The sequence below is a fragment of the Streptomyces rishiriensis genome, assembly GCF_030815485.1.
GTDB lineage: Bacteria > Actinomycetota > Actinomycetes > Streptomycetales > Streptomycetaceae > Streptomyces > Streptomyces rishiriensis_A.
In genome coordinates this window covers 1,601,397-1,659,067 of sequence record NZ_JAUSWV010000002.1, presented here as the reverse complement: position 1 = coordinate 1,659,067, position 57,671 = coordinate 1,601,397, and the positions used below count along the sequence as shown (strand labels likewise).

Genomic DNA, 57,671 nt, shown 5'->3' with positions numbered 1-57,671 from the left:
CGCTGTTCAGCGAGGCCAAGGCCGCGTTCGCGGGCTGAGGGGACGTACCACCATGACGCTCGTCAAGGAAGCGCCCGCGCGCCCGGCGGAGAAGCGGTCCGCCGCTCCTGCCGCCGGGCGGCGCGGGCGGCGCCGCGAGAACCTCGCCGGCTACCTCTTCATGTCGCCGTGGATCGCGGGTTTCCTGCTGCTCACTGCGGGGCCGATGATCGCGTCGCTCTACTACGCGTTCACCAGCTACAACCTGTTCACGCCGCCCCGGTGGGTGGGGCTCGACAACTTCACGACGATGTTCCAGGACCCGCGCTGGCAGAAGTCGGTGCAGGTCACACTCAAGTACGTCGTCGTGGCCACACCGCTGAAGCTGCTCCTCGCGCTCGGAGTGGCGCTGCTGCTCGCCCAGAAGCGGCGCGGCCAGGCCCTGTACCGGGCCGCGTTCTACATGCCGTCGCTCATCGGCGCCAGCGTCTCGGTGGGCTTCGTGTGGCGGGCGCTGTTCTCCGACGACGCCGTCGTGGACCGTACGCAGAAGATCTTCGGGCTCGACGTCGGCGGCTGGATCGGCAACCCGGACTACGTTCTGTACTCCCTGGTGGCGCTGAGCATCTGGCAGTTCGGTGCGCCGATGGTCATCTTCCTGGCGGGGCTCAAACAGGTGCCTCAGGAGCTGTACGAGGCTGCCGAGATGGACGGCGCCGGCCCCTTCCGGCGGTTCTGGAACATCACGCTGCCGATGATCTCCCCGGTGCTCTTCTTCAACGTGCTGCTGGAGTCCATCCACGCGTTCCAGGTGTTCGGCTCGGCGTACGTCGTCTCCGACACCCGGTGCGGACCGGCCGACGCCACCCTTGTCTACACCTGTTACCTGTATCAGAAGGGCTTCAAGGAGGCCCAGATGGGCTTCGCCTCCGCGATGGCCTGGACGCTGGTGGTCGCGGTGGCGCTCGTCACGGCCGTCCTGTTCTGGTCGCAGAAGAAGTGGGTGCACTACGAGGAGGCCGCCAAGTGACCACCGCCACCAGCCCCGCCGTACGCCCCACCGGAGAGCGGCGGCGCATCGGATCCCTCGTCTGGCACGTGGGCGCGATCCTCGTGCTCGCCGTCGTCCTGTACCCGGTGATCTGGGTGCTCGGCGCCTCGTTCAAGCCGAGCAAGGACATCATCGCCAGCCTCGACCTGCTGCCCGGCGAGCCGGTCTGGGCGAACTTCTCCGGACTGGCCGACGGCATCTCCGGCATCTCCATCACCAGCTTCTTCAGCAACTCGCTGATGTACGCGGGCCTGGCCGTGGTCGGTGTGGTGCTCTCCAGCTCCCTGACGGCGTACGCCTTCGCCAAGATCCGGTTCGCCGGGCGGAACCTGCTGTTCACCCTGATGATCGGCACTCTGCTGCTGCCGTACCACGTGCTGCTCATCCCGCAGTACGTGCTGTTCCGCAACCTCGGCTACATCGACACGCTCGTGCCGCTCGTCGCGGGCAAGTTCCTGGCCACGGAGGCGTTCTTCGTCTTCCTGATGGTGCAGTTCATGCGCGGGCTGCCGCGCGAGCTGGACGAGGCCGCCAAACTCGACGGCTGCGGGCACCTGAGGACCTACTGGTCCATCGTGCTGCCGCTGAGCCGGCCCGCCATCATCACCAGCGCCATCTTCACGTTCATCAACGCGTGGAACGACTTCATGGGGCCGTTGATCTATCTCAACACCCCGTCCAAGTACACCGTTTCGCTCGGCCTGATGATGTTCCGCGACCAGGAGGGCATCTCCAACTACGGCAGCATGATCGCGATGTCGCTGGTGGCGCTGGTGCCGGTCATCGCCTTCTTCATGGCCTTCCAGCGCTATCTCATCGACGGCATGGCGACCTCCGGGCTGAAGGGCTGAGGGGGACTCCATGGCGCAAACACGGGTGAAGCCCCGCTCCCCGCGCAGGGAGTCCGTGTTCGGCGAGCGCTTCGCGCTCTTCGCCGAGAGTCTGCTCACCGGAGTGTGGATCGCCGTGGCCTGTCTCGGGGGCGTCACCTACCCCGCGGCCTTCGCCGCCGGGGCACGGCATCTGCGGCGTCGCGCGACCCATGAGATCGGCGGCTGGCGGAAGTTCGTCGCCGACTTCCGGGCCGCCGTACGTGGCGGGTGGGTCGTCGGGCTCGCCGGATGGGCGGCCGCCGTCGCGGTCTGGGTGGACGTCCTCGCCGCTCGGGCCGGGATTCCCGGTGGGCCGCTGGTCGGGTCCGTCGGCGTCCTCGCGCTGACCGGGCTCGCCGTGGCGCTGCTGAGGGCGGCGGCGGTCTGGACTCCGGGCCGTTCCTGGCGGGCGCTGCTCGCGGAGGCGGGGCGGCGGACCGTGCTCGATCCCGCCGGATCCTTCCTGCTCGTCTGCGGGCTGGCCGTCGTCGCCGTGTCCGCCTGGCTCGTCGCGCCGCTGGCGGTCCCCGTCCTCGGGGCCGTCGCGGCGGCGGCCGTCGCCGTCGAGGAGCGCTACCGGCGCCGCTGACGGCCGGCCCTCGCACCGGGCCGGCGCCCAGGGCGCCGCGCCTCTCTCTGTCATGCCCCTGACCACCCATGCCGTTCGCGCGGAAAGGAAAGGCTGCATCTCATGTCTCCCATCCCCCGTAGGTCCCTCCTGAAGGCGGCCGCCGTCGCCGGAGCCGCCGCCCAGTTCAGCTGGGCCCTGGGCGCCAAGAACGCACAGGCCGAGCCCGGAGCCGCCGCGGCCGACGCCGACCCCGTCACCCTTGACTGGCTGGAGGACGGCGGCCTCGGCGCGGCCCCCGGCTCCACGCTCGGCGTGCCCTGGCCCATGGGCACGTACCAGGAGGACCAGACCTTCGCGCTGACGGACGCCGACGGCAAGGACGTCCCCGTACAGTCCTGGCCGCTCGCCTACTGGCCGGACGGGTCGCTGAAGTGGACGGCCCACGCGGTCGGTTCCGGCTCCGGCAAGCTCACCCTCGCCGCCGGTGCCCCGGCCGCACCCGCGAAGAAGGTCACCGTCGACAGGAGCGGCGGCACCATCGACGTGTCGACGGGCGTCATCACGGTGAAGATCGGCAAGTCGGGCGCCACCCTCATCAAGTCCGTCACCCGCGGTTCCACCGAGATCGCCAAGAACGGCCGGCTGGTCCTGATCCGGCAGCCCGAGATCGAGGACGAGGACCAGGGCACCGTCAAGACGGAGCGTTTCGAGGGCGCCATCGACGCCGTCACCGTCGAGCAGACGGGCCCGGTCCGCGCGGTCGTCCGCATCGACGGCAAACACCGCAAGGGCAGCCGCAGCTGGCTGCCGTTCTCCATCCGCCTGTACTTCTACGCGGGCGCCGACTCCTTCCGCATGGTGCACACCATCACCTACGACGGGAAACAGGAACCCGGCAAGGCGAGCGGCGACTTCATCCGGGGTCTGGGCGTCCGTTTCACCGTCCCCCTGCGCGACGAGTCCTACGACCGTCACATCCGCATCGGCGGCGAGGGCACCGGCCTGCTGCGCGAGGCGGTCAAGGGAATCACCGGCCTGCGCCGCGACCCCGGCGCGGCGGTGCAGGCGGCCCAGTACGCGGGCCAGAAGCTCCCCGACCCCGCCACCTGGGACCAGCGGGTCACCACCCGCCTCCAGTACATCCCCGAGTGGGGCGACTACACCCTCTCCCAGCTGTCGGCGGACGGCTTCGCGCTCCGCAAGCGCACCAAGAAGGGCTACGGCTGGATCGGCGCCGGCGGCGGCAAGCGGGCCTCCGGCTTCGGCTACGTCGGCGGGGCGAGCGGCGGATTCTCCTTCGGCCTCAGGGACTTCTGGGAGAAGCACCCCGCCCAGCTCGACATCCGCGACGCCCACACCGACGAGGCCGAGGTCACCCTCTGGCTCTGGTCGCCCGAGGCGCAGCCCATGGACCTGCGCTTCTACCACGACGGCATGGGCCAGGACACCTTCCCCGAACAGCTCGAAGGCCTCAACATCACGTACGAGGACTACGAGCCCGGCTTCGGCACCCCCTACGGCATCGCCCGTACCTCCGAGCTCCTCTTCTGGGCCAACGAGTCCACGCCCGCCCCCGAGAAGCTCGCCGAACAGGTCGAGGCCGTACGGGTGCTGCCCCAGCTCGCCGCCCCGCCCAGGCAGCTCATCAAGGCCAAGGTGTTCGGGCCGGGCCTGTACGCCGAGCCGGACCGCTCGACCCCCGCCAAGGCGAAGATCGAGGACCACCTCGACTTCCTCTTCACCTACTACAAGGACCAGGTGGAGCAGCGCCGCTGGTACGGCTTCTGGGACTACGGCGACATCATGCACACCTACGACACCGTCCGGCACCAGTGGCGGTACGACATCGGCGGCTACGCCTGGGACAACTCCGAGCTGTCCCCCGACCTCTGGCTCTGGTTCGCCTATCTGCGCAGCGGACGCGCGGACATCTTCCGCTTCGCCGAGGCGATGACCCGGCACACCGGCGAGGTCGACGTCTACCACCTCGGCCAGTGGGCGGGGCTGGGCACCCGGCACGGGGTGCAGCACTACGCCGACAGCGCCAAGCAGCAGCGCATCGCCAACACCACCTACCGCCGCTATTACTACTTCCTCACCGCCGACGAACGCGTCGGCGACCTCATGCACGCCAACGTCGACTCCGACGAGACGTTCCTCGCCCTGGACCCGCTGCGCAAGATCCGCACCGAGCCGTACACCCCCGACCGGCACGCCCTGTCGATCGGCTTCGGCACCGACTGGAGCGGCCTGGTGTCGGCGTGGCTGACCGAGTGGGAGCGCAAGGGCCCGAAGTGGGAGAAGGCGAAGGCCCGCGTCCTGTCCACCATGGAGACCATCGGCGCCCAGCCCAACGGCTTCGTGCAGGGCAGCGGCCTGTACGACCTGGACACCGGAAAGTTTGCGGTGGCCACCGCCCCGGTCGTCGGCGTCTCGCACCTGTCCGCCGTCTTCGGCCTCAACGAGCTGTGCGCCGAACTCATCCACCTGGTCGACATACCGAAGTTCAAGGAGGCGTACCTGGACTACTGCCGCTACTTCAACGCCACCAAGGCGGAACAGGCGGCGCGCTACGGCAGCAACTTCGGCACCCTGCTGCTCTTCCAGGGCCACTCGCGACTCGACGCGTACGCCGCCGTCCAGACCGGGGACGAGGCGCTCGCCAAGCGGGCGTGGACGAAGTTCTACAGCTCCGACGGCTACACCGAGTCGTCGCCGTGGAAGACGGAGCCGGTGAGCGGCCCCGCCGCCCTGGTCGCGGGCAGCGAGGCCGCCTGGGTGGCCACCAACGACACCGCCCTCTACGGCCTCGCCGCCATCGAGAACCTGGCCCTGCTCGGCGACAAGATGCCGTAGCACCCCGCTAGTTCATCCTCCCGAGGACCTCCCGCACCCGCCGGACATCGCGCAGCCGCCGCTCGTACGTCGCACCGAGTGCGAGCAGCAGCAGCCCGGCGAGGGCGGGAGGCACCCAGCGGGGGAGCGCGTCGGTCACCTGGACCAGATACGGGGCGAGCTCGTGCAGGGTGACCAGGGCGAGCACCGAGCCGCCCAGCACGAGCGGCGCCCGCAGCCGGTGCCGGGCGCCCAGCAGGGTGAGCAGCAGCCCGGCCGCGCCCAGCAGCAGCGGGCGGGTCCATCCCGGGTCGCTCCAGACCGCGGCGAGGCTGGGCAGGAGCGTCACGGTGAGACCGGGACCGTACGCCGTCCAGGACGACGCGGCCGGGTCGCGGCGCCGGCGCAGGGCTCCGACGAGCAGCGCCGGAACGGTGACCGGCAGCGTGTACGCCTCGGGGATGTCCACCTGCCAGGCGGCCAGCCGGACCCATGAGGCCAGTACGAAGAGGACGACGGCCGCGTAGCCGGCCTCACGGCGGTCCGGACGTACGGCCGTGCCCGCCGCGATCACCCCGCACAGGGACAGCACCAGGGCCAGCAGGGGCGGGTCGGCCACGGCGAGGCCGATGGCGACGAGCCCGGCGACGGATCCCGTCACCTCGACCGCCGTCGTCGTCGCGGAGTCACCCGGCCGAGCCGCGAGCAGGGCCGAGGCGACCGGGACGACCAGCACCAGCAGCGCGGTGTGCTCCGGCCGCCAGCCGGCGGACGCACCCACGGCGCAGGCCAGGGCCGTGGCCCAGCCCAGGGCGGCGGCCGCGGACACCGGCGCCTGCCGGCCGCGCCACGCGGCCCCCGCGAACACCACCGTCAGCGAGCCGAGAACGACGAGGGTCGCGGGCTCGGTGGCCAGGGACGAGAAGGCGAGGCCGAGGGAGGTCAGCAGGGCGAGCCCGGTGGCCGTCCGTGCCGCCGGCCCCCGAAGCGCGGGCACGAGGAGCGCCGCCACGACGATCCCCTGGATCAACAGGCCGACAACGTAGGGAAGTCCCAGCGCCGTGGGCGTGACGAGCACCGCGGCCCAGGTCAGCGTCAGCGCGGCGGCCGACGCCCGCGGACGCCACTCCTCGCTGCGGACCGCCGTGGCCGACACCGCGGCGACCGCGACGAGGATCAGCGGCACGGTGACGGCGTACGGCGGCCAGAAGGCGTCGACCGTCACCGCGGCCCGGGCGTCCGCCGGAGCCCCCGACCAGGGGTGCCGCAGCCAGGCCGCCGGTCCCAGGACCGTGACGCCCACGGCCGGCACCGCCCACAGCACCGCCCCCGCCTGGACGACACCGGACGCCAGGGCGACGCCCCGGCGCACCGCCTCCGAGCCCCGCGCGGCGGCAGTCAGCGCGATCCCGCAGGCCAGAATGGCCGGTACCACCCAGTCACCGGGCACCGAAACCCGCAGGACGCCACCCACGCCGGCCACCCCGCACACGGCGCCGGTCGCCGCCATGGCCGTCGCGAGCCCCGGCCGGGGTGCGCACCGCGCCACACCCAGAGCGATCGCCGCCGCCAGGAGGAGGAGCGCCGCCGCACGGGCGGCGGCGGTCGGACCGGACGCTCCCAGACAGAGCAGACCGGCCGCCAGGACACCGCAGCCGCCCGTGCCGGAGGCGCACACCACGGCGACGAGACGCACCGGCCGCTCGGACACCCGCAGCGCGACCACCGCGTCGAGCGCCGTCGTCAGCAGCACCGCGGCCGTGACCGTGAGCGGCCCGCCGCCCAGCGCGATCGTCCACAGGAGCGGGGGGAGTTGCGCGACGGCCACGGCCGCGGGGTGCGGCAGTCGCAGCGTGGCCGGGCCCGGCAGCGCGCCGAGCGCCGTGCCGTACGCCGCCCACAGCGCCGCCAGGACCGTCGACGCCGCCGCCGCGTACGTCGTACCGTCCGCCGACGTGAACACGACCTCGCGCAGGGCGTAGGCGTCCAGCACCGTCAGCGCGAGGCCGAGGCCGGCCACCGACTCGGCGGTCGACCGCAGCCCCCGCCGCAGCAGCGCCACGGGCGAACCGAGGACCGCCAGCGTGACCGCGCCCAGCACCAGTGAACGGCCGGCGATTCCCAGATGGCCCCAGCTGACCAGCGTGAACACCATCGCCGCGACAGTCAGCAGGACGCCGCCGAGCAGCAGGAGGACGTTCTGCACGCCCGGGGCGGTGGCCTCGGGGCGCGCGGCGGGGCCGGCCTGCGCCGTCCGGCTCGGCCACACCGGCGGGGCCGGCTGTGCCGCCTGCTGAAGCGTCGTGACCAGCCAGGCGCGGCGGGCCAGCAACTGGGCCCGGCGCGCGTCCAGTTGCCGGAGCTCGTTGTCGAGGAAGCGCAACTCCTCGGCCGGAGGCGGAAAATACGTCATGGGTCGGAGTGTGGTCCGCGTCACGACCGAGAGCATGAGCGCACGTACTCAGAACGTACTCAACATGCCGTTGGCCGCACCCCGCGCGGGCACACTCGCTTCATGGACTGGACCCGATACCGCTTCCGCAGCCTGTGGGCGCTGCCCGCGCCGCCCGCCCGCGTGTACGACGCGCTGGAGCGGGTCGAGGACTACCCGCGATGGTGGCGCCAGGTGCGCGAGGTGCACCGGATCGACGGCGCGACCGGCGTCATCCGCATCCGCTCGTTCCTCCCGTACGACATGACGTTCACCGCCCGTGAGGTGCGGCGCGACGCGGCGGCCGGGGTCCTGGAGGTCGCCATGACGGGCGACATCGACGGCTGGGCGCGCTGGACGGTCACCGCCGACGGCTCCGGCGCCCTCGCCCGCTACGACCAGGTGGTCCGGGTCGACAAGCCGCTGCTGCGGCGGCTCGCCGTCCCCGGCCGGCCGGTGTTCCGCCTCAACCACCGGCTGATGATGCGGGCCGGACGGCGCGGCCTGGCCGCCCACCTCGAAGCGGTTTGAAGGAAGCCCGCGAAGACCTGTATTGTTCGGTGCGTTCCCGGGCGATTAGCTCAGTGGGAGAGCGCTTCGTTCACACCGAAGAGGTCACTGGTTCGAACCCAGTATCGCCCACCGGGAAAGGCCGGTCCGCACCACGCGGACCGGCTTTTTCGTGTGTCCGGCGCCCGGCTCAGGCCGCCGCCGGCAGCTCCGGGCGCAGCGGCCAGGACGTGTCCACCGTCTCCGGTGTGCCGCTGCGCGCGAACCACGCCTGGAGCCCTCGCGCCTGGGCCGCGTGCCAGGTCGTCTGGAGCATGTGCAGCTCGGCGGGGGACAGGCGCTCCAGGCGGGCCGCGAACCGCCGGCCCAGCGCCCGGACGACCTCCAGAGCGGCCAGCGCGTCCGCCGCCGCGTCGTGCGCGTCGTCCAGCGTCACGCCGTAGTGGGCGCACAGGTCGGTGAGGGTGCGCCGGCCCTTGCGGTAGCGGTCCAGATGCTTGTCGAGGACCCGCGGGTCCAGCACCCGCAACGGCGCCGCGCCCAGCCAGTCGTCCAGCGCCGAGGCCCGGTGCCTGCGCAGCTCACGGTCGAGCAGGGTCAGGTCGAACGGCGCGTTCATCACCACCAACGGGCGCCCGGCGGCGGTCTGCTCGGCGAGCAGCTCGGCTATCTCGAACATCACCGGCGCCGGCCAGCGGCCGTTGCGCTGGAGGTGATCCTCCGTCAGCCCGTGCACCTCGGTCGCCCCGGCCGGCACCGGCACGCCCGGGTTCACCAGCCAGCGGCTCACCCTCGGCCGGCCTCCCGGCGCGTCCTGGACGACGAGGGCGGCCGACACGATCCGGTCGGTCTCCACGTCGACACCCGTCGTCTCCGTGTCAAAGGCGGCCAGTGGCCCCTCGTACCAGTACGTCATACCTACTCAACCCCTCGCTCACCCAGGGCAGCTGACGCTCCGTCTTCTGCCTGTTTGGTGATACCCGGGCTGTTTGCGCCGTACGCCGGAAGGACACAACACGAGTACGGGTCATCGCAGTTCAGCGGCCCGTCACACGGACCGGCTCTGCGCGGAAGGCTGTTGGTCATGGCGATAGCGCAGCCCGAGCGGGGCGGGCTGCTGCCCGAACGCGAGGGCCTCCAACGCGGCACGCTCGCCACCACCGCCTGCATGGAGACACTCCAGGTGGGCTATCTGCACGCCGTCGCGGCGGCGGCGGGATGCTCGCTGTCCCAGCCGTTCCCGGACAACGGCATCGACTGGCACGTCAGCCACAGCGCGCCCGGGCACACCGTCGACGACGAGATCACCATCAAGGTGCAGCTCAAGGCGACCTACCAGGTCCGGCCCGACCCGCCCGGCCGCTTCTTCTCCTTCACGCTCGACAACGACCACCTGCGCAAGCTCGCCCGCACCCCGGTGTCGGTGCACAAGATCCTCGTCGTGATGCTCGTCCCGCGGTCCCAGGACCAGTGGCTGCGCGCCGGCCACGACTGCCTCGAACTGCGGCACTGCTGCTACTGGGTCAATCTCGCCGGCCACCCGATCACCGGCCGGACCCGGACCACCGTGCGGATACCCACCACACGCATCTTCGACGACCGGGCGCTGTGCGAGATCATGACGCGGGCCGGGACGGGAGGCAGACCGTGACCCACCGCCCCCTCGACGAGCCACTGCGGGCCGTACGGCCGCACCCCGAGGCCCACTGGAACCAGTCGCCCGAGCCCGCCGAGGTCGACCCGGTCGTCCTCGGCGCCCTGTTGCGCCGGCACGGCTGGCAGCGGCGCGGCGGCGCGGCCGGCCGCTACGGCCGCTGGACCCCGCCCGGACCGGGCGGTAGTGGGACCAGCCTGCTCGTGCCGGAGAGCCGGGCCTTCCCCGACAGCGACGACCTGCTCGGCGAGGCGCTGCTCGCGCTGGCCCGCAGCGGCATGCCCTCCGCGCGCGAGGTGCTCGTCGCGCTGGCCGTCCCCAGCGACGAGATCCGCTGGTGGCGTGACACGCCCGTCGGGCCCGCCGGGACCGCGTCCTGGCCCGTCGAGGAGCAGCTGCGCTCCGCCGCCCGGCAGATACTGCTGGCCGGCGCGCTCGCCACGCGCGCCCGGGCCGGCTACCACGGCGCCAGGCACCGGCGCGCGGCCTTCGCGACGCTGGACAGCGTCCTCGTCGGCTCCGCGGCCGGTGGACGCCGGCTGACCGCCTTCGTGCCCGTGCCGGGCGCCCGCCCCCTCGCCGTCCGCCTTCACCAGGCCCTGTACGCGGTCCGTGAGGCCATCGACTACCAGCGGGCCACCGGCGGCATGGACGCCTTCGACGGCGCCGTGGAGGCCGGCGCCAGCCGTGAGCTCACCGAGGCGCTGATCACCCTCGTCCGGGGTACCGAGGGCGCCCGGATCGCCGTCGAGTGGGCGCCGGCCGCCGGAGTCCCCGAGGCGTGCGCGGTGGGCGGTGAACCGGTCGAGTTCTCGCCCGGCGACCTGTCCGTGCTGCGCGAGGCGGGCGCCCGCTATCTGCGCGCGGAGCCCTCCGAGCCCGTACGGATCACCGGCACGGTCGTCCGGATGCGCAGGTCGGGGCCGCGCGGCGAGGGCAGCGTACGGCTGCGCGTGCTGGCCGGCGCCGAGATCCCGCACGTCCGGCTCACCCTCGACGAGGAGGACTACCGCATCGCCGGGCAGGCCCATCTGGGCGGACTGCCGGTACGGGTCCAGGGCCGGCTGGAGAGCAGGGGCGGGTTCCGCAGGCTCTCCGGCGCCTGCGGGGTCGTCGCCGTGCAGGTCGACGAGGCCGAGCGGGACCGGCTGATGAAGTCGGTACGGGGGAACGCGGCGGGCACGGACTATTTCGACGAGGCCTGCGGAGGGGAACAGCCGGGGGGCTGATTTCGCGGTCGGCGGGTGCGGGTCGGTACGATCGCCTCTTGCGCGCGCCCAGGGTATGGCGCCGCACCCACCTTCAGTCAGGAGATACCGGTGTCGGACGTCCGTGTGATCATCCAACGCGATTCCGAGCGGGAAGAGCGCACGGTGACGACGGGCACCACGGCCGCCGACCTCTTCGCCGGCGAGCGCTCGATCATCGCCGCGCGCGTGGCCGGCGAGCTCAGGGACCTGTCGTACGTGCTCAGCGACGGCGAGGAGGTCGAGGCCGTCGAGATCTCCTCCCCGGACGGTCTGAACATCCTGCGCCACTCCACCGCGCACGTCATGGCCCAGGCCGTGCAGGAGCTCTTCCCCGAGGCCAAGCTGGGCATCGGCCCGCCGGTCAAGGACGGCTTCTACTACGACTTCGACGTCGAGAAGCCGTTCACGCCCGAGGACCTCAAGGCCGTCGAGAAGAAGATGCAGGAGATCCAGAAGCGGGGGCAGAGGTTCGCCCGCCGGGTGGTCACGGACGAGGCCGCCCGCGAGGAGCTCGCCGACGAGCCGTACAAGCTCGAGCTCATCGGCATCAAGGGCTCGGCCTCCTCCGACGACGGCGCGGACGTCGAGGTCGGCGGCGGCGAGCTGACGATCTACGACAACCTGGACGCCAAGACCGGCGACCTGTGCTGGAAGGACCTCTGCCGCGGTCCCCACCTGCCCACCACCCGCAACATCCCGGCGTTCAAGCTGATGCGCAACGCGGCCGCCTACTGGCGCGGCAGCGAGAAGAACCCCATGCTCCAGCGCATCTACGGCACCGCCTGGCCCTCCAAGGAGGAGCTGAAGGCCCACCTCGACTTCCTCGCCGAGGCCGAGAAGCGCGACCACCGCAAGCTGGGCAGCGAACTGGACCTCTTCTCCATCCCGGAGCAGATCGGCTCCGGCCTCGCGGTCTTCCACCCCAAGGGCGGGATCATCCGCCGGGTCATGGAGGACTACTCGCGCCGCCGCCACGAGGAGGAGGGCTACGAGTTCGTCTACACCCCGCACGCGACGAAGGGGAAGCTCTTCGAGACCTCGGGCCACCTGGACTGGTACGCCGACGGCATGTACCCGCCCATGCAGCTCGACGAGGGCGTGGACTACTACCTAAAGCCCATGAACTGCCCGATGCACAACCTGATCTTCGACGCGCGCGGCCGCTCGTACCGTGAACTCCCGCTGCGCCTCTTCGAGTTCGGGACCGTGTACCGGTACGAGAAGTCGGGTGTGGTGCACGGCCTGACCCGCGCGCGCGGCTTCACCCAGGACGACGCGCACATCTACTGCACCCGCGAGCAGATGTCCGAGGAGCTCGACAAGACGCTCACCTTCGTCCTCGGCCTGCTGCGCGACTACGGCCTGACCGACTTCTACCTGGAGCTGTCCACCAAGGACCCGGAGAAGTTCGTCGGCTCCGACGAGGTCTGGGAGGAGGCGACCGAGACACTGCGCGAGGTCGCCGAGAAGCAGGGCCTCCCGCTCGTGCCCGACCCGGGTGGCGCCGCCTTCTACGGCCCCAAGATCTCCGTCCAGACGAAGGACGCCATCGGCCGTACCTGGCAGATGTCGACCATCCAGCTCGACTTCAACCTGCCGGAGCGCTTCGACCTCGAGTACACCGGCCCCGACGGCGCGAAGCAGCGCCCGGTGATGATCCACCGTGCCCTCTTCGGCTCGATCGAGCGGTTCTTCGCGGTGCTCCTGGAGCACTACGCGGGCGCCTTCCCGGCGTGGCTGGCCCCCGTCCAGGCGATCGGCATCCCGATCGGCGACGGACACGTGGAGTACCTGGAGAAGTTCGCCGCGGCCGCGAAGAAGCAGGGCCTGCGGGTGGAGGTGGACTCCTCCTCCGACCGGATGCAGAAGAAGATCCGCAACGCCCAGAAGCAGAAGGTGCCCTTCATGGTCATCGCGGGCGACGAGGACATGGCGGGCGGCTCGGTCTCCTTCCGCTACCGCGACGGCTCGCAGGAGAACGGCATCCCGTTCGACGAGGCCATCGCGAAGATCGCGAAGGTCGTCGAGGAGCGGACGCAGGTCTGACCCTGCCGTACGCGGGCCCTCGGGGGATCACCTCCCCGAGGGCCTCTCGCCGTCCTGAGCGTCGCCTTCCTGAGAGAACACCTGGATCAGCCAGGAAGAGAACGAGCCCGTCACCGCGCCCAGCAGCGCCATCCCGCACGCCATCATGCCGACCGCGATCAGACGGCCTCCCCTGGTGACCGGGGTGACATCTCCGTAGCCGACCGTGGTGAGGGTTTCGCAGGTCCACCACAGGGCGTCCCCGAACGTCTTCATGCTCGCGCCGGGCGCCCCGCGCTCCTGCTGGTAGACGGCGAGGGCGCCCGCGAAGCCGAGCAGGCCCGTGGACACCCCGGCGTAGGTGATCACGCGCGCGTGCAGGGACAGCCGGGGCCGCCCGTGCCGGCGCTGTACGGTCTCGTAGAGCTTGACGATCCGCAGCGGGCGCAGCAGGGGCAGCAGCACGACCACGCCGTCCAGCCAGTGGCTGCGCACGAAGCGCAGCCGCTGCCCGCTGAGCCGCCAGCGCACCGCGTAGTCCGCGGCGAAGAGCACCCACGCGGCCAGCATCACCAAGAGGCAGAAGTCCCGCCAGCCGCCCGCGAGCCCCTGGGCGAGGACATGGACGGCGTACCCGGCGAGGAAGGCCAGCGAGGCCACGGCGAGGGGCCCCTCGACGCGTTCTTCCCAGCGGGCCTGACGGCTGTCTGCGTCCATCGGCCCAGCTTGGACCGGGCCGCTGTTCGCCCAACCCCTGCGACACGCCGCGAACGGGCGAAGCAATATGCTGCCTTGCATGACGAGTGAGCCGGAGCAGCAGATCGGAGTGGGTACGCAGGACGCGTTCCAGCGTCTGTGGACCCCCCACCGGATGGCCTACATCCAGGGTGAGAACAAGCCGACCGGCCCGGGCGCCGACGACGGCTGTCCCTTCTGCTCGATCCCGGCCAAGTCCGACGAGGACGGTCTGGTCGTCCGACGCGGTGAGCACGTGTACGCGGTGCTGAACCTGTACCCCTACAACGGCGGCCACCTGATGACCGTCCCCTACCGGCATGTCGCCGACTACACCGACCTGACGGTGCCGGAGACCGCCGAGCTGGCCGAGCTGACGAAGCAGGCGATGACGGCGCTGCGCACCGCGTCCGGCGCGCACGGCTTCAACATCGGCATGAACCAGGGGTCCGTCGCGGGCGCCGGCATCGCCGCTCACCTGCACCAGCACATCGTGCCCCGCTGGGGCGGGGACACGAACTTCATGCCGGTGGTGGGCCACACGCGGGTACTGCCCCAACTCCTCGCGGACACGAGGAAAATGCTGGCGGAGTCCTGGCCGACGCCGGCCTAGCCCCGCGACGGGAGGCCGGCTCCGGAACCTTTCCGCCCTTCGCCCGGGCTGCCCGGCCCGCCCGGGCTCCGCAGCCGTCCGGCGTTCGAGGACGAGGCCGCCCGGGCCGAAAGCGGGGGCCGGGGGCGCGGCGCCGGTGGGACGGCGCCCAGGACACCCGCGCCATCCCGGCCGGCCGCCGGAGGCCTACGCGTCGTAGCTGTCCGCCTTGCGCGGCGACACGTCCTGGACCGCACCGCTGAGGGCGGACGAGCGCGAGCTGAACTTGTCGACGTCCACGTCGTGCTCCTTGAGCACCCTGATCGCGGCCGAGTGCACCACCCGCAGGACCGGCGTGGCCGCGCGCAGCGCGTCGTCGGCCATGAACCGGTGCCGCCACGGCTGGTCGGCCCAGGCGTGCCGCAGGCCGAAGGGCTCCGGCAGGCCGATGGAACCGCCGAGCCATTTCAGCAGCGGCGGGTACCAGCTGATCGTCGCCCGCGCGGCCAGCCGGACCACCTCGTCGGCGGTGACCAGCGGAAGCTTGACCGTCCGCGTCTCCCAGAACCGCACGCTCTTGGCGACCTCCTTGACGGGGGCCTCGGACTTCGTGGTGAACAGGCCGTTCACCGGGCCCAGGGCGTGCCCGGTCACCTCGATGCGCAGGGTCTCGTGCAGCACCGTCACCGTGATCAGCATGGTGATGATCAACTGGCCGTCCCAGAGCGGCCACTGGACGCCCAGGTAGTGCCGGTCGCCGCCGCCGAACTGCTGGTTGTTGCAGATGTCCTCTATGGCTCTGGGCTTGACCTGGTAGGCCTCGACGTCGGTGCCCTCCGGCCGGGCGACCGCCTTGGCGTTCTCACCCACCGGGGTGACGATCCAGTGCCGGACCGTGGGCGGCGGGAAGCCGCCGGTCTTCAGGCTCTGCCGGGGCAGCAGGTTCAGCTGGTCGTGGATGGCCCGGACGACCGTCCAGCTGCGGAACTCGTGGACGCCCTTCACGGGGTCGAGCGGTGTCAGCTCCTCGGCGAGGTGCCAGGCGCCCCAGCGCGTGCCCATGCCGAGTATGCCCTTGGGGCCGGCGTAGAAGACCGAGTTGGACTGCTGTTCCGCGCTGAGCCGGGCCAGGGACTGGCGCAGCTGCTCGGCCGCCGTCTGGTTCGGGCTGGTCGGCACGGCCTCGGGGACCTTGGCGCCGACGCTGCTGCCGGACAGCAGGCTGTCCCAGCGCCCGCGCAGGTCCGTCGCGGTGCCCTCGCAGATCCGCTTGGCCAGGAACCAGCCGACCACCGGCGCCACGACGCACCCGCGCGCGTACCAGCCGACGAGTCCGCCGAACGGCATCTTGACCAGGAAGAGCACGGCGAGGGCGCCCACGGCGACGAGCAGGCCGGTGCCGACGCCGGAGACCCGCTTGTTGTCCAGTCTCCCCATGGTCGCCCGCAGCTGGAAGACCAGCAGCCACACCAGCAGCCCGGGCAGGAAGAGCACACCGCACAGCAGCATCACGCCGGCCAGCTTCTGGTCGCGCTCGCGGCGGATGCGGTTGGCCGCGAGGCAGTGCTCGACGACGGCCTGCGGCTCACTGCCGAAGGACTGGATGAGCGGCTTGCGGCCGACGCTCAGCATGCGGTCGATCACCGCCTGGGAGAACGCCTCGCCGAGGTTGGGCCGGAAGATCCTGGCCCAGCTGCGACCGGGATTGACCGCGGTCTGGTGCCATTCGTTGTCGGCCTTCTTGATGTCCTCGACCGGATTGTCCCGGTAGGCCGCCGAGGCCAGGGCGAAGGTCGGTGTCTGTCCGCCGTCGCCCGTCTGCGGCACCTGTGGTCCGAAGAAGTCCGCGTAACCGCTGCCTACGGTCATTCCCGCCCCCGATCGCCGCCGCTCCCGCTTCTGCGGCTTTCCCGACTTCCGTACTTCGCACACCTGTTGATCAGGTCATCAGCGTATCCGCAGGCGGTGACATCCGTCGGCGGACGGCCGAAGCCGCCCGCCAATTCGGAGGGGAATGTTCCACTACGGTGCCCCACCGGCCACTTGAGGGCCGGCGGGCATCAACCGTCAGCCGTTCCGCGCCTGTTGGCGCACCTTCTCGGCGACCTGCGGCGGCATCGGTTCGTGCCGGGCGTACGCGCGCCGGAAGCGCGCCGTGCCGTGGGAGAGGGAGCGCAGGTCGACCGCGTACCGGCCGATCTCGATCTCGGGCACCTCGGCCCTGACGAGGGTGCGCCCGCCGCCGGTCTGCTCGGTGCCGAGCACCCGCCCGCGCCGCCCCGACAGATCGCTCATCACGGCGCCGACGTACGCGTCGCCGACCACGACGGTCACCTCGGCCACCGGCTCCAGCAGATGGATCCGCGCGTCGGCCGCCGCCTCCCGCAGCGCCAGCGCGCCCGCCGTCTGGAACGCGGCGTCCGAGGAGTCCACCGAGTGCGCCTTGCCGTCGAGCAGGGTGATCCGGATGTCGACCAGCGGATGCCCGGCCTCCACCCCCTTGGCCGCCTGCGCCCGTACGCCCTTCTCGACGGACGGGATGAACTGCCGGGGCACCGCGCCGCCGACGACCTTGTCCACGAACTCGATGCCCGTGCCGCCCGGCAGCGGCTCCACCTCGATCTCGCAGACGGCGTACTGGCCGTGTCCGCCCGACTGCTTGACGTGCCGTCCGCGTCCGCCGGACTTCGCCGCGAACGTCTCCCGCAGGGGAACCTTGTGCGGGACGACGTCGACCTGGACGCCGTAGCGGGAGCGCAGCCGCTCCAGCGCCACGTCCGAATGGGCCTCGCCCAGACACCACAGGACCACCTGGTGGGTGTCCTGGTTCTGCTCCAGGCGCATCGTCGGGTCCTCGGCGACCAGCCGGCCCAGCCCCTGCGAGAGCTTGTCCTCGTCGGCCTTGCTGTGCGCCTGGATGGCGAGCGGCAGCAGCGGGTCGGGCATCTTCCAGGGCTCCATGAGCAGCGGGTCGCCCTTGGCGGACAGGGTGTCGCCGGTCTCCGCGCGGCCGAGCTTCGCCACGCACGCGAGATCGCCCGCGATGCAGTGCGTCAGGTTCCGCTGAAGCTTGCCGAACGGCGCGGACAGGGCGCCGATCCGTTCGTCGACGTCGTGGTCCTCGTGGCCGCGGTCGGCGAGGCCGTGCCCCGAGACATGGACGGTCTCGTCGGGGTGCAGGGTGCCGGAGAAGACCCGCACCAGGGAGACGCGGCCCACGTAGGGGTCGGACGAGGTCTTCACGACCTCCGCGACCAGGGGCCCGTCCGGATCGCACGGGGGCAGCTCGCGCGGCTCGCCGTCGATCGTCGTCACGCGGGGCGCCGGGCGCTCCACGGGCGTCGGGAAGCCCCTGGTGACCAGTTCCAGCAGTTCCACCGTGCCGAGGCCCTGCCGGGCGCCCTCGGCGGCCGGGGCGGCCGCGAGCACGGGGAAGAACGTGCCGCGCGCGACGGCCCGCTCCAGATCCTCGATCAGTGTCTTGACGTCGATCTGCTCGCCGGCGAGATAGCGGTCCATGAGGGTCTCGTCCTCGCTCTCGGCGATGATCCCCTCGATCAGCCGGTTGCGGGCCGCCTCGATGTCCGGCAGCTGGTCCGCGCCCGGCTCCGACTCCTTGCGTTCGCCGGTGGAGTAGTCGAACAGCTTCCGCGACAGCAGCCCGGTCAGTCCGGTCACCGACGCGTGCCCGTCGGGCCCCTCGGGCCCGTGCAGCGGCAGGTACAGCGGAAGGACTGCGTCCGGGTCGTCGCCCCCGAAGACCTCCGCGCAGATCCGCGTCATCTCCTCGAAGTCCGCGCGGGCGGCCTCCAGGTGGGTCACGACGATCGCCCGCGGCATGCCGACGGCCGCGCACTCCTCCCACACCATCCGGGTCGAGCCGTCCACGCCGTCCGACGCGGAGACGACGAAGAGGGCCGCGTCCGCGGCGCGCAGACCGGCCCTGAGTTCACCGACGAAGTCGGCGTATCCGGGGGTGTCGAGGACGTTGACCTTGATGCCGTCCCATTCCACGGGCACCAGGGAGAGCTGCACCGAGCGCTGCTGCCGGTGCTCGATCTCGTCGTAGTCGGAGACGGTGCCGCCGTCCTCCACGCGGCCCGCCCGGTTCACCGCTCCCGCCGTCAGCGCGAGAGCCTCCACCAAAGTCGTCTTGCCCGATCCGCAGTGGCCGACCAGCACCACATTCCGTACGGACGCGGGGTGGTCGGCCGCTGTAGCCCTGCCGGCGGCTCCGGGATGTGCATGCGCCTTGTCGCCCATTTTCCTTGCCTCCCGAACACGGTGAGGTCACTGGGGGCGCGGGCACGGCGGCCCCGCGTGCGATGGCGGCTCCGGCGACGCCCGCGGTCCTTCGAGCTTTCCACTCCCGTCACGGCTCGTCCATACGGCGGACGCGACCCGGGATGCCGTCACGCCGTGACACGGGGTCCGGGTGCCCGACCGTCGCACACACGCGCGCGTGGCTACGATGGGCCAGCCGGCGGCCAGCAGGGGTCGCGCGGCGACACCGACCATCGGGAAGGCCATGCTGAACAAGTACGCGCGTGCATTCTTCACGCGTGTCCTCACACCGTTCGCCGCGTTTCTCATCCGCCGGGGTGTGAGCCCCGACACGGTCACGCTCCTCGGCACCGCCGGCGTGATCGCGGGCGCGCTGGTCTTCTACCCCAGGGGCGAGTTCTTCTGGGGCACGATCGTGATCACGCTCTTCGTCTTCTCCGACCTGGTCGACGGCAACATGGCCCGCCAGCTCGGCCGGACCAGCCGCTGGGGCGCCTTCCTCGACTCCACGCTCGACCGGGTGGCCGACGGCGCGATCTTCGGCGGCTTCGCGCTCTGGTACGCGGGCAACGGCGACGACAACGTCCTGTGTGCCGTCTCGATCTTCTGCCTGGCCAGCGGCCAGGTGGTGTCGTACACGAAGGCCCGGGGCGAGTCGATCGGCCTGCCGGTCGCCGTCAACGGGCTCGTGGAGCGCGCCGAGCGCCTGGTGATCTCGCTGGTCGCGGCCGGCCTGGCGGGTCTGCACGCGTTCGGCGTGCCCGGCATCCAGGTGCTGCTGCCGATCGCGCTGTGGATCGTCGCCGTCGGCAGCCTCGTCACCCTGATCCAGCGGGTCGTCACGGTCCGGCGCGAGTCGGCCGAGGCGGAGGCCGCAGCGGACCAGGAGGCCCGAGCGGCGCAGGAGGACCCGAAGTCCCAGGGACACGAGGCGCAGGGGAGCGAGGCCGCGAAGTGAGCGCCCAGGAGCGCCTGACCGACGCGCTGTACGGCCTCGGCTGGAGCACCGTCAAGAAGCTGCCCGAGCCCGTCGCCGTACGCCTCGGGCGTACCGTCGCCGACCTCGCGTGGAAGCGGCGCGGCAAGGGCGTGCGACGGCTGGAGAGCAACTACGCGCGCGTGGTGCCCGGCGCGAGCCCCGAGCGCCTGGCCGAACTCTCGCGCGCGGGGATGCGCTCCTATCTGCGGTACTGGATGGAGTCCTTCCGGCTGCCGGCCTGGAGCGCCGAGCGCGTCGGCAACGGCTTCGAGCCCAAGGACGTGCACTACCTGACCGACGGGATCGCCTCCGGCCGGGGCGTCATCCTGGCCCTGCCGCACATGGGCAACTGGGACCTGGCCGGCGCCTGGGTCACCACCAAGCTCGGGACGCCCTTCACCACGGTCGCCGAGCGTCTCAAACCGGAGACGCTGTACGACCGGTTCGTCGCCTACCGGGAGGGCCTCGGCATGGAGGTGCTGCCGCACAGCGGCGGTACCGCCTTCGGCACCCTGGCCCGGCGGCTGCGCGACGGCGGGCTGGTCTGTCTGGTCGCCGAGCGCGACCTGTCCGCCTCCGGGGTCGAGGTGGACTTCTTCGGCGACACCGCCACCATGCCCGCCGGACCGGCCCTGCTCGCCCAGCAGACCGGCGCGCTGCTGCTCCCCGTCACCCTCTGGTACGACGACTCGCCCGTCATGCGGGGCCGGGTGCATCCCCCGGTCGAGGTACCCCGGTCCGGTACGCGGGCCGAGAAGACGTCAGTCATGACACAGTCGCTGGCAGACGCCTTCGCCACCGGCATCGCCGACCACCCGGAGGACTGGCACATGCTTCAGCGGTTGTGGCTCGCGGACCTGGAACCCCGCCCGTCGGACGGGGACCCCGCGTGAGAATCGGCATCGTCTGCCCGTACTCCTGGGACGTTCCCGGTGGCGTCCAGTTCCACATCCGCGACCTCGCCGAGTACTTCCTCCGGCTCGGTCACGAGGTGTCCGTCCTGGCCCCGGCCGACGACGACACCCCGCTGCCGCCGTACGTCGTCTCGGCCGGCCGCGCGGTCCCGGTGCCGTACAACGGCTCGGTGGCGCGCCTCAACTTCGGTTTCCTGTCCGCCGCGCGCGTGCGGCGCTGGCTGCACGACGGGGCGTTCGACGTCGTGCACATCCACGAGCCGACCTCGCCCTCGCTCGGTCTGCTGACCTGCTGGGCGGCGTCGGGCCCGATCGTGGCCACCTTCCACACGTCCAACCCGCGCTCGCGCGCCATGATCGCCGCGTACTCCATCCTCCAGGCCGCCCTGGAGAAGATCAGCGCGCGGATCGCGGTGAGCGAGTACGCCCGGCGCACGCTGGTGGAGCACCTCGGCGGGGACGCGGTGGTCATCCCCAACGGCGTCGACGTCGACTTCTTCGCCGAGGCCGAGCCCAACCCCGAGTGGCAGGGCGGCACGATCGGCTTCGTCGGGCGCATCGACGAGCCGCGCAAGGGCCTGCCCGTACTGATGCGGGCCCTGCCGAGGATCTTCGCCGAGCGCCCGGACGCCCGGCTGCTGGTCGCCGGCCGGGGCGACGAGAAGGAGGCGGTGGAGAGCCTGCCGAAGGAGCTGCACGCGCGCGTGGAGTTCCTCGGCATGATCAGCGACGAGGACAAGGCGCGGTTCCTGCGCAGCGTCGACCTGTACGTCGCGCCCAACACCGGCGGTGAGAGCTTCGGCATCGTCCTCGTCGAGGCCATGTCGGCCGGGGCCCCGGTACTCGCCTCCGACCTGGACGCCTTCGCCCAGGTCCTCGACCAGGGAGCGGCCGGCGAGCTGTTCGCCAACGAGGACGCGGACGCGCTGGCCGAGGCGGCGGTACGGCTCCTGGGCGACCCGGAGCGCAGAGCCGGGCTGCGCGAGCGGGGCAGCGCGCACGTACGCCGCTTCGACTGGTCGACCGTCGGCGCGGACATCCTGTCGGTGTACGAGACGGTGACGGCCGGCGCGGCGGCGGTGGCGGCCGAGGACGACCGGGGATCGACGGGCCTGCGGGCCCGGCTCGGTCTGGCGCGGGACTGACCACAGCGCCGCCCTGAGGGTCACGGGTAGCCTTGCCGCCCGTGACCGCAACCCTGATCTGGACCCTCGTCGTCCTCGTCGCCGTCGGCCTGTACCTGAGCTGGACGGCGGGGCGCCTGGACCGGCTGCACGCCCGCATCGACGCCGCCCGCGCCGCCCTGGACGCGCAGTTGCTGCGCCGGGCGTCCGTCGCCCAGGAACTGGCCACCTCCAAGGTGCTCGACCCCGCCGCCTCGATCGTCCTGTACGAGGCCGCGCACGCGGCGCGGCAGGCCGAGGAGGAGCAGCGGGAGGTCGCCGAGAGCGAACTCAGCCAGGCCCTGCGGGCCGTCTTCGCGGACGCGCGGCAACTGGACGTCGTACGGGAGGCGCCCGGGGGAGACGCGGCGGCGCGTGAGCTCACCGAGGCCGTCCGCCGGGTCCCCATGGCCCGCCGCTTCCACAACGACGCCGTGGGCGCGGTCCGCAGACTGCGCCAGCACCGCAAGGTCCGCTGGTTCCGGCTGGCCGGCCACGCCCCGTTCCCGATGGCCTTCGAGATGGACGACGAGCCGCCCCCCGCCCTCGCGGACCGCGCGGCCTGAACCGCTGACCGCGCGCGGGGGGCGTACCTGCTGCCGGGTCCTCGTCGGGGAGCTGAGGGCCGGGGCTCCGGAAGGCACGTCGACGCGGTTCGCGGAAACGTCGGTGAGGCCGCTGCGGTCCGCATGATCGACCGAAAAGGATCCACGGGCTTTCCATTGGCCCTTGCTGTGGACTGGTCCACTCGCGTTTCCTCGTTGCTGCCGAAGCCCCTTTTCCTACGAGTGAGGTCCCCGTGTCCAGCACGCTCTCCGAAAACCAGACCCCCGAGACCGGCACCGCGCGCGTGAAGCGCGGCATGGCCGAACAGCTCAAGGGCGGCGTGATCATGGACGTGGTCAACGCCGAGCAGGCGAAGATCGCCGAGGACGCGGGCGCCGTGGCCGTCATGGCCCTGGAGCGGGTCCCGGCCGACATCCGCAAGGACGGCGGCGTGGCCCGCATGTCGGACCCCACCATGATCGAGGAGATCATCGAGGCCGTCTCGATCCCGGTCATGGCGAAGTCCCGGATCGGCCACTTCGTCGAGGCCCAGGTCCTCCAGTCGCTCGGTGTCGACTACATCGACGAGTCCGAGGTCCTCACTCCGGCCGACGAGGTCAACCACTCCGACAAGTGGGCGTTCACCACCCCCTTCGTCTGTGGCGCCACCAACCTGGGCGAGGCCCTGCGCCGCATCGCCGAGGGCGCCGCCATGATCCGCTCCAAGGGCGAGGCCGGCACCGGCAACGTCGTCGAGGCCGTACGTCACCTGCGCCAGATCAAGAACGAGATCGCCCGGCTGCGCGGCTTCGACAACAACGAGCTGTACGCCGCCGCCAAGGACCTGCGCGCCCCGTACGAGCTGGTCAAGGAGGTCGCCGAACTCGGCAAGCTCCCCGTCGTGCTGTTCTCCGCCGGCGGTGTGGCCACCCCGGCCGACGCCGCGCTGATGCGTCAGCTCGGCGCCGAGGGCGTCTTCGTCGGCTCCGGCATCTTCAAGTCCGGCGACCCGGCCAAGCGCGCCGCCGCCATCGTGAAGGCCACCACCTTCTACGACGACCCGAAGATCATCGCGGACGCCTCCCGCAACCTGGGCGAGGCCATGGTCGGCATCAACTGCGACACCCTGCCCGAGGCCGAGCGCTACGCCAACCGCGGCTGGTAATCACCTCATGAACCGCGAAGCCCCTGTCATCGGCGTCCTGGCACTCCAGGGCGACGTACGGGAGCACCTCATCGCCCTGGCCGCGGCCGACGCCGTGGCCAGGCCGGTGCGGCGCCCCGAGGAACTCGCCGAGGTGGACGGCCTCGTCATCCCCGGCGGTGAGTCCACCACCATCTCCAAGCTCGCCGTCCTGTTCGGCGTGATGGAGCCCCTTCGCGCGCGCGTGCGGGCCGGAATGCCCGTCTACGGGACCTGCGCGGGCATGATCATGCTCGCCGACAAGATCCTCGACCCGCGCTCGGGCCAGGAGACCGTCGGCGGCATCGACATGATCGTGCGCCGCAACGCGTTCGGGCGGCAGAACGAGTCCTTCGAGGCCGCCCTCGACGTGGACGGCGTCGCGGGCGAGCCGGTGGAGGCCGTCTTCATCCGCGCCCCGTGGGTCGAGTCCGTCGGTGCCGGGACCGAGGTGCTCGCCGAGCATGAAGGCCACATCGTGGCCGTCCGCCAGGGCAACGCGCTCGCCACGTCGTTCCACCCGGAACTGACCGGCGACCACCGGGTGCACGGCCTGTTCGTGGACATGGTGCGGGCGAACCGGACAGCGGCGTCCTTGTAGGATCTGGGGGTCCCCTCAGGCTCCGCGAGCCCGGGGAGCTCGTCCAGGTTGGGTTACGCGAAGGAGACAGGCAGATGTCCGGCCACTCTAAATGGGCTACGACGAAGCACAAGAAGGCCGTGATCGACGCCAAGCGCGGCAAGCTCTTCGCGAAGATGATCAAGAACATCGAGGTCGCGGCCCGCACCGGTGGCGCCGACCCGGCCGGCAACCCGACGCTGTTCGACGCCATCCAGAAGGCCAAGAAGAGCTCGGTCCCCAACAAGAACATCGACTCCGCGGTCAAGCGCGGCGCCGGCCTCGAGGCCGGCGGCGCCGACTACGAGACGATCATGTACGAGGGCTACGGTCCGAACGGCGTCGCGGTGCTCATCGAGTGCCTCACCGACAACCGCAACCGCGCCGCCTCCGACGTCCGCGTCGCCATGACCCGCAACGGCGGCTCGATGGCCGACCCGGGCTCGGTGTCGTACCTCTTCAACCGCAAGGGCGTCGTCATCGTCCCCAAGGGTGAGCTGGCCGAGGACGACGTGCTCGGCGCGGTCCTCGACGCGGGCGCCGAGGAGGTCAACGACCTCGGTGAGTCCTTCGAGGTCCTCTCCGAGGCCACCGACCTGGTCGCGGTGCGCACCGCGCTCCAGGAGGCCGGCATCGACTACGACTCCGCCGACGCCAACTTCGTCCCGACCATGCAGGTCGAGCTCGACGAGGACGGCGCCCGGAAGATCTTCAAGCTGATCGACGCGCTCGAGGACAGCGACGACGTGCAGAACGTCTTCGCCAACTTCGACGTCAGCGACGAGGTCATGGAGAAGGTCGACGCGTAGCGCCGCCGCGCGCTGAGCGGATCCGTCGGGCCGGTGGGACACGTCCTACCGGCCCGACGTCGTTGTCGGTGGCAGCGGATAGCCTGGCGAACGTCAGAGATCACCGTCCACGGACCGCAGCGGCGGTCCGGCCGCGAAGAGGGGAAGGCGCGTGCGGGTATTGGGGGTGGACCCCGGACTGACGCGATGCGGTGTCGGTGTCGTCGAGGGAGTCGCGGGCCGACCGCTCACCATGCTCGGCGTGGGCGTCGTACGGACGCCCGCCGACGCCGAGTTGGGACAGCGCCTCGTCGGCATCGAGCAGGGCATCGAACGGTGGCTCGACGAGTACCGCCCCGAATCCGTCGCCGTGGAGCGGGTGTTCAGCCAGCACAACGTCCGCACGGTCATGGGCACCGCCCAGGCCAGCGCCGTCGCCATGCTGTGCGCCGCCCGCCGCGGCATTCCCGTCGCCCTGCACACCCCGAGCGAGGTCAAGGCCGCCGTCACCGGCAGCGGACGCGCGGACAAGGCCCAGATCGGCGCGATGGTCACGCGCCTGCTGCGGCTCGACGCGCCGCCCAGGCCCGCCGACGCCGCCGACGCCCTCGCGCTCGCCATCTGCCACATCTGGCGCGGCCCCGCGCAGAACCGGCTCCAGCAGGCCGTCGCCCTGCACACGGCCACAGCACAGACGACACCGAAAGGCCGTACGGCATGATCGCCTTCGTCAGCGGCACCGTCGCCGCCCTCGCTCCCGACACCGCCGTGATCGAGGTGGGCGGCGTGGGCATGGCCGTCCAGTGCTCGCCGAACACGCTGTCCACCCTCCGGCTCGGCCGGCCTGCCAAGCTCGCCACCTCCCTCGTCGTGCGCGAGGACTCGCTGACCCTGTACGGCTTCGTGGACGACGACGAGCGCCAGGTCTTCCAGCTGCTCCAGACGGCGAGCGGGGTGGGCCCCCGGCTCGCCCAGGCCATGCTGGCCGTCCATGCGCCGGACGCCCTGCGTCGCGCGGTGGCCACGGGCGACGAGAAGGCCCTCGTCGCGGTGCCGGGCATCGGCAAGAAGGGCGCCCAGAAGCTGTTGCTGGAACTGAAGGACCGCCTGGGCGAGCCGCTCGGCGCCCCCGTGGTCGGCGCACCGGTCACCAGCGGCTGGCGCGACCAGCTGCACGCCGCCCTGCTCGGCCTCGGCTACGCGACCCGCGAGGCCGACGAGGCGGTTGCCGCCGTGACCCCGCAGGCCGAGGCCGCGGACGGCGCGCCCCAGGTGGGCCACCTCCTGAGGGCCGCCCTTCAGACCCTGAACCGCGCCCGCTAGGAGACGTCAGTGAACTGGGACGACACGACCGAAGAAGCCGCCCCGGAGCGGTTGGTCGGCTCGGTCGCCGACCGCGAGGACCAGGCCGTCGAGGCCGCCCTGCGCCCCAAGGACCTGGGCGAGTTCATCGGCCAGGAGAAGGTCCGCGAACAGCTCGACCTCGTGCTGCGCGCCGCACGCGCGCGTGGCGCCACCGCCGACCACGTGCTGCTCTCCGGCGCCCCCGGCCTCGGCAAGACCACCCTCTCGATGATCATCGCCGCCGAGATGGGCGCCCCGATCCGCATCACCAGCGGCCCCGCCATCCAGCACGCGGGCGACCTGGCGGCGATCCTCTCCTCCCTCCAGGAGGGCGAGGTCCTCTTCCTCGACGAGATCCACCGGATGTCGCGGCCCGCCGAGGAGATGCTGTACATGGCGATGGAGGACTTCCGCGTCGACGTCATCGTCGGCAAGGGCCCCGGCGCCACCGCCATCCCGCTCGAGCTGCCCCCGTTCACGCTCGTCGGCGCCACCACGCGCGCGGGCCTGCTGCCGCCACCGCTGCGCGACCGCTTCGGTTTCACGGCGCACATGGAGTTCTACGAGCCCGCGGAACTCCAGCGGGTCATCCACCGTTCCGCCGACCTCCTCGACGTGGAGATCGACACCGCCGGCGCCGCCGAGATCGCCGGCCGCTCCCGCGGCACCCCCCGCATCGCCAACCGCCTGCTGCGCCGCGTACGCGACTACGCGCAGGTCAAGGCGGACGGGAGGATCACCCGCGCGATCGCGGAGGCCGCGCTGAAGGTCTACGAGGTGGACGGGCGCGGCCTGGACCGCCTCGACCGCGGGGTCCTGGAGGCCCTGCTCAAGCTGTTCGGCGGCGGCCCGGTCGGTCTGTCCACGCTCGCGGTGGCGGTGGGGGAGGAGCGCGAGACCGTGGAAGAGGTCGCCGAGCCCTTCCTGGTACGGGAGGGACTGCTCGCCCGTACCCCGCGGGGGCGGGTGGCGACCCCGGCCGCGTGGGCGCACCTCGGCCTCACCCCCGCCCGGGGAAGTGGACAACAGGACCTGTTCGGGGCGTGACGCGGAGGGCTGCGGCGCAGGTGCTGGCCGGGTCAGGAACCCAGGTGCCATGCTGAGCGTTGTTCCATGCGCGCGGACTCGCTTAGACTCCGCCGATGCCGCCGTTGTCGGCAGCACACCACCCCCATCCAACAGGCCGCTCCACCATCGCGGTCGTCCGAAGGAAGTCCGTCCCGTGAGTCCTGTGACCCTCCTCCCGTTCATCGTGCTCATCGGGGCCATGTTCCTGATGACCCGGTCGGCCAAGAAGAAGCAGCAGTCGGCCGCCGCCATGCGAAACGACATGCAGCCCGGCAGTGGTGTCCGCACCATCGGGGGCATGTACGCGACGGTGAAGGAGGTCAACGAGGACACGGTCCTCCTCGACGCCGGTCCGGGCGTCGACCTGCTCTTCGCGAAGAACTCGATCGGCGCCGTCCTCACCGACGACGAGTACAACCGCATCGTCCACGGCATCGAGCACGACCTGAAGTCCGACTCCGACGTCGTCCCGGACGACGCCTCCTCCCTCACCGGGTCCGCCGAGAGCGACGCCCCCGTCGACGAAGCTGCCGCCTCCGACGACAAGGCCGTCGACCTCGGCAAGAAGGACGCGACCGACGAGGTGCAGGAGAAGGCCGCCGACGCCGACCAGGCCGAGGCCGCCGAAGAGCCGAAGAAGACCGACGGCGACTCCGACGCGAAGTAGCACCGTCCCCGGCGCACACGGGTCCGACCCGTCCGCACCGGGGCGCGCGCATCTCGCCAGGGGATCCCGACACCATGTTTGGCCGCCGCCGCGCTGACCCGGCGCGAGGCGGCCCGAGAGGGAGTACGAGAAGGTGGCAGCACCCAAGAAGGGCCGGAGCGCGAGTGCCCAGAGCAAGCCAGGGCGCTCGCTGGTCCTGATCCTGATCGCCATCGTGGGGCTCACCGCAGGCATGTTCGCCTCCGGTCACACCACCCCGCGTCTCGGCATCGACCTTGCCGGCGGTACCAGCATCACGCTGAAGGCGAAGTCGGACCAGGGATCCGCGATCAACAAGGCCAACATGGACACCGCGGTCGAGATCATGAACCGCCGTGTCAACGGGCTGGGCGTCTCCGAGGCGGAGGTGCAGACCCAGGGCAACGACAACATCATCGTCAACATCCCCAAGGGCACCAACTCGGAGAAGGCCCGGGAGCAGGTCGGCACCACCGCCAAGCTGTACTTCCGTCCGGTCCTGGCCCAGGAGGCCACCGGCTCCGCCGCCGCCTCGCCGAGCGCGTCCTCGAGCGCGTCGCCGAGCGGCTCCTCCAGCGCCTCTCCGAGCCCCTCGGCGAGTGCCTCCGGCACCGGTGAGAAGGCGACCTCCTCGTCCTCGCCGTCGGCCTCCGCCACCTCGCAGGGCCGCGCCGTCACCGACGCGCTGAAGGCCGACTCCACCCCGTCGGCCTCCGCCGGGGCGAGCTCCTCCGCCAGCCCGTCGGCCTCCGCGAGCGGCGGCGCCGCCGTCACCGCGGACGACGCCGCGCTCCAGGCCAAGTACGCCGCCCTGGACTGCTCCAAGGAGTCGGTCCGTGCCTCGGCCGGCGACGGGGTCAAGCCCGCGGACGCCACCGTGGCCTGCGGTGAGATCGACAAGGTCTGGTACAAGTACCTGCTCGGCCCGGCCGCCGTCGACGGCACCGAGGTCGACAAGGCCCAGGCCATCTTCGACACCCAGGGCGCCGCCGGCTGGCAGGTCAACATGACCTTCACCAAGCAGGGTGGCAAGAAGTTCGCCGACATCACCGGCAAGCTCGCGCAGAACACCCAGCCGCAGAACGAGTTCGGCATCGTGCTCGACGGCAACGTCGTCTCCAGCCCGTACGTGAGCTCCTCCATCACCGGCGGCCAGGCCCAGATCTCGGGCAGCTTCGAACAGGAGGAGGCCCAGGGCCTCGCCAACATGCTGTCCTACGGTGCGCTCCCGCTCTCCTTCGAGGAGCAGAGCGTGACCACGGTGACGGCGGCGCTCGGCGGCGACCAGCTGCACGCCGGTCTGCTGGCCGGCGCCATCGGCCTCCTGCTGGTCGTGATCTACCTGGTGGCCTACTACCGCGGCCTGGCGATGATCGCGCTCGCGTCGCTCCTGGTCTCCGCGGCCCTCACCTACGTGCTGATGGCGCTGCTCGGTCCGGCCATCGGTTTCGCGCTGAACCTGCCCGCCGTCTGTGGCGCCATCGTCGCCATCGGCATCACGGCGGACTCGTTCATCGTGTACTTCGAACGCGTCCGGGACGAGATCCGCGAGGGCCGTACCCTGCGACCCGCCGTCGAGCGGGCCTGGCCGCGCGCCCGGCGCACCATCCTGGTCTCCGACTTCGTGTCGTTCCTCGCCGCCGCCGTGCTCTTCATCGTCACGGTCGGCAAGGTCCAGGGCTTCGCGTTCACGCTGGGCCTGACCACCGTCCTGGACGTGGTCGTGGTCTTCTTCTTCACCAAGCCGCTGATGACGCTCATCGCTCGGCGGAAGTTCTTCGCGAGCGGCCACAAGTGGTCCGGCCTCGACCCGAAGAGCCTGGGTGCGCAGCCGCCGCTGCGCCGCACCCGCCGTCCCGGTGGCCCCGCCGCCGGCCCCGTCGAGACGAAGGAGGCCTGAGCGATGTCGAAACTCGGTAACCTCGGCGCCCGGCTGCACCGTGGCGAGATCAGCTACGACTTCATCGGTCACCGCAAGCTCTGGTACGGCATCTCGATCCTGATCACCATCACGGCCATCGTCGGCCTGGCGGTGCGCGGCCTGAACATGGGCATCGACTTCCAGGGCGGCGCCGTCTTCACCACCGAGAAGACGAGCGTCTCCGTCTCCCAGGCCGAGGAGTACGCGAAGTCGGCGTCCGGCCATGACGCGGTCGTGCAGAAGCTGGGCAACGGCACGCTGCGCATCCAGATCGCCGGCATGGACATCAAGCAGTCCAACCAGATCAAGGACGACCTGGCCGCGGACTTCAAGGCCGACCCCGAGACGATCACCGCCGAACTGGTCGGTCCCAGCTGGGGCGAACAGATCGCCAGCAAGGCCTGGCAGGGCCTGGCGATCTTCATGGTCCTGGTCGTGATCTATCTGGCGATCGCCTTCGAGTGGCGCATGGCCATCGCCGCCCTCGTGGCCCTGATCCACGACATCACCATCACGGTCGGCATCTACGCCCTCGTCGGCTTCGAGGTCACGCCCGGTACGGTGATCGGTCTGCTGACCATCCTCGGTTACTCGCTGTACGACACGGTCGTCGTCTTCGACTCCCTCAAGGAACAGACGAAGGACCTCACCAAGCAGACCCGCTTCACCTACAGCGAGATCGCCAACCGGTCGATCAACGGCACCCTGGTCCGCTCCATCAACACCACGGTCGTCGCGCTGCTGCCGGTGGCGGGACTGCTGTTCATCGGTGGCGGCTTCCTCGGCGCGGGCACGCTCAACGACATCTCGCTGTCGCTGTTCGTCGGCCTCGCGGCCGGCGCGTACTCCTCGATCTTCATCGCCACGCCGCTGGTCGCCGACCTCAAGGAACGCGAGCCGCAGATCAAGGCTCTGAAGAAGCGTGTCCTGGCCAAGCGCGCCCAGGCGTCGGCCGAGGAGGCGCCCGCGCCGCACCGTGGCGACGACATCTACGGCGACGAGCCGGAGGACGCCGAAGCCGCGGTCGTCGGGCCGCGCAACCAGCCCGCGTCCCGGGGCCGCGGCCGCGGCCGTCCGTCGGGGAAGCGCCGATGACCGAGCTGACCGACATCACGGCGCTGCTCCACAGCCGCATCCGTGACGTGGCCGACTACCCGGAGCCGGGGGTGATGTTCAAGGACATCACCCCGCTCCTGGCGGACCCGGTGGCCTTCACCGCGCTCACCGACGCGTTCGCCGCGATCGCGGACCGCACCGGCGCCACCAAGGTCGTCGGCCTGGAGGCCCGGGGCTTCATCCTGGGCGCCCCGGTCGCCGTCCGGGCCGGCCTCGGCTTCATCCCGGTGCGCAAGGCGGGCAAGCTCCCCGGAGCCACCCTCGGCCAGGCCTACGACCTGGAGTACGGCTCGGCCGAGATCGAGGTGCACGCCGAGGACCTGTCCGCCGACGACCGTGTGCTGATCGTCGACGACGTCCTCGCCACCGGCGGCACCGCCGAGGCGTCCATCCAGCTCATCCACCGAGCGGGCGCCCAGGTCGCGGGCGTCGCCGTCCTGATGGAGCTGGGCTTCCTCGACGGCCGTCCCCGTCTGGAGGCGGCCCTGCGCGGAGCGCCCCTGGAGGCGCTGCTCACGATCTGAGCGCGGTGCCGGCATCGTCGTACGCCAAGCGGGCGGGCCCGGAGGAATCCGGAGCCCGCCCCTTGTGTTTCTCCGGTTGACGGCCCTCACACCGGCCTGAAGGCGATCCTTGGGCTCAGGATCGCTACGATGGGTTCTCCGGAGCCTGACCGGGGACCCGGATCGCGCACGAGGAGTCCTCTTGCCAGACGAGGCCCAGCATCTGACCGCCGCCAAGCCCGAGTCCGCCTCGGGCCCCGCGGCCACGCCCGCGTCGCAGGCGAAGGACGACGGCCGTGGGGCGGTCGAGCACGACCGGTCCGCGCCGGTCGACAAGCCGGCCGAGCAGCCCCGGCCCAAGCCGGCCCAGCCCGACGGCTCCTCGGCCGCGCCCGCGGGCCGACCGGCCGCCGCGCAGCCCTCGGCCCGCTCCGGCTCCTCCAACCGCGTCCGCGCCCGCCTCGCCCGGCTCGGCGTCCAGCGCCAGAACCCGTACAACCCGGTCCTGGAACCGCTGCTGCGGATAGTGCGCAGCAACGACCCCAAGATCGAGACGGCGACGCTGCGCCAGATCGAGAAGTCCTACCAGGTCGCGGAGCGCTGGCACCGCGGTCAGAAGCGCAAGAGCGGCGACCCGTACATCACGCACCCGCTCGCGGTGACCACGATCCTCGCCGAGCTGGGCATGGACCCGGCCACGCTGATGGCGGGCCTGCTGCACGACACCGTCGAGGACACCGAGTACGGCCTGGAGGACCTGCGCCGTGACTTCGGCGACCAGGTCGCCCTGCTCGTCGACGGCGTCACCAAGCTGGACAAGGTCAAGTTCGGTGAGGCCGCGCAGGCCGAGACGGTGCGCAAGATGGTCGTCGCCATGGCCAAGGACCCGCGCGTCCTGGTCATCAAGCTCGCCGACCGGCTGCACAACATGCGCACCATGCGTTACCTCAAGCGCGAGAAGCAGGAGAAGAAGGCGCGCGAGACCCTCGAGATCTACGCGCCGCTCGCCCACCGTCTCGGCATGAACACCATCAAGTGGGAGCTGGAGGACCTCGCCTTCGCGATCCTCTACCCCAAGATGTACGACGAGATCGTACGGCTGGTGGCCGAAAGAGCTCCCAAGCGTGACGAATACCTGGCCATAGTGACCGACGAGGTCCAGGCCGACCTGCGCGCCGCCCGGATCAAGGCGACCGTCACCGGCCGCCCGAAGCACTACTACAGCGTCTACCAGAAGATGATCGTCCGCGGCCGTGACTTCGCGGAGATCTACGACCTGGTGGGCATCCGCGTCCTCGTGGACACGGTCAGGGACTGCTACGCGGCCCTCGGCACGGTGCACGCGCGATGGAACCCGGTCCCCGGCCGGTTCAAGGACTACATCGCGATGCCGAAGTTCAACATGTACCAGTCGCTGCACACGACGGTCATCGGCCCCAACGGCAAGCCGGTCGAGCTCCAGATCCGTACGTTCGACATGCACCGCCGCGCCGAGTACGGCATCGCCGCGCACTGGAAGTACAAGCAGGAGGCCGTCGCCGGCGCCTCCAAGGTGCGCTCGGACCAGCCCAGGACCACCGGCAAGGACGACCACCTCAACGACATGGCGTGGCTGCGCCAGCTCCTCGACTGGCAGAAGGAGACCGAGGACCCGGGCGAGTTCCTGGAGTCCCTGCGCTTCGACCTGTCGCGCAACGAGGTCTTCGTCTTCACGCCGAAGGGCGACGTGATAGCGCTGCCGGCCGGGGCCACGCCCGTGGACTTCTCGTACGCGGTGCACACCGAGGTGGGCCACCGCACCATAGGAGCCCGCGTCAACGGGCGCCTCGTCCCGCTGGAATCGACCCTGGACAACGGCGACCTGGTGGAGGTCTTCACCTCCAAGGCGGCCGGTGCCGGACCGTCCCGGGACTGGCTGAACTTCGTCAAGTCGCCACGGGCCCGCAACAAGATCCGGGCCTGGTTCTCCAAGGAGCGCCGCGACGAGGCCATCGAGCACGGCAAGGACGCCATCGCGCGGGCGATGCGCAAGCAGAACCTGCCGATCCAGCGCATCCTCACCGGTGACTCGCTGGTCACGCTCGCGCACGAGATGCGCTACCCGGACATCTCCTCGCTGTACGCGGCGATCGGCGAGGGCCATGTGGCCGCGCAGAACGTCGTGCAGAAGCTGGTGCAGGCCCTCGGCGGCGAGGAGGCGGCCACCGAGGAGATCGACGACGCGGTCCCGTCGCCCCGCTCCCGTGGCCGCAAGCGGCGCAGCAACCAGGACCCCGGCGTGGTCGTCAAGGGCGTCGACGACGTCTGGGTCAAGCTGGCCCGCTGTTGTACGCCGGTTCCCGGCGACCCCATCATCGGCTTCGTCACGCGCGGTAGCGGTGTATCGGTTCACCGCAGCGACTGCGTCAACGTGGAGTCGCTGTCCCGCGAGCCGGAGCGCATCCTCGAGGTCGAGTGGGCGCCCACCCAGTCCTCGGTCTTCCTGGTCGCCATCCAGGTCGAGGCCCTGGACCGCTCCCGCCTCCTCTCGGACGTCACCCGGGTGCTGTCCGACCAGCACGTCAACATCCTGTCCGCGGCGGTGCAGACCTCCCGAGACCGGGTGGCCACCTCCCGTTTCACCTTCGAGATGGGCGACCCCAAGCACCTGGGGCACGTCCTGAAGGCCGTACGCGGCGTGGAGGGCGTCTACGACGTGTACCGGGTGACCTCGGCGCGCAGGCCGTAACCCAGCACAGGAGAGGCCCCCGTACGCGGTGTACGGGGGCCTCTGCGTGGACCGGACGGGCCGGGAGAAGCGGTTCTCGTCAGCCGCCGAACTCCTGGAGACCCTTCAGAGCCTGGTCCAGCAGCGCCTGGCGGCCCTCCAGCTCACGCTCCAGCTTGTCGGCCTTCGCGGAGTTGCCCTGGGCGCGGGCCTGGTCGATCTGGCTGCGCAGCTTGTCCACGGCGGCCTGGAGCTGACCGGTCAGACCCGCGGCACGGGCGCGCGCCTCCGGGTTCGTCCGGCGCCACTCGGCCTCCTCGGACTCCTGCATCGCCCGCTCCACGGCGTGCATCCGGCCCTCGACCTTCGGCCGGGCGTCGCGCGGCACATGGCCGATGGCCTCCCAGCGCTCGTTGATCGAGCGGAACGCGGCACGCGCCGCCTTCAGGTCACCGATCGGCAGGAGCTTCTCGGCCTCCTCGGCCAGCTCCTCCTTGAGCTTCAGGTTCTCCGTCTGCTCCGCGTCCCGCTCGGCGAACACCGAGCTGCGGGCGGCGAAGAAGACGTCCTGGGCGCCGCGGAAGCGGTTCCACAGGTCGTCCTCGTGCTCGCGCTGGGCGCGGCCCGCCGCCTTCCACTCCGCCATCAGCTCGCGGTAGCGGGCCGCGGTCGGACCCCAGTCCGACGAACCGGACAGCGCCTCGGCCTCGGTGACCAGCCGCTCCTTGGTCCGTCGGGCCTCCTCGCGCTGCGCGTCCAGCTGGGCGAAGTGCGCCTTGCGGCGCTTGGAGAACGCCGAGCGCGCATGCGAGAACCGGTGCCACAGCTCGTCGTCCGACTTGCGGTCGAGACGCGGCAGACCCTTCCAGGTGTCCACCAGCGACCGCAGCCGCTCACCGGCGGCCCGCCACTGGTCCGACTGCGCCAGCTGCTCCGCCTCGGTGACCAGGTCCTCCTTGGCCTTGCGGGCCTCGTCGGACTGCTTGGCCCGCTGCTGCTTGCGCTCCTCGCGCCGCGACTCGACGGTCGCCACCAGCTTGTCCAGCCGCTCCCGCAGGGCCTGGAGATCACCGACCGCGTGGTGCGCGTCGACCTGTTCGCGGATGTGGTCGATCGCGACCTGGGCGTCCTTCGTCGACAGATCGGTGGTCTTCACCCGCTTCTCGAGGAGGCCGATCTCGACAACCAGGCCCTCGTACTTGCGCTCGAAATAGGCCAGCGCCTCCTCGGGGGAGCCTGCCTGCCAGGAACCGACCACCTGCTCGCCGTCGGCCGTACGCACGTACACGGTCCCCGTCTCGTCGACGCGGCCCCACGGGTCGCTGCTCACAGCGCCTCCTCCACATGATGCCTCCGAGGGGCTTCAGCGCCCCTGGGCATCGTCCACAGTTTCGTCACGGCCAACATAGGCGACCGGCGGGGCGCCTGTCCGCATCCAGCGCGACCGAAATTGCGCAGTTGACCACCCCTTGGTCGGCAGGTCGCCGTCAGGATTTCGCGACCGTCGCCTTGTTGATCACGACCGTCGCGTTCGGGGCTCCGTCGCCCGCGCCGGTGTTCTCACCCGCGGCGGCGATCTTCTGCAGAACCTTCATGCCGTCGGCCGACACCGTGCCGAACGGCGTGTAGCTCGGCGGCAGCTGACTGTCCTGGTAGACGAGGAAGAACTGGCTGCCGCCGGTGTGCGCCTGACCGGTGTTGGCCATCGCGATCGTGCCCGCCGGGTAGATGTTGTTCTTGAGGCTGGTGTCCTTCAGGTTCTCGTCCGGGATGGTGTAGCCGGGACCGCCGCTGCCGCTGCCCGTCGGGTCGCCGCACTGGAGCACGTAGATGCCGTTGGTGGTGAGACGGTGGCACTTGGTGTGGTCGAAGTAGCCCTTGCCGGCGAGGAAGCTGAACGAGTTCACCGTGTGCGGCGCGGCCTTCGCCTTGAGCGCTATGCCGATGTCCCCGCACGTCGTCGCGAGGGTCATCGTGTACTTGGCCGACTTGTCGATCGTGACCGCCGGCTCCTTCTTCCAGGTCTGCGTCTTGACCGAGCCCGCGGCCGCCTTCTCGCACGGGTCCTTGACGGCGCTGGGCGTCGCGGACGGCGTCGTGTCCGCGCTCGCGTTGGCCTTGTCGTCGTCCTTCAGGACGCCCGTCGTGTACAGCGCCAGACTGCCGATGATTATCACGCCGAGCACCGACGCGATCACCGAGTTGCGCACGCGCGCCCTGCGTCGCGCGGAGGTGCGCCGCTGCTGCTGCCGCAAGAACTTCTCCCGGGCGAGCTGACGCTTCCGCTGTTCCTGGGTGACCACCGGGTTCTCTCCTCGTGCGTCTCGTACGTCGACTGGGACGCGTGCGTCTTGTGAGCCGACCGCCTGCGTGTGCCCCGTACCGTATATGGGTTCGCTGAGGAAACGGCAGCGCCGGTAGGCTCTGACCACTGGCGCAGCTGCCCAGAAGCCCACGCGTATCGACACAAACGAAGGACGATCGTGCTCATTGCCGGGTTCCCCGCCGGGGCCTGGGGGACGAACTGTTACCTCGTCGCCCCCGCCTCCGGTGAGGAGTGCGTGATCATCGACCCGGGCCACCAGGCGGCCCCGGGAGTCGAGGAAGCGATCAGGAAGCATCGGCTCAAGCCCGTCGCCGTCGTCCTCACCCACGGCCACATCGACCATGTGGCCTCGGTCGTCCCGGTGTGCGGGGCGCACGACGTACCCGCCTGGATCCACCCCGAGGACCGCTACATGATGAGCGACCCCGAGAAGGCGCTCGGCCGGTCCATCGGGATGCCGCTGATGGGCGAGCTGACCGTGGGGGAGCCAGACGACGTCCGCGAGCTGACCGACGGCGTCCGGCTGGACCTGGCGGGGCTGGAGTTCTCCGTCGCCCACACCCCGGGCCATACCAAGGGGTCGGTGAGCTTCCTGATGCCCGAGACGGCCGACGTCCCGTCGGTCTTCTTCTCCGGGGATCTGCTGTTCGCCGGCTCCATCGGACGCACCGACCTGCCCGGCGGCGACATGGCCGAGATGCTCGACTCGCTGGCCCGCGTGTGCCTGCCGCTCGAGGACTCGACCGTGGTGCTGTCCGGCCACGGCCCCCAGACGACCATCGGCCAGGAGCGCGCCACCAACCCGTATCTGCGGCAGGTGGCGGCCGGCGGCCAGGGAGCGGGTTCGCAGACCCCTCCCCGACGAGGAATGTGACGAGAGACCTTCCGTGAGTACCTTTCAGGCCCCCAAGGGCACGTACGACCTGATCCCGCCGCGTTCCGCGAAGTTCCTCGCGGTACGCGAGGCGATCTCCGCCCCGCTGCGCAACTCCGGCTACGGCTACGTCGAGACGCCCGGCTTCGAGGACGTCGACCTGTTCGCGCGCGGTGTGGGCGAGTCCACCGACATCGTCAGCAAGGAGATGTACGCCTTCGAGACCAAGGGGGGCGACCGGCTCGCCCTGCGTCCGGAGGGCACGGCGTCCGTGCTGCGCGCCGCGCTGGAGGCGAACCTGCACAAGCAGGGCAACCTGCCGGTCAAGCTCTGGTACTCGGGCTCGTACTACCGGTACGAGAAGCCGCAGGCGGGCCGGTACCGGCACTTCTCCCAGGTCGGTGCCGAGGCGATCGGCGCGGAGGACCCGGCGCTCGACGCCGAGCTGATCATCCTGGCCGACCAGGCGTACCGGTCGCTGGGGCTGCGCGACTTCCGCATCCTCCTCAACAGCCTCGGCGACAAGGAATGCCGCCCGGTGTACCGGGAGGCGCTCCAGACCTTCCTGCGTGGCCTGGACCTCGACGAGGACACGCTGCGCCGTGCGGAGATCAACCCGCTGCGGGTCCTGGACGACAAGCGCGAGGCGGTCCAGAAGCAGCTGGGGGACGCGCCGCTGCTGCGCGACTACCTCTGCGACGCGTGCAAGGCGTACCACGAGACGGTCCGTGAGCTGATCACGGCGGCGGGCGTGGTCTTCGAGGACGACCCGAAGCTGGTCCGCGGCCTCGACTACTACACCCGGACGACCTTCGAGTTCGTCCACGACGGACTGGGCTCCCAGTCCGCGGTGGGCGGCGGCGGCCGTTACGACGGTCTCTCCGAGATGATCGGCGGCCCCGCGCTGCCGTCGGTGGGCTGGGCGCTGGGCGTCGACCGGACGGTACTGGCGCTGGAGGCGGAGGGCGTGGAGCTGGCGCTGCCCCCCGCGACCTCCGTGTTCGCCGTGCCGCTCGGCGAGGAGGCCCGCCGGATCCTCTTCGCGAAGGTCACCGAACTGCGCAAGCTCGGCGTGGCGGCGGACTTCTCGTACGGCTCCAGGGGGCTCAAGGGCGCCATGAAGAGCGCCAACCGCAGCGGGGCCCGCTACACGATCGTCGCCGGCGAACGCGACCTCGCCGAGGGTGTCGTCCAGCTCAAGGACATGGAGTCCGGCGAGCAGACGGCGATCGGCGTCAACGAGATCGTGGCGGAACTGGAGTCGAGGCTGGGCTAGCGGGCGCGGGAGCCCGAGGAGGCGCCGGGTCGGGCGACCCGGCGCCTTCGTCATGCGCCCGGATGTCAACCCGGCGGCCGTCCGTTCGTCCCTCCGGAGGGTGCCGTCGCCGGGGGCCACGCGCGCGCGGCGGTGTGCTCCTGGCCTTGGCCGGAACCGAACGCCGACGGGCGACCGTACGTATCTCCTTATGCGCACCGAACGGTGCGCACCCGGGCCGGTGCGGCACAATGGCCCCTGCCCGAAGATGGTCCAACTCTCAAGTGACGGATCGGCGTGATGAGCAAGACGACAGTCAAAGACGTCTCCACGGAGTCCGAGCCGGAGCGCGTCGCCGCGACCGGGCTCCGGACCGTGGGCGGCAGCCGTGCGTTCGCGATCCTGCTGCTGATCACCGGCGCCGCCGGTCTGCTGGCCGCCTGGGTCATCACGCTCGACAAGTTCAAGATCCTCGAGGCCAAGGCCGAGGGCAAGACCTTCACGCCCAGCTGCAGCATCAGCCCGATCATCAGCTGCGGCAGCGTCATGGAGAGCAAGCAGGCCGCCGCCTTCGGTTTCCCCAACCCGATGCTCGGTCTCGTCGCCTACGGCATCGTCATCTGCGTGGGCATGACCCTGCTGACCCGGGTGAGCTTCCCGCGCTGGTACTGGCTGACCTTCAACTTCGGCACCCTCTTCGGCGTGGCCTTCTGCACCTGGCTCCAGTACCAGTCCCTGTACAAGATCAACGCCCTGTGCCTGTGGTGCTCGCTGGCCTGGGTCGCGACGATCACCATGTTCTGGTACGTCACCTCGTTCAACGTGCGCCACGACCTGCTGCCCGCCCCGGACTGGCTGAAGCGGTTCCTCGGCGAGTTCACCTGGGTCCTGCCGGTCACCCACGTCGGCATCATCGCCATGCTGATCCTGACCCGCTGGGGCGCGGACCTCTGGGCCTGAGGCCGGTACCGGCCGGGCGTCGCGGACCACTGTCAGACCTCTGACGTAGGCTCCGACGTGTGGAGCCCGACCTGTTCACCGCCGCAGCCGAAGACCGCCAGGAGAAGGACCCCGCCGGGAGCCCCCTGGCCGTCCGGATGCGCCCGCGCACCCTCGACGAGGTGGTGGGCCAGCAGCACCTGCTGAAGCCGGGCTCACCCCTGCGCCGCCTGGTCGGCGAGGGCGCCACGGGCCCTGCCGGGCCCTCCTCGGTGATCCTCTGGGGGCCGCCCGGCACCGGGAAGACGACCCTGGCGTACGTCGTCTCCAAGGCCACCAACAAGCGGTTCGTCGAACTGTCGGCCATCACGGCGGGCGTCAAGGAGGTCCGGGCGGTCATCGACGGCGCCCGCCGCGCCATCGGCGGCTACGGCAAGGAGACCGTCCTCTTCCTCGACGAGATCCACCGCTTCAGCAAGGCCCAGCAGGACTCCCTCCTGCCGGCCGTCGAGAACCGCTGGGTGACGCTGATCGCGGCGACCACGGAGAACCCCTACTTCTCGGTCATCTCGCCCCTGCTGTCCCGCTCCCTCCTGCTGACCCTCGAGCCCCTCACGGACGACGACCTGCGCGACCTCGTCCGGCGCGCGCTGACCGACGACCGCGGTCTCAAGGGCGCTGTCACCCTCCCCGAGGACACCGAGGCGCATCTGCTGCGCATCGCCGGCGGCGACGCCCGCCGCGCCCTCACCGCGCTGGAAGCCGCGGCCGGGGCCGCCCTGGACCAGGGCGGGAGCGAGATCAGCCTGCAGACCCTGGAGCAGACGGTCGACCGCGCGGCGGTGAAGTACGACCGTGACGGCGACCAGCACTACGACGTCGCCAGCGCTCTCATCAAGTCCATCAGGGGCTCGGACGTCGACGCGGCCCTGCACTACCTGGCCCGCATGATCGAGGCCGGCGAGGACCCCCGTTTCATCGCGCGCCGCCTGATGATCTCCGCCAGCGAGGACATCGGCCTCGCCGATCCGGGCGCGCTGCCCCTGGCGGTCGCCGCCGCGCAGGCCGTCGCCATGATCGGCTTCCCCGAGGCGGCCCTCACGCTCAGCCACACCACCATCGCCCTCGCCCTCGCACCCAAGTCCAACGCCGCGACGACCGCGATCGGCGCCGCTCTGGAGGACGTACGCAAGGGCCTGGCCGGCCCGGTGCCGCCGCATCTGCGCGACGGGCACTACAAGGGCGCCGCCAAGCTGGGCCATGCGCAGGGGTACGTGTATCCGCACGACCTTCCCGAGGGCATCGCCGCCCAGCAGTACGCGCCGGACGCCATCAAGGACCGCGAGTACTACGAGCCCACCCGGCACGGCGCCGAGGCCCGGTACGCGGACGCGGTCGAGTGGACCAGGCAGCACCTCGGTCGCGACGGGTCCTGAGCACCCTGTAGACTCGCCCGAAGTGCCGCGTCCCGTGCAGTCAGAACAGGACAGTCGGCCGGAGCACCGGTCCTCGGACCTCGCTCCAGGAGCGTCGCGCACCGTCGAACGGTGTCGCGGGCAGCCCATCACCTCCCGGAACTCCGGGAACGGTCGGTGGGCAACTCGCGTGCTGCACGTATGTGCCCAGACCAGGGGAGCGGCTGCCCGACAGGTTCCACGCGGACCCGACGGGTTTCCCCGGCTGCGGATGCGACCTCCCTTAACCCTGACAAGCCGGAAATTCTGGAAAGTGAGAGATCGTGGCCAACCAGCCCCGTCCCAAGGTCAAGAAGTCGCGTGCCCTCGGCATCGCGCTGACCCCGAAGGCCGTCAAGTACTTCGAGGCGCGTCCCTACCCGCCCGGCGAGCACGGCCGTGGCCGCAAGCAGAACTCGGACTACAAGGTCCGTCTGCTCGAGAAGCAGCGTCTGCGCGCGCAGTACGACGTGTCCGAGCGTCAGCTCGTCCGCGCCTACGAGCGTGCCTCCAAGGTCCAGGGCAAGACCGGTGAGGCCCTGATCATCGAGCTCGAGCGCCGTCTCGACGCGCTGGTCCTGCGTTCGGGCATCGCCCGCACGATCTACCAGGCCCGCCAGATGGTCGTCCACGGCCACATCGAGGTCAACGGCCAGAAGGTCGACAAGCCGTCCTTCCGCGTCAAGCCGGACGACGTCGTCATGGTCCGCGAGCGCAGCCGCAGCAAGACGCTGTTCGAGGTCTCCCGCGCCGGTGGCTTCGCCCCCGACGGTGAGACCCCGCGCTACCTCCAGGTGAACCTCGGCGCCCTGGCGTTCCGCCTGGACCGCGAGCCGAACCGCAAGGAGATCCCGGTGATCTGCGACGAGCAGCTCGTCGTCGAGTACTACGCCCGCTGATCCCTTTCCGGATCGGTCTGCGGCGGTCGCAGGACTTCCGTGCCGAAGCCCGCCGTCTCCCTGCCCTTCCGGGCAGGTGGGACGGCGGGCTTCCGCACGTTCAATCCGGTACGGATCGCCGGCGTCGGCGCGATAGGCTCGCCTCCAGAGATAGGTGTTCGTCAGACAGGGAGCGGGTGCGCAGTGTCCGGTGGTGAGGTGGCCGGCATCCTCGTGGCGGTGTTCTGGGCCATCCTGGTCTCCTTCCTCGCCGTCGCGCTGGCGAGGCTTGCGCAGACGCTCAGGGCGACCACCAGACTCGTCGCGGACGTGACCGAGCAGGCCGTCCCGCTGCTGGCCGACGCCTCCGCGGCGGTGCGTTCCGCGCAGACCCAGATCGACCGGGTCGACGCGATCGCCACCGACGTCCAGGAAGTCACGTCGAACGCCTCGGCACTGTCCACCACGGTCGCCTCCACCTTCGGCGGCCCCCTGGTGAAGGTCGCCGCCTTCGGCTACGGCGTACGCCGGGCCCTCGGCGGCCGCAAGGACGACGTGCCCGCCAGGGAACCCCGGCGGACCGTGATCGTGGGCCGAACGGTCTCCCGGCGGGAGAAGCGCAAGCCCCGTGGAAAGAGGGACTGAGACCAGCGATGTTCCGCCGCACCTTCTGGTTCAGCACGGGCGTCGCCGCCGGTGTCTGGGCCACCACCAAGGTCAATCGCAAGCTGAAGCAGCTGACCCCCGAGAGCCTCGCCGCGGCCGCGGCCAACAAGGCGCTCGAGACGGGAGCGCGCCTCAAGGACCGCGCGGTGGGCTTCGCGCTCGACGTCCGCGACAACATGGCCCAGCGGGAGGCCGAGCTGGGGGAGGCGCTGGGGATCCGTGAGGACCCCGAACTCCCCGCTCCCCGGCGCCACACCGCCATCGAGGGCAACCGCAGTACCCCCCAGCACATCGAGAACACGACGTACTCGCACAACCGGAATGAGGACCACTGATGGAGTCGGCCGAGATCCGCCGCCGCTGGCTGAGCTTCTACGAGGAGCGCGGGCACACCGTCGTCCCTTCGGCGTCGCTCATCGCGGACGACCCGACTCTGCTCCTGGTCCCCGCCGGCATGGTCCCCTTCAAGCCGTACTTCCTCGGCGAGGTCAAGCCGCCGTGGTCGCGCGCCACCAGCGTGCAGAAGTGCGTGCGCACGCCTGACATCGAAGAGGTCGGCAAGACCACCCGCCACGGCACCTTCTTCCAGATGTGCGGCAACTTCTCCTTCGGCGACTACTTCAAGGAAGGCGCCGTCAAGTACGCCTGGGAGCTGCTCACCACGCCCCAGGACAAGGGCGGTTACGGCCTGGATCCGGAGAAGCTCTGGATCACGGTCTACAAGGACGACGACGAGGCCGAGCGCATCTGGCACGAGGTCATTGGCGTGCCCAAGGAGCGCATCCAGCGCCTCGGCATGAAGGACAACTACTGGTCCATGGGCGTCCCCGGCCCCTGTGGCCCCTGTTCCGAGATCAACTACGACCGCGGCCCCGAGTTCGGCGCCGAGGGCGGTCCCGCCGTCAACGACGAGCGGTACGTGGAGATCTGGAACCTGGTCTTCATGCAGTACGAGCGCGGCGAGGGCATCGGAAAGGACAACTTCGAGATCCTCGGCGAGCTGCCCAGCAAGAACATCGACACGGGCCTCGGACTCGAGCGGCTCGCGATGATCCTGCAGGGCGTGCAGAACATGTACGAGATCGACACCTCGATGGCCGTCATCAAGAAGGCCACCGAACTGACCGGCGTCGAGTACGGCGAGGCCCATGACTCGGACGTCTCGCTGCGCGTGGTCACCGACCACATGCGCACCTCCGTGATGCTCATCGGCGACGGCGTCACCCCCGGCAACGAGGGCCGCGGTTACGTCCTGCGCCGCATCATGCGCCGCGCCATCCGCAACATGCGTCTGCTCGGCGCCACCGGTCCCGTCGTCAAGGACCTGATCGACACCGTCATCGAGATGATGGGCCGGCAGTACCCCGAGCTCGTCACCGACCGCGAGCGCATCGAGAAGGTCGCCGTCGCGGAGGAGAACGCCTTCCTCAAGACGCTGAAGGCCGGCACCAACATCCTCGACACCGCCGTCACCGAGACCAAGCAGTCCGGTGGCACCGTGCTCGCCGGCGACAAGGCCTTCCTGCTCCACGACACCTGGGGCTTCCCGATCGACCTCACCCTCGAGATGGCCGCCGAGCAGGGGCTGTCCGTGGACGAGGACGGCTTCCGCCGCCTGATGAAGGAGCAGCGGGAGCGCGCCAAGGCCGACGCCCAGTCCAAGAAGACCGGCCACGCCGGTGTGGGCGCCTACCGCGAGATCGCCGACCGGGCCGGCGCCACCGACTTCATCGGCTACTCCGACACCGAGGGCGAGTCGACGGTTGTCGGCATTCTCGTCGACGGCGCCTCCTCGCCGGCCGCCACCGAGGGCGACGAGGTCGAGATCGTCCTCGACCGCACCCCGTTCTACGCCGAGGGCGGTGGCCAGATCGGCGACACCGGCCGCATCAAGGTGGACACCGGCGCCGTCATCGAGATCCGCGACACCCAGAAGCCGGTCCCCGGCGTGTACGTCCACAAGGGCGTCGTCCAGGTAGGCGAGGTCACGCTCGGCGCCAAGGCCCACGCCTCGATCGACCGCCGCCGCCGCACGGCCATCGCCCGCGCCCACTCGGCCACCCACCTCACGCACCAGGCGCTGCGCGACGCCCTCGGGCCGACGGCCGCCCAGGCCGGTTCCGAGAACCAGCCCGGCCGCTTCCGCTTCGACTTCGGTTCCCCGTCCGCCGTCCCGACGGCCGTGATGACCGACGTCGAGCAGAAGATCAACGAGATCCTCGCCCGCGACCTGGACGTCCAGGCCGAGGTCATGGGCATCGACGAGGCCAAGAAGCAGGGCGCCATCGCCGAGTTCGGCGAGAAGTACGGCGAGCGGGTGCGGGTCGTGACCATCGGCGACTTCTCCAAGGAGCTGTGCGGTGGCACGCACGTGCACAACACCTCCCAGCTGGGCCTGGTGAAGCTGCTCGGCGAGTCGTCGATCGGTTCGGGCGTCCGCCGCATCGAGGCCCTCGTCGGCGTCGACGCCTACAACTTCCTGGCCCGGGAGCACACGGTCGTCGCTCAGCTCCAGGAGCTGGTCAAGGGCCGTCCGGAGGAACTCCCGGAGAAGATCTCCGCCATGCTCGGCAAGCTGAAGGACGCCGAGAAGGAGATCGAGAAGTTCCGCGCGGAGAAGGTCCTCCAGGCCGCCGCCGGGCTCGTGGAGTCCGCCAAGGACGTCCGCGGTGTCGCTCTCGTCACCGGTCAGGTCCCCGACGGCACGACCCCCGACGACCTGCGCAGGCTCGTCCTCGACGTGCGCGGCCGGATCCAGGGCGGCCGGGCCGCCGTGGTCGCCCTGTTCACGGTGAACAACGACAAGCCGCTGACGGTCATCGCCACCAACGAGGCCGCCCGCGAGCACGGTCTCAAGGCCGGCGAGCTGGTCCGCACGGCTGCCAAGACCCTCGGTGGTGGTGGCGGCGGCAAGCCGGACGTCGCTCAGGGCGGCGGCCAGAACCCGGCCGCCGTCGGCGACGCCGTCGACGCCGTCGAGCGGCTCGTGGCGGAAACGGCCAAGTGAGCGAGCCGATGAGGAAGGGCCGTCGACTCGCGATCGACGTCGGGGACGCCCGGATCGGGGTCGCCTCGTGCGACCCCGACGGGATCCTCGCCACTCCGGTGGAGACGGTCCCCGGCCGGGACGTCCCCGCGGCCTACCGCCGTCTCGGACAACTGGTCGAGGAGTACGAGCCGATCGAGGTCGTCGTGGGTCTGCCTCGCTCCCTCAAGGGGGGCGAGGGCCCGGCCGCGGTCAAGGTCCGCGGCTTCGCGCAGGAGCTGGCGAACAGAATCGCGCCCGTATCCGTACGTCTGGTGGACGAGAGGATGACGACGGTGACGGCCAGTCAGGGACTGCGCGCTTCGGGGGTGAAAGCGAAGAAGGGCCGCTCGGTGATCGACCAGGCCGCCGCTGTGATCATCCTTCAGCAGGCACTGGAATCCGAACGGGTGTCAGGTAAAGCGCCGGGCGAGGGCGTCGAAGTGGTCATCTGATCGCGATACGGTAACGTTCCGCGCGATGCGGCGGTGTTCGAACAGCAGCCGCACAGAGAGAGACGGAACGGTGACGGGCCTGAACAAGCCGCGTGATCGCCGCCTCGCGGCTCTAGGGGATCGATGACTGAGTATGGCCGGGGCTCTGGCTCCGAACCGTGGCATCCGGAGGACCCGTTGTACGGGGACGGCGGATGGGAAGGGCAGCAGGCCCCCACGGGCCATCAGCCTGCCTACGGCGGCCGGCCACAGCACCACCCCTACCCGCAACAGCCGGACCAGCCGCAGGAGTACGGCGACTGGAGCCAGGGACAGGCGCAGCAGTACGACCAGCAGCACTACGGTCAGCAGCAGTACGACCCGCAGTACCAGGGTTACGACCAGCAGCAGTACGCCGCTCAGGACCAGCAGTACGCCCACCAGAACCAGCAGGCGTACCACGACGGGTATCAGGAGGGCGGCTGGGACGGCACGGGCACCCATGCCCACGTCCCCTACGCTGCCGACCCGGGTGACCCCTACGGGCAGCAGGCCGCGGCCTACGGCGCCGAACAACCCGACTTCTACGGCACTCCGGAGGCGTACCCACCGCCGGAGCCGCCCGCCCGGCGGCGCGCCGAGCCGGCGCCGGAAGCCGAGTCCGAGCAGAAACCCGACTGGGACCCGGGACCCGATCAGGGTGAGCACGCCTTCTTCGCGGGCGGCGGGGCCGAGGACGACGAGGACGACGACGAGCCGGAGGGCCGGGGCGACCGGCGGGGCCGGGGCGGCAAGGGCACGAAGAGCAAGAAGAGCAAGAAGAGCCGCAGCGGCTGCGCCTGCCTGGTGGTCGTGCTGGTGTTCGGCGGTGGCATCGCGGGCGTCGGGTATTTCGGCTACGACTACTACCAGAATCGTTACGGCGCGGCTCCGGACTTCGCAGGCGACGGCACCAAGCAGACCGTGAGCGTCCAGGTGCCCAAGGGCTCCGGCGGCGCCGCCATCGGCCGACTGCTGAAGGACGCGGGCGTCGTCAAGAGCGTGGACGCGTTCGTCTCCGCTATCACGAACAATCCCGAAGGGGGCGGCATCCAGGCGGGTGCGTACATCCTGAGGAAGGAGATGTCCGCGAAGAGCGCTGTGGAGATGATGCTCGACCCGGCGAGCCAGGCCAATGTGATCGTCCCTCCGGGCCAGCGGAACGTGGCCGTCTACAAGGCCATCGACACGAAACTCGGGCTTGCCTCCGGCGCCACCAGAAAGGTGGCGGAGAGCCAGTACAAGACGCTGGGCCTGCCCGCCTGGGCGAACAGCAGCGAGGACATCAAGGACCCGTTGGAGGGTTTCCTCTTCCCGGGGACGTACGCCGCGGCCAAGGGCATGAAGCCCGAGGCGGTCCTGAAGTCGATGGTCGCCCACGCCAACGAGGTGTACGGCGAGTACGACCTCGAGGCCAAGGCCAAGACGCTCAAGCTGGAAAGCCCGCTGCAGGTCATCACGGTCGCCAGCCTCGTCCAGGCCGAGGGCAAGACGCACGACGACTACCGCAAGATGGCGGAGGTCGTCTACAACCGGCTCAAGCCGACGAACGACCAGACCAATCAGTTGCTCCAGTTCGACTCGACCTTCAATTACCTGAAGGGCGAGAGCAAGATCCATATCAGCGAGTCCGAGATCAACAGCAACAAGGACCCGTACAACACCTACACCAACAGGGGTCTGACGCCGGGACCGATCGGCAATCCCGGTGAGGACGCGTTGAAGGCCACGATGAATCCGACCACCGACGGGTGGATCTATTTCGTGGCGACCGACGGCGAGAGCAATACCGAATTCGCCAAGACCTACGCGGAATTCCAGAGACTCAAGGACAAGTTCGATGCCAGCACGGGCAACTGACGCCCGCCGGGCCGCGGTACTGGGCAGCCCCGTCGTCCACTCCCTCTCCCCGGTGCTGCACCGCGCCGCGTACGAGGCACTGGAACTCACCGGCTGGACGTACGACCGATTCGAGGTCGACGAGGCGGCCCTGCCCGGCTTCGTCGCCGGGCTCGGCGCCGAATGGGCCGGGCTCTCGCTGACCATGCCGCTGAAGCGGGCGGTCATCCCGCTGCTCGACGGGATCAGCGAGACGGCGGCCTCCGTCGAGGCGGTCAACACCCTCGTGTTCACCGAGGACGGCCGCCGGCTCGGCGACAACACGGATATCCCCGGCATGGTCGCCGCCCTGCGTGAGCGGGGTGTCGAGCAGGTCGACTCGGCCGCGATCCTTGGCGCCGGCGCCACCGCGTCCTCCGCCCTGGCCGCCCTGGCCCGGGTCTGCACCGGCGAGATCGTCGCCTATGCCCGCAGCGCGGCCCGCGCCGCCGAGATGCGGCAGTGGGCCGAGCGGCTGGACGTCGAGATCCGGATCGCCGACTGGGCGGACGCCGCCGACGCGCTGCGCTTCCCGCTGGTCGTCGCGACCACCCCGGCCGGGGCCACGGACGCCCTCGCCGCCTCGGTGCCGGAGCGCCCCGCCACCCTGTTCGACGTGCTCTACGACCCGTGGCCGACCCGGCTGGCCGCCCGCTGGTCCATGTACGGCGGCGCGGTCGTCAGCGGCCTCGACCTGCTCGTGCACCAGGCGGTCCTCCAGGTGGAGCAGATGACGGGCCGGGTCCCGGCGCCGGTGGAGGCCATGCGCACGGCGGGCGAGCACGCCCTCGCCGCTCGCGGAGCCTCGCACCACCCGTGACCTCGCACCACCCGTGACCCCGCCTCTCGCCGTCCCCCCGTCCGCTTGCTGGACCGGCGACCGGTTCCAGGGCCGGGACGTGGGAGGATCGGAGGTGGCGGGCCAGGGCCGCGCACCCGGTCACGCCACCGACGTACGCGACGGACGCGCGTGCGCAGAGCAGTACCAGGGCGCGAGCACTGAGGAGCATCGTTGAGCAGGCTGCGTTGGCTGACCGCGGGGGAGTCCCACGGTCCCGCACTTGTCGCGACGCTGGAGGGCCTTCCCGCCGGCGTGCCGATCACCACCGAGATGGTCGCCGACCACCTCGCGCGGCGACGGCTCGGCTATGGGCGTGGTGCGCGCATGAAGTTCGAGCGCGACGAGATCACCTTCCTCGGCGGTGTCCGGCACGGCCTGACCATGGGCTCTCCGGTCGCCGTCATGGTGGGCAACACCGAGTGGCCGAAGTGGGAACAGGTGATGGCGGCCGACCCGGTCGACCCGGAGATCCTGGCCGGCCTCGCCCGCAACGCCCCGCTCACCCGCCCGCGCCCCGGCCACGCCGACCTCGCCGGGATGCAGAAGTACGGCTTCGACGAGGCCCGGCCGATCCTGGAGCGCGCCTCCGCGCGGGAGACGGCTGCCCGGGTCGCGCTGGGCGCGGTCGCCCGGTCGTACCTGAAGGAGACGGCCGGCATCGAGATCGTCTCGCACGTCGTCGAGCTGGCCGCCGCGAAGGCGCCCTACGGCGTCCTGCCGACCCCCGCGGACGTCGAGAAGCTGGACGCGGACCCGGTCCGCTGCCTGGACGCCGACGCGTCGAAGGCGATGGTCGCGGAGATCGACCAGGCCCACAAGGACGGCGACACCCTCGGCGGCGTCGTCGAGGTGCTCGCGTACGACGTCCCGGTCGGCCTCGGCTCGCACGTGCACTGGGACCGCCGGCTGGACGCCCGCCTCGCCGCGGGCCTGATGGGCATCCAGGCGATCAAGGGCGTCGAGGTCGGCGACGGCTTCGACCTCGCGCGCGTGCCGGGTTCGAAGGCGCACGACGAGATCGTCACCACGCCCGAGGGCATCCGGCGTACGAGCGGCCGCTCCGGCGGCACCGAGGGCGGACTGACCACCGGCGAGCTGCTGCGCGTGCGCGCGGCGATGAAGCCGATCGCTACCGTGCCGCGGGCCCTGCGCACGGTGGACGTCGCCACGGGCGAGGCCACCCAGGCCCACCACCAGCGCTCCGACGTGTGCGCGGTCCCGGCCGCCGGGATCGTCGCCGAGGCGATGGTCGCGCTGGTGCTCGCGGACGCGGTGGCGGAGAAGTTCGGTGGCGACAGCGTCACCGAGACCCGCCGCAACGTGCGGTCGTACCTCGACAGCCTGCACATCCGATGAGCGGGCCGCTGGTCGTCCTCGTCGGCCCCATGGGCGTCGGCAAGTCCACCGTCGGGCAGCTGCTCGCCGAGCGCCTCGGCGTCGGCTACCGGGACACCGACGACGACATCGTCACCGAGGCGGGCCGCAGCATCGCGGAGATCTTCGTCGACGAGGGCGAGGAGACCTTCCGCGCGGTCGAGAAGCGGGCCGTGCGGCGCGCGCTCGCCGAGCACGACGGCGTGCTGGCGCTCGGCGGCGGCTCGGTCCTGGACGCGGACACCCGCGCGCTGCTGGCCGGGCAGCGCGTGGTCTACCTGGCGATGGACGTCGAGGAAGCCGTCAAGCGCACCGGCCTGAACACGGCGCGCCCGCTGCTCGCCGTCAATCCGCGCAAGCAGTGGCGTGAGCTGATGGACGCCCGTCGCCATCTCTACGAGGGCGTCGCCACCGCGGTCGTGACCACGGACGGCCGTACGCCCGAAGAGGTCACCCAAGTGGCCTTGGACGCTTTGGAGTTGAAGGAAGCATGAGCAGCGAGTCCGTAACGCGGATCCGGGTCGGCGGCAGCGCGGGCTCGGAGCCGTACGAGGTCCTGGTCGGCCGTCAGCTGCTGGGCGAGCTCGGCGGGCTGATCGGCGAGCGAAGCCGGACGGGGACGGCCAAGCGGGTCGCGGTGATCCACCCCGAGGCACTCGCCGGTACCGGGGACGCGCTCCGCGCCGATCTGGCCGAACAGGGCTACGAGGCCGTCGCCATCCAGGTGCCCAACGCCGAGGAGGCCAAGACCGCCGAGGTCGCCGCCTACTGCTGGAAGGCGCTCGGCCAGTCCGGGTTCACCCGCAGCGACGTCGTCGTGGGCGTCGGCGGGGGCTCGACCACCGACCTGGCCGGGTTCGTCGCCGCGACCTGGCTGCGCGGGGTGCGCTGGATCGCCGTCCCGACGACCGTGCTGGCCATGGTCGACGCGGCCGTCGGCGGCAAGACCGGCATCAACACCGCCGAGGGCAAGAACCTGGTCGGTTCCTTCCACCCGCCGGCCGGTGTGCTGTGCGACCTGGCCGCGCTGGACTCCCTGCCGGTCAACGACTACGTCTCCGGGCTCGCCGAGATCATCAAGGCCGGCTTCATCGCCGACCCGGCGATCCTCGACCTGATCGAGTCCGACCCCGAGGCGGCCCGCACCCCGACGGGCCCGCACACCGCCGAGCTCATCGAGCGTTCCATCAGGGTCAAGGCGGACGTCGTGTCGTCGGACCTGAAGGAGTCGGGCCTGCGGGAGATCCTCAACTACGGTCACACGCTGGCGCACGCCATCGAGAAGAACGAGCGCTACAAGTGGCGGCACGGCGCCGCCGTGTCGGTGGGCATGCACTTCGCCGCCGAACTGGGCCGCCTGGCGGGCCGGCTGGACGACGCGACGGCCGACCGCCACCGCACGATCCTGCAGTCGGTGGGGCTGCCGCTGCACTACCGCTACGACCAGTGGCCCAAGCTGCTGGAGAACATGAAGGTCGACAAGAAGTCCCGCGGCGACCTGCTGCGGTTCATCGTCCTGGACGGCCTCGCCAAGCCGAACGTCCTCGAGGGCCCCGACCCGGCCGTCCTGCTGGCCGCGTACGGCGAGGTGGGCGAGTAACAGCGCGGAACGGGCCAGTAGGTCCGCCTGCTTCCCTTCCGCCCGATACGCCTTCCGCACCGGGCACTTCGGACCGCCCCCGGTCGTTCACCGAACGACGCCCGGGGGCGGTACCGTTCAGTAGCGAAGAGCGGGGTCCGCGCCCCTCACAACCAGCGCCCATTGCCTGTACGAGACGGAGTGGCACCGGATGCAGCACGCAGTGGGTTCTCCGCTGCCGCCGCCCCATCAGCCGGGCGGCGCCCCCCAGCAGCAGCCGGGGTACCTCGGCGCCCCCACGGGCCCGGTGCCGCCCGCGCCCCAGCCGGCGGTCCCGCCCGTGCCGCCGCCGCCCGCCCCGCAGCACGCTCCGGTCCCGCAGGGCACCGAGCCCACCGGACACGTCCCGCTGCCGCCCGGCGGGCCCGTCCCCATGCCCAGCGCGCCGCCCGCCCCGACCGTCCCCGACCCGACGGCCACGACGCTGGCGGTGCTGCTGATCGGCCCGGCGGGCGCCGGGAAGACGAGCGTCGCCAAGTTCTGGGCCGACCACCGCCGGGTGCCCACCGCCCATGTGAGTCTCGACGACGTACGGGAATGGGTCCGCTCGGGCTTCGCCGACCCGCAGTCGGGGTGGAACGACCATTCCGAGGCCCAGTACCGGCTGGCCCGCCGCACCTGCGGCTTCGCCGCCCGCAACTTCCTGGCCAACGGCATCTCGTGCATCCTGGACGACGCGATCTTCCCCGACCGCCCGGCCGTGGGCCTGGGCGGCTGGAAACGGCACGTGGGGCCGGGCCTGCTGCCCGTCGTGCTCCTGCCCGGACTCGAAGTGGTCCTGGAGCGCAACGCCGCACGCTCCGGAAACCGCCGCCTCAGCGACGAGGAGGTGGCCCGGATCCATGGCCGCATGGCCGGCTGGTACGGCTCCGGCCTCCCCATCATCGACAACTCCCAACTGGACGTCCCCACGACCGCGAGGGTTCTGGACGACGTGCTGGCCAGGGCGATCGCGAGCCCTCCGAAGTGGTAGAGCGCCCTCGGGCGCTCCGGCCCGACGCGGCCGGTTCCCCCGAACGCCCTCCCAACCGGCACAATCCGGCCACTCCTCCTACGCTCGTGTCATGTCAGAGGTCTACGCGTCCCGCCGCACCCGGCTGAGAGAACGCTGCAACGCGAGCGGCAGCGCCACCGCGCTGATCTCCCGCCCCGCCAACGTGAGATACCTCGCGGGTGCGGCGCCGCGCGGCGCCGTCCTGCTGCTGGGCAGACGTGAGGATCTGCTCGTCTGCGCGGACCCGCCCGACGACCGCCCGAACGAGGGCCGGCCGGACGAAACCCTGCGCGTCCACTCCCTGCGCCGTTCCGGCGGCGATCCCGCGGTCGCCGCAGTGGACCTCCTGGTGGGCGAGGGCGGCGACTCCCTCGCGGTGGAGGAGCATCACCTCACGGTGGCCCGCCACCGCGCCCTGCGCTCCGTCGCACCCGGGCTGCGCCTCGCCGACCTGGGCGGCGCGGTCGAGCAGCTCAGGGTGGTGAAGGACGAGGAGGAGATCTCCTGTCTGCGGATCGGCGCCGAGATCGCCGACCAGGCCCTGGGGGAGCTGCTGGAGTCCATCCTGGTGGGCCGTACGGAACGGCACCTCGCCCTCGAACTGGAACGGCGGCTCGTCGACCACGGTGCCGACGGTCCCGCGTTCGCCACCTCGGTCGCCACCGGTCCGAACTCCGGCCGGCGCGGCCACCGGCCCACCGACCGGCGGGTGGAGGAGGGCGACTTCCTCTCCGTCTGCCTGGGGGCGAGCTACCGCGGCTACCGCTGCGAGATCGGCCGCACCTTCGTGATCGGCACATCCCCCGCCGACTGGCAGATCGAGCTGTACGACCTCGTCTTCGCTGCCCAGCGGGCCGGACGAGAGGCCCTGGCACCCGGTGCCGCCTTCCGGGACGTGGACCGCGCGGCCCGCCACATCCTGGACTCCGCGGGGCACTCCGAGGGCCTCCACGCGCTCACCGGGCACGGTGTCGGACTGGAAATCGAAGAGGACCCGCAGTTGTCTCCCGCGGCCATGGGTAAACTGGACGCTTGCGTGCCGGTCACCGTCGAACCGGGGGTCCACCTCCCGGGCCGGGGCGGTGTCCGGATCGATGACACGCTCGTCGTGCGCCCCGAGGCGGACGGCGGACCCGAGCTACTCACCATCACGACCAAGGAGCTGCTCGCCCTCTAGTCAGGTGCGTGCACCGGGGTCGTCCACGTCAGTCCAGGAGATTCCGCAACCGTGGCTTCCACGAACGACCTCAAGAACGGCCTGGTGCTCAAGCTCGAAGGCGGCCAGCTCTGGTCCGTCGTCGAGTTCCAGCACGTCAAGCCCGGCAAGGGCCCGGCCTTCGTGCGCACCAAGCTGAAGAACGTGCTTTCCGGCAAGGTCGTCGACAAGACGTTCAACGCCGGCGTCAAGGTCGAGACGGCCACTGTCGACAAGCGCGACATGCAGTTCTCGTACATGGACGGCGAGTACTTCGTCTTCATGGACATGGAGACCTACGACCAGCTGATGGTCGACCGCAAGGCCGTCGGCGACGCCGCCAACTTCCTGATCGAGGGCTTCACGGCCACCGTCGCGCAGCACGAGGGCGAGGTGCTCTTCGTCGAGCTGCCGGCCGCCGTCGAGCTCGTCGTGCAGGAGACCGAGCCCGGCCTTCAGGGCGACCGCTCCACCGGTGGCACCAAGCCCGCCACCCTGGAGACCGGTCACCAGATCAACGTCCCGCTCTTCATCACCACCGGTGAGAAGATCAAGGTCGACACCCGCACCAGCGACTACCTCGGCCGGGTGAACAGCTAACCGTGGCTGCTCGCAACACGGCCCGCAAGCGCGCCTTCCAGATCCTCTTCGAGGGCGACCAGCGCGAAGTCGACGTCCTGACAGTCCTCGCGGACTGGATCCGGCTCTCCCGGGCCGACACCCGGCAGCCGCCGGTCAGCGAGTACACGATGCAGTTGGTCGAGGGCTACGCGGGGTACGCGCGGCGCATCGACGAGCTGATCTCGCAGTACTCGGTCGGCTGGACGCTGGACCGGATGCCCGTCGTCGACCGCAACATCCTGCGTCTCGGCGCCTACGAGCTGATCTGGGCCGACGAGACCCCGGACGCGGTCGTCCTGGACGAGATGGTGCAGCTGGCGAAGGAGTTCTCCACCGACGAGTCGCCGTCGTTCGTCAACGGGCTGCTCGGCCGGTTCAAGGAACTCAAGCCGTCTCTGCGTCGCGAATAGCGAACAGGGCCGCGGGAGGAGCCGGGGAACGTGGGCCGTAGGAGGCCTGCGGGCCGTCTGTGGCTCGTCGTGCGGTCCTTCGCGCCCCTCGGGGCGCGAACACGCCGGAGGGCCCACAGCACACGCTGTGGGCCCTCCGGCGTACTCGGTCACAACGCCGGGGTGGCCGGAACCATCAGGTTCCGGCCACCCCGGCGGCACGTTTCTGCTGAGCTCTGCTGGGCCTTTACGGGACTCAGGCGTCCTCGTGGGAAACCGCGCGACGCGCGTCCGCGTCCAGGACGCCCCAGCTGATCAGCTGCTCGGTCAGGACCGAGGGCGACTGGTCGTAGATGACGGCGAGCGTGCGCAGGTCGTCCTGGCGGATCGACAGCACCTTTCCGTTGTAGTCACCGCGCTGCGACTGGATGGTGGCCGCGTACCGCTGAAGGGGGCCCGCCTTCTCGACCGGCACGTGGGCCAGTCGCTCCAGGTCCAGGACCAGCTTCGGCGGCGGCTCCGCGGCGCCGCCCGGAGTGGTGCCCGGCAGCAGTTCCTGCACGGGGACGCCGTAGAAGTCCGCCAGCTCGGCAAGGCGCTGGACGGTCACGGCGCGGTCGCCGCGCTCGTACGAACCGACCACGACCGCCTTCCAGCGTCCCTGGGACTTCTCCTCGACACCGTGGAGGGAAAGGCCCTGCTGGGTGCGGATCGCCCGGAGCTTGGCCCCGAGCTGTTTGGCGTATTCGCTGGACATATAGCTCCCCGGCACTGGGTCGACGCGGCACGAGCCGCGTGCTGGTAACTCACTGTGAGGTTACGCAGCGTGATTCTTCTGAGTCAAGCCGAATGGTCCACACCGACGCTTCCGTGGTATCGATGGCCGATTACGCCAAGGGGGTGATCGGGGCGGTGTCCCGGCCTGCTACCGTGGATGGCGCAAATCCGACGTCCTTTAAGGTCCGTCCCGTGAGGCGGAGAAGGAGGTCCGTTTCATATGGACAAGCAGGACATTCAGCAGGACTCCCGGCAAGCCGATGCGCGGCCCGTGCTCGAAGGCCCCGACATCGCGCGGGTACTGACCCGTATCGCCCACGAGATCGTCGAACGCGCCAAGGGCGCCGACGACGTGGTGCTGCTCGGCATCCCGACCCGCGGCGTCTTCCTCGCCCAGCGGCTCGCCGCCAAGCTCGAGCAGATCACCGACCGCAGGATTCCGGTCGGTTCCCTCGACATCACGATGTACCGCGACGACCTGCGCATGCACCCGCCGCGTGCGCTGGCCCGCACCGAGATCCCCGGTGACGGTCTGGACGGCAGGCTGGTCGTCCTCGTCGACGACGTGCTCTTCTCCGGCCGCACCATCCGCGCGGCCCTCGACGCGCTGAACGATCTCGGGCGACCGCGCGCGGTCCAGCTCGCGGTCCTCGTCGACCGCGGCCACCGGGAACTGCCCATCCGCGCCGACTACGTCGGCAAGAACCTCCCCACGTCGTTGCGGGAGACGGTCAAGGTCCAGCTCGCCGAGGAGGACGGTCGCGACACCGTGCTGCTCGGTGTGAAGCCGGCCGCCCAGCAGTAGCACGCGCGCGTGCGGCCCTCGGTGCCGTGCGCCTCGCAGCCGTGCCCTGCACGCCCGTGATCTCCCCTCCCTGAACTGCCTTACGGAGCCTGACAGATGCAGCGTCATCTCATCTCGGCCGCCGACCTCACCCGCGACGACGCCGTCCTGATCCTCGACACCGCCGAGGAGATGGCCCGGGTCGCCGACCGGCCCATCAAGAAACTGCCGACCCTGCGCGGCCGCACCATCGTCAACCTCTTCTTCGAGGACTCCACGCGCACGCGCATCTCCTTCGAGGCCGCCGAGAAGCGCCTCTCCGCGGACGTCATCAACTTCTCCGCCAAGGGATCGTCGGTGTCCAAGGGCGAGTCCCTGAAGGACACCGCCCAGACGCTGGAGGCCATGGGCGTCGACGCGGTCGTCATCCGGCACGGCGCCTCCGGCGCGCCCTACCGCCTGGCCACCTCCGGCTGGATCGACGCGGTCGTCGTCAACGCCGGGGACGGCACCCACCAGCACCCCACCCAGGCCCTCCTGGACGCCTTCACCATGCGGCGCCGACTCGTCGGCCGGGACGCCGGGCTCGGCCAGGACCTCGCCGGCAAGCGCATCACCATCGTCGGTGACGTGCTGCACAGCCGGGTCGCCCGCTCCAACGTCGACCTGCTGCACACGCTCGGCGCCGAGGTCACCCTGGTCGCCCCGCCCACCCTGGTGCCGGTCGGCATCGAGACCTGGCCCTGCGAGGTGTCGTACGACCTCGACAGCACGCTGCCCAAGTCCGACGCGGTGATGATGCTGCGCGTGCAGCGCGAGCGGATGAACGCCGCGTTCTTCCCGACCGAGCGCGAGTACTCGCGGCGCTACGGTCTCGACGGCGACCGCATGGCGCGGATGCCCGAGCACGCCATCGTCATGCATCCCGGCCCGATGGTCCGCGGCATGGAGATCACCGCCGAGG

At 70.9% G+C, this 57,671-nt stretch carries 53 protein-coding genes and 1 tRNA gene (2 of these 54 cut by a window edge); 46 read left to right on the top strand and 8 right to left on the bottom strand.

What is annotated here, in order from left to right:
- The 5 genes from QF030_RS09775 to QF030_RS09755 all read left to right on the top strand — a co-directional run.
- A protein-coding gene (locus QF030_RS09775) for an ABC transporter substrate-binding protein (protein ID WP_307162264.1) crosses the window boundary here: on the top strand, nucleotides 1-38 show its 3' portion. The gene continues 1,252 nt to the left of window position 1, outside the view; 38 of the gene's 1,290 nt are visible here — the last part of the coding sequence; its start codon lies off the left edge, out of view; it ends in the stop codon at nucleotides 36-38.
- Between the two features lie 14 nt (nucleotides 39-52).
- On the top strand, nucleotides 53-1,009 hold the full coding sequence (locus QF030_RS09770; protein WP_307162263.1) for a carbohydrate ABC transporter permease: 957 nt from the start codon (nucleotides 53-55) through the stop codon (nucleotides 1,007-1,009).
- Nucleotides 1,006-1,881: a carbohydrate ABC transporter permease gene (locus tag QF030_RS09765; protein ID WP_307162262.1), complete on the top strand. Its 876-nt coding sequence runs from the start codon at nucleotides 1,006-1,008 to the stop codon at nucleotides 1,879-1,881. Before QF030_RS09770 ends, QF030_RS09765 begins: the two co-directional genes overlap by 4 nt.
- 10 nt (nucleotides 1,882-1,891) lie before the next feature.
- Nucleotides 1,892-2,491, top strand: coding sequence for a hypothetical protein (locus QF030_RS09760; RefSeq protein ID WP_307162261.1), 600 nt, complete (start codon nucleotides 1,892-1,894; stop codon nucleotides 2,489-2,491).
- A 102-nt stretch (nucleotides 2,492-2,593) separates the two neighbouring features.
- Nucleotides 2,594-5,329 carry an exo-rhamnogalacturonan lyase family protein gene (locus QF030_RS09755; protein WP_307162260.1) on the top strand — a complete coding sequence of 912 codons (2,736 nt, stop codon included), beginning with the start codon at nucleotides 2,594-2,596 and terminating at the stop codon, nucleotides 5,327-5,329.
- Nucleotides 5,330-5,336: 7 nt separating this feature from the next.
- Here QF030_RS09755 and QF030_RS09750 read toward each other — a convergent pair whose 3' ends face one another.
- Nucleotides 5,337-7,757 (bottom strand): SCO7613 C-terminal domain-containing membrane protein, encoded by a 2,421-nt coding sequence (locus tag QF030_RS09750; RefSeq protein WP_307162259.1) that lies wholly within the window; start codon nucleotides 7,755-7,757, stop codon nucleotides 5,337-5,339.
- 66 nt (nucleotides 7,758-7,823) lie between these two features.
- On the opposite strand from QF030_RS09750, the gene QF030_RS09745 reads away from it, so the two are divergent.
- Both QF030_RS09745 and QF030_RS09740 read left to right on the top strand, forming a co-directional pair.
- Nucleotides 7,824-8,270, top strand: coding sequence for an SRPBCC family protein (locus tag QF030_RS09745; protein WP_307162258.1), 447 nt, complete (start codon nucleotides 7,824-7,826; stop codon nucleotides 8,268-8,270).
- Between the two features lie 39 nt (nucleotides 8,271-8,309).
- Nucleotides 8,310-8,381: transfer RNA gene (locus QF030_RS09740), tRNA-Val, on the top strand.
- Between the two features lie 58 nt (nucleotides 8,382-8,439).
- Here QF030_RS09740 and QF030_RS09735 read toward each other — a convergent pair.
- On the bottom strand, nucleotides 8,440-9,165 hold the full coding sequence (locus QF030_RS09735) for a 3'-5' exonuclease (protein ID WP_307162257.1): 726 nt from the start codon (nucleotides 9,163-9,165) through the stop codon (nucleotides 8,440-8,442).
- Between the two features lie 168 nt (nucleotides 9,166-9,333).
- On the opposite strand from QF030_RS09735, the gene QF030_RS09730 reads away from it, so the two are divergent.
- From QF030_RS09730 to thrS, 3 genes are all read left to right on the top strand, one after another.
- Entirely contained in the window at nucleotides 9,334-9,900 is a 567-nt protein-coding gene (locus QF030_RS09730) for a DUF4365 domain-containing protein (protein WP_307162256.1), read from the top strand.
- A complete protein-coding gene (locus tag QF030_RS09725) occupies nucleotides 9,897-11,132 on the top strand; it encodes a hypothetical protein (protein WP_307162255.1) in 1,236 nt (411 codons plus the stop codon). Before QF030_RS09730 ends, QF030_RS09725 begins: the two co-directional genes overlap by 4 nt.
- A 90-nt stretch (nucleotides 11,133-11,222) precedes the next feature.
- The gene (gene thrS / locus QF030_RS09720) at nucleotides 11,223-13,199 is read left to right on the top strand and encodes a threonine--tRNA ligase (RefSeq protein WP_307162254.1); all 1,977 of its coding nucleotides are present in this window, start codon (nucleotides 11,223-11,225) and stop codon (nucleotides 13,197-13,199) included.
- A gap of 27 nt (nucleotides 13,200-13,226) precedes the next feature.
- Here the strand turns inward: thrS and QF030_RS09715 are convergent, their stop codons facing one another.
- Nucleotides 13,227-13,895, bottom strand: a complete 669-nt coding sequence (locus QF030_RS09715) for a potassium channel family protein (protein ID WP_307162253.1) — start codon at nucleotides 13,893-13,895, stop codon at nucleotides 13,227-13,229.
- A gap of 67 nt (nucleotides 13,896-13,962) precedes the next feature.
- On the opposite strand from QF030_RS09715, the gene QF030_RS09710 reads away from it, so the two are divergent.
- Nucleotides 13,963-14,526, top strand: a complete 564-nt coding sequence (locus QF030_RS09710) for an HIT family protein (protein ID WP_307162252.1) — start codon at nucleotides 13,963-13,965, stop codon at nucleotides 14,524-14,526.
- Nucleotides 14,527-14,712: 186 nt separating this feature from the next.
- On the opposite strand, the gene QF030_RS09705 is transcribed toward QF030_RS09710, so the two are convergent.
- Both QF030_RS09705 and QF030_RS09700 read right to left on the bottom strand, forming a co-directional pair.
- Entirely contained in the window at nucleotides 14,713-16,374 is a 1,662-nt protein-coding gene (locus QF030_RS09705) for a hypothetical protein (protein ID WP_307162251.1), read from the bottom strand.
- 198 nt (nucleotides 16,375-16,572) lie between these two features.
- Complete coding sequence (locus tag QF030_RS09700) at nucleotides 16,573-18,768, bottom strand: elongation factor G-like protein EF-G2 (protein ID WP_307162250.1); 2,196 nt, start codon at nucleotides 18,766-18,768, stop codon at nucleotides 16,573-16,575.
- Nucleotides 18,769-18,976: 208 nt separating this feature from the next.
- On the opposite strand from QF030_RS09700, the gene pgsA reads away from it, so the two are divergent.
- From pgsA to QF030_RS09625, 15 genes are all read left to right on the top strand, one after another.
- Nucleotides 18,977-19,747 (top strand): phosphatidylinositol phosphate synthase, encoded by a 771-nt coding sequence (gene pgsA / locus QF030_RS09695; RefSeq protein ID WP_307167521.1) that lies wholly within the window; start codon nucleotides 18,977-18,979, stop codon nucleotides 19,745-19,747.
- On the top strand, nucleotides 19,744-20,661 hold the full coding sequence (locus QF030_RS09690) for a phosphatidylinositol mannoside acyltransferase (protein WP_307162249.1): 918 nt from the start codon (nucleotides 19,744-19,746) through the stop codon (nucleotides 20,659-20,661). Before pgsA ends, QF030_RS09690 begins: the two co-directional genes overlap by 4 nt.
- Nucleotides 20,658-21,827, top strand: coding sequence for a glycosyltransferase family 4 protein (locus QF030_RS09685; RefSeq protein WP_307162248.1), 1,170 nt, complete (start codon nucleotides 20,658-20,660; stop codon nucleotides 21,825-21,827). Before QF030_RS09690 ends, QF030_RS09685 begins: the two co-directional genes overlap by 4 nt.
- A 32-nt stretch (nucleotides 21,828-21,859) precedes the next feature.
- Complete coding sequence (locus QF030_RS09680; RefSeq protein ID WP_307162247.1) at nucleotides 21,860-22,411, top strand: hypothetical protein; 552 nt, start codon at nucleotides 21,860-21,862, stop codon at nucleotides 22,409-22,411.
- A 233-nt stretch (nucleotides 22,412-22,644) separates the two neighbouring features.
- On the top strand, nucleotides 22,645-23,556 hold the full coding sequence (gene pdxS, locus QF030_RS09675; protein ID WP_307162246.1) for a pyridoxal 5'-phosphate synthase lyase subunit PdxS: 912 nt from the start codon (nucleotides 22,645-22,647) through the stop codon (nucleotides 23,554-23,556).
- A 7-nt stretch (nucleotides 23,557-23,563) separates the two neighbouring features.
- Nucleotides 23,564-24,175 carry a pyridoxal 5'-phosphate synthase glutaminase subunit PdxT gene (pdxT, locus tag QF030_RS09670; RefSeq protein WP_307162245.1) on the top strand — a complete coding sequence of 204 codons (612 nt, stop codon included), beginning with the start codon at nucleotides 23,564-23,566 and terminating at the stop codon, nucleotides 24,173-24,175.
- A 74-nt stretch (nucleotides 24,176-24,249) separates the two neighbouring features.
- Nucleotides 24,250-25,002, top strand: a complete 753-nt coding sequence (locus tag QF030_RS09665) for a YebC/PmpR family DNA-binding transcriptional regulator (protein WP_307162244.1) — start codon at nucleotides 24,250-24,252, stop codon at nucleotides 25,000-25,002.
- Between the two features lie 151 nt (nucleotides 25,003-25,153).
- Nucleotides 25,154-25,702, top strand: coding sequence for a crossover junction endodeoxyribonuclease RuvC (gene ruvC, locus QF030_RS09660; RefSeq protein ID WP_307162243.1), 549 nt, complete (start codon nucleotides 25,154-25,156; stop codon nucleotides 25,700-25,702).
- The gene (gene ruvA, locus QF030_RS09655) at nucleotides 25,699-26,304 is read left to right on the top strand and encodes a Holliday junction branch migration protein RuvA (RefSeq protein WP_307162242.1); all 606 of its coding nucleotides are present in this window, start codon (nucleotides 25,699-25,701) and stop codon (nucleotides 26,302-26,304) included. Before ruvC ends, ruvA begins: the two co-directional genes overlap by 4 nt.
- Before the next feature lie 9 nt (nucleotides 26,305-26,313).
- Entirely contained in the window at nucleotides 26,314-27,372 is a 1,059-nt protein-coding gene (ruvB, locus tag QF030_RS09650; RefSeq protein ID WP_307162241.1) for a Holliday junction branch migration DNA helicase RuvB, read from the top strand.
- 175 nt (nucleotides 27,373-27,547) lie between these two features.
- Nucleotides 27,548-28,060 (top strand): preprotein translocase subunit YajC, encoded by a 513-nt coding sequence (gene yajC / locus QF030_RS09645; protein ID WP_307162240.1) that lies wholly within the window; start codon nucleotides 27,548-27,550, stop codon nucleotides 28,058-28,060.
- A 133-nt stretch (nucleotides 28,061-28,193) separates the two neighbouring features.
- A complete protein-coding gene (secD, locus tag QF030_RS09640; protein ID WP_307162239.1) occupies nucleotides 28,194-29,978 on the top strand; it encodes a protein translocase subunit SecD in 1,785 nt (594 codons plus the stop codon).
- Nucleotides 29,979-29,981: 3 nt separating this feature from the next.
- Nucleotides 29,982-31,094 carry a protein translocase subunit SecF gene (gene secF, locus QF030_RS09635; protein WP_307162238.1) on the top strand — a complete coding sequence of 371 codons (1,113 nt, stop codon included), beginning with the start codon at nucleotides 29,982-29,984 and terminating at the stop codon, nucleotides 31,092-31,094.
- Nucleotides 31,091-31,639 carry an adenine phosphoribosyltransferase gene (locus QF030_RS09630; RefSeq protein ID WP_307162237.1) on the top strand — a complete coding sequence of 183 codons (549 nt, stop codon included), beginning with the start codon at nucleotides 31,091-31,093 and terminating at the stop codon, nucleotides 31,637-31,639. Before secF ends, QF030_RS09630 begins: the two co-directional genes overlap by 4 nt.
- Before the next feature lie 181 nt (nucleotides 31,640-31,820).
- Entirely contained in the window at nucleotides 31,821-34,346 is a 2,526-nt protein-coding gene (locus tag QF030_RS09625; RefSeq protein ID WP_307162236.1) for a RelA/SpoT family protein, read from the top strand.
- 79 nt (nucleotides 34,347-34,425) lie between these two features.
- Here QF030_RS09625 and QF030_RS09620 read toward each other — a convergent pair whose 3' ends face one another.
- Together QF030_RS09620 and QF030_RS09615 are read right to left on the bottom strand one after the other, a co-directional pair.
- Nucleotides 34,426-35,655: a DUF349 domain-containing protein gene (locus tag QF030_RS09620; RefSeq protein ID WP_307162235.1), complete on the bottom strand. Its 1,230-nt coding sequence runs from the start codon at nucleotides 35,653-35,655 to the stop codon at nucleotides 34,426-34,428.
- A gap of 157 nt (nucleotides 35,656-35,812) precedes the next feature.
- On the bottom strand, nucleotides 35,813-36,628 hold the full coding sequence (locus QF030_RS09615; protein WP_307162234.1) for a peptidylprolyl isomerase: 816 nt from the start codon (nucleotides 36,626-36,628) through the stop codon (nucleotides 35,813-35,815).
- A 180-nt stretch (nucleotides 36,629-36,808) separates the two neighbouring features.
- Between QF030_RS09615 and QF030_RS09610 the strand changes: the two genes are divergently transcribed.
- The 18 genes from QF030_RS09610 (at nucleotide 36,809) to nusB (ending at nucleotide 55,167) form a co-directional block, all read left to right on the top strand.
- Nucleotides 36,809-37,525 (top strand): MBL fold metallo-hydrolase, encoded by a 717-nt coding sequence (locus tag QF030_RS09610; RefSeq protein WP_307162233.1) that lies wholly within the window; start codon nucleotides 36,809-36,811, stop codon nucleotides 37,523-37,525.
- Between the two features lie 13 nt (nucleotides 37,526-37,538).
- A complete protein-coding gene (gene hisS / locus QF030_RS09605; protein WP_307162232.1) occupies nucleotides 37,539-38,801 on the top strand; it encodes a histidine--tRNA ligase in 1,263 nt (420 codons plus the stop codon).
- 279 nt (nucleotides 38,802-39,080) lie between these two features.
- Nucleotides 39,081-39,740: a vitamin K epoxide reductase family protein gene (locus tag QF030_RS09600; protein WP_307162231.1), complete on the top strand. Its 660-nt coding sequence runs from the start codon at nucleotides 39,081-39,083 to the stop codon at nucleotides 39,738-39,740.
- Nucleotides 39,741-39,799: 59 nt separating this feature from the next.
- Complete coding sequence (locus QF030_RS09595) at nucleotides 39,800-41,155, top strand: replication-associated recombination protein A (protein ID WP_307162230.1); 1,356 nt, start codon at nucleotides 39,800-39,802, stop codon at nucleotides 41,153-41,155.
- A gap of 302 nt (nucleotides 41,156-41,457) precedes the next feature.
- Nucleotides 41,458-42,072 (top strand): 30S ribosomal protein S4, encoded by a 615-nt coding sequence (rpsD, locus tag QF030_RS09590; RefSeq protein WP_093775827.1) that lies wholly within the window; start codon nucleotides 41,458-41,460, stop codon nucleotides 42,070-42,072.
- 183 nt (nucleotides 42,073-42,255) lie between these two features.
- The gene (locus tag QF030_RS09585; protein ID WP_062646681.1) at nucleotides 42,256-42,696 is read left to right on the top strand and encodes a DUF948 domain-containing protein; all 441 of its coding nucleotides are present in this window, start codon (nucleotides 42,256-42,258) and stop codon (nucleotides 42,694-42,696) included.
- A gap of 8 nt (nucleotides 42,697-42,704) precedes the next feature.
- On the top strand, nucleotides 42,705-43,052 hold the full coding sequence (locus tag QF030_RS09580; protein ID WP_307162229.1) for a hypothetical protein: 348 nt from the start codon (nucleotides 42,705-42,707) through the stop codon (nucleotides 43,050-43,052).
- Nucleotides 43,052-45,724 (top strand): alanine--tRNA ligase, encoded by a 2,673-nt coding sequence (gene alaS / locus QF030_RS09575; protein ID WP_307162228.1) that lies wholly within the window; start codon nucleotides 43,052-43,054, stop codon nucleotides 45,722-45,724. Before QF030_RS09580 ends, alaS begins: the two co-directional genes overlap by 1 nt.
- Nucleotides 45,725-45,732: 8 nt before the next feature.
- Nucleotides 45,733-46,197, top strand: coding sequence for a Holliday junction resolvase RuvX (ruvX, locus tag QF030_RS09570; protein WP_057607056.1), 465 nt, complete (start codon nucleotides 45,733-45,735; stop codon nucleotides 46,195-46,197).
- A gap of 123 nt (nucleotides 46,198-46,320) precedes the next feature.
- The gene (gene mltG / locus QF030_RS09565) at nucleotides 46,321-48,075 is read left to right on the top strand and encodes an endolytic transglycosylase MltG (protein WP_307162227.1); all 1,755 of its coding nucleotides are present in this window, start codon (nucleotides 46,321-46,323) and stop codon (nucleotides 48,073-48,075) included.
- Complete coding sequence (locus QF030_RS09560) at nucleotides 48,056-48,913, top strand: shikimate dehydrogenase (protein ID WP_307162226.1); 858 nt, start codon at nucleotides 48,056-48,058, stop codon at nucleotides 48,911-48,913. Before mltG ends, QF030_RS09560 begins: the two co-directional genes overlap by 20 nt.
- Nucleotides 48,914-49,105: 192 nt before the next feature.
- Complete coding sequence (gene aroC, locus QF030_RS09555; protein WP_307162225.1) at nucleotides 49,106-50,290, top strand: chorismate synthase; 1,185 nt, start codon at nucleotides 49,106-49,108, stop codon at nucleotides 50,288-50,290.
- A complete protein-coding gene (locus QF030_RS09550) occupies nucleotides 50,287-50,802 on the top strand; it encodes a shikimate kinase (RefSeq protein ID WP_307162224.1) in 516 nt (171 codons plus the stop codon). Before aroC ends, QF030_RS09550 begins: the two co-directional genes overlap by 4 nt.
- Nucleotides 50,799-51,908, top strand: a complete 1,110-nt coding sequence (aroB, locus tag QF030_RS09545; protein ID WP_307162223.1) for a 3-dehydroquinate synthase — start codon at nucleotides 50,799-50,801, stop codon at nucleotides 51,906-51,908. The genes QF030_RS09550 and aroB overlap by 4 nt, the downstream gene beginning before the upstream one ends.
- Nucleotides 51,909-52,098: 190 nt before the next feature.
- Nucleotides 52,099-52,920 (top strand): Pro-rich N-terminal domain-containing protein, encoded by an 822-nt coding sequence (locus QF030_RS09540; protein ID WP_307162222.1) that lies wholly within the window; start codon nucleotides 52,099-52,101, stop codon nucleotides 52,918-52,920.
- Nucleotides 52,921-53,011: 91 nt separating this feature from the next.
- Nucleotides 53,012-54,118: an aminopeptidase P family protein gene (locus QF030_RS09535; protein ID WP_307162221.1), complete on the top strand. Its 1,107-nt coding sequence runs from the start codon at nucleotides 53,012-53,014 to the stop codon at nucleotides 54,116-54,118.
- Between the two features lie 51 nt (nucleotides 54,119-54,169).
- Nucleotides 54,170-54,736 carry an elongation factor P gene (gene efp, locus QF030_RS09530; RefSeq protein ID WP_020128856.1) on the top strand — a complete coding sequence of 189 codons (567 nt, stop codon included), beginning with the start codon at nucleotides 54,170-54,172 and terminating at the stop codon, nucleotides 54,734-54,736.
- Nucleotides 54,737-54,738: 2 nt separating this feature from the next.
- Entirely contained in the window at nucleotides 54,739-55,167 is a 429-nt protein-coding gene (gene nusB / locus QF030_RS09525) for a transcription antitermination factor NusB (protein WP_307162220.1), read from the top strand.
- Between the two features lie 235 nt (nucleotides 55,168-55,402).
- Here the strand turns inward: nusB and bldD are convergent, their stop codons facing one another.
- Complete coding sequence (bldD, locus tag QF030_RS09520) at nucleotides 55,403-55,903, bottom strand: transcriptional regulator BldD (protein WP_307162219.1); 501 nt, start codon at nucleotides 55,901-55,903, stop codon at nucleotides 55,403-55,405.
- 240 nt (nucleotides 55,904-56,143) lie between these two features.
- On the opposite strand from bldD, the gene pyrR reads away from it, so the two are divergent.
- Together pyrR and QF030_RS09510 are read left to right on the top strand one after the other, a co-directional pair.
- Complete coding sequence (gene pyrR / locus QF030_RS09515) at nucleotides 56,144-56,728, top strand: bifunctional pyr operon transcriptional regulator/uracil phosphoribosyltransferase PyrR (RefSeq protein WP_307162218.1); 585 nt, start codon at nucleotides 56,144-56,146, stop codon at nucleotides 56,726-56,728.
- Between the two features lie 96 nt (nucleotides 56,729-56,824).
- Nucleotides 56,825-57,671 carry the 5' portion of an aspartate carbamoyltransferase catalytic subunit gene (locus QF030_RS09510; protein WP_307162217.1) on the top strand. It continues 134 nt past the right edge of the window, so 847 of the gene's 981 nt are visible here — the first part of the coding sequence; it begins with the start codon at nucleotides 56,825-56,827; its stop codon lies off the right edge, out of view.

Bases quoted from the DNA above. Each gene is read 5' to 3' on its own strand.
- QF030_RS09770 (WP_307162263.1), top strand. From the start codon at position 53: ATGACGCTCGTCAAGGAAGCGCCCGCGCGCCCGGCGGAGAAGCGGTCC.
- QF030_RS09760 (WP_307162261.1), top strand. From the start codon at position 1,892: ATGGCGCAAACACGGGTGAAGCCCCGCTCCCCGCGCAGGGAGTCCGTG.
- QF030_RS09755 (WP_307162260.1), top strand. From the start codon at position 2,594: ATGTCTCCCATCCCCCGTAGGTCCCTCCTGAAGGCGGCCGCCGTCGCC.
- QF030_RS09750 (WP_307162259.1), bottom strand. From the start codon at position 7,757: ATGCTCTCGGTCGTGACGCGGACCACACTCCGACCCATGACGTATTTT.
- QF030_RS09745 (WP_307162258.1), top strand. From the start codon at position 7,824: ATGGACTGGACCCGATACCGCTTCCGCAGCCTGTGGGCGCTGCCCGCG.
- QF030_RS09735 (WP_307162257.1), bottom strand. From the start codon at position 9,165: ATGACGTACTGGTACGAGGGGCCACTGGCCGCCTTTGACACGGAGACG.
- QF030_RS09730 (WP_307162256.1), top strand. From the start codon at position 9,334: ATGGCGATAGCGCAGCCCGAGCGGGGCGGGCTGCTGCCCGAACGCGAG.
- QF030_RS09715 (WP_307162253.1), bottom strand. From the start codon at position 13,895: ATGGACGCAGACAGCCGTCAGGCCCGCTGGGAAGAACGCGTCGAGGGG.
- QF030_RS09710 (WP_307162252.1), top strand. From the start codon at position 13,963: ATGCTGCCTTGCATGACGAGTGAGCCGGAGCAGCAGATCGGAGTGGGT.
- QF030_RS09705 (WP_307162251.1), bottom strand. From the start codon at position 16,374: ATGACCGTAGGCAGCGGTTACGCGGACTTCTTCGGACCACAGGTGCCG.
- QF030_RS09700 (WP_307162250.1), bottom strand. From the start codon at position 18,768: ATGGGCGACAAGGCGCATGCACATCCCGGAGCCGCCGGCAGGGCTACA.
- pgsA (WP_307167521.1), top strand. From the start codon at position 18,977: ATGGGCCAGCCGGCGGCCAGCAGGGGTCGCGCGGCGACACCGACCATC.
- pdxT (WP_307162245.1), top strand. From the start codon at position 23,564: ATGAACCGCGAAGCCCCTGTCATCGGCGTCCTGGCACTCCAGGGCGAC.
- QF030_RS09665 (WP_307162244.1), top strand. From the start codon at position 24,250: ATGTCCGGCCACTCTAAATGGGCTACGACGAAGCACAAGAAGGCCGTG.
- ruvA (WP_307162242.1), top strand. From the start codon at position 25,699: ATGATCGCCTTCGTCAGCGGCACCGTCGCCGCCCTCGCTCCCGACACC.
- secF (WP_307162238.1), top strand. From the start codon at position 29,982: ATGTCGAAACTCGGTAACCTCGGCGCCCGGCTGCACCGTGGCGAGATC.
- QF030_RS09630 (WP_307162237.1), top strand. From the start codon at position 31,091: ATGACCGAGCTGACCGACATCACGGCGCTGCTCCACAGCCGCATCCGT.
- QF030_RS09600 (WP_307162231.1), top strand. From the start codon at position 39,081: ATGAGCAAGACGACAGTCAAAGACGTCTCCACGGAGTCCGAGCCGGAG.
- QF030_RS09580 (WP_307162229.1), top strand. From the start codon at position 42,705: ATGTTCCGCCGCACCTTCTGGTTCAGCACGGGCGTCGCCGCCGGTGTC.
- alaS (WP_307162228.1), top strand. From the start codon at position 43,052: ATGGAGTCGGCCGAGATCCGCCGCCGCTGGCTGAGCTTCTACGAGGAG.
- ruvX (WP_057607056.1), top strand. From the start codon at position 45,733: ATGAGGAAGGGCCGTCGACTCGCGATCGACGTCGGGGACGCCCGGATC.
- mltG (WP_307162227.1), top strand. From the start codon at position 46,321: ATGACTGAGTATGGCCGGGGCTCTGGCTCCGAACCGTGGCATCCGGAG.
- QF030_RS09560 (WP_307162226.1), top strand. From the start codon at position 48,056: ATGCCAGCACGGGCAACTGACGCCCGCCGGGCCGCGGTACTGGGCAGC.
- QF030_RS09550 (WP_307162224.1), top strand. From the start codon at position 50,287: ATGAGCGGGCCGCTGGTCGTCCTCGTCGGCCCCATGGGCGTCGGCAAG.
- aroB (WP_307162223.1), top strand. From the start codon at position 50,799: ATGAGCAGCGAGTCCGTAACGCGGATCCGGGTCGGCGGCAGCGCGGGC.
- QF030_RS09540 (WP_307162222.1), top strand. From the start codon at position 52,099: ATGCAGCACGCAGTGGGTTCTCCGCTGCCGCCGCCCCATCAGCCGGGC.
- QF030_RS09535 (WP_307162221.1), top strand. From the start codon at position 53,012: ATGTCAGAGGTCTACGCGTCCCGCCGCACCCGGCTGAGAGAACGCTGC.
- bldD (WP_307162219.1), bottom strand. From the start codon at position 55,903: ATGTCCAGCGAATACGCCAAACAGCTCGGGGCCAAGCTCCGGGCGATC.
- pyrR (WP_307162218.1), top strand. From the start codon at position 56,144: ATGGACAAGCAGGACATTCAGCAGGACTCCCGGCAAGCCGATGCGCGG.